Raw genomic sequence first — 56,896 nt, 5'->3', positions numbered from 1 at the left:
ATTCGCCGATATCGCCCGCCGCGATTAAGCGGCTGCGTCCCCGGATAGCGGCCTGTTGCGCCTTATCCGGGAGCCGGTTCGCCCGATCGATAGCCCGCAATGAGCAGCGCGACGCGAATCGCGCGACTCCGGTTACTGCCAGCTGACCTCGCCTTGCGGCTCAAAGGCAGCCGCGTCAAGCGGCGAGTTCTTCTGGATATACTCCTTCAGCACTTCGGCATCGATAAAACCGGTATTCACATACCCCGGTTTATTGTCGATATGCGGATAGCCATCGCCGCCGCTCCCGTTGAAACTCAACGTTGCCATACGGTAGGTCTTCGTCGGATCGATCGGCTCGCCTTTAATTTTCAACGCATTCAGCTTGCCGTCTTTCGCCACGAAGCTGACATTGGCGAACTGCGGATAGGCGCCGGAGTCCGGCTTCATCTGCGCTACCGCGGTCAGGTACTCCGTCACTTCCTGGCCATTCATATCGACATACACCAGCACGTTACCGAACGGCTGCACCTTCATCACATCCTTATAGGTAATATCCCCGGCTTCGATGGAGTCACGAATACCGCCGCCGCTCATCACGGCAAAATCGGCATTGCTGCGCGCCATTTGCGCCGCCAGCAGCAGGCGCCCCATATTGGTCTGCACGAAACGAACCTTGCTGCGATCGCCCTCAAGATGGCCGTTCACGCTGCCGATTTTAACCTGCAGCTGCGCTTTGCCCTTATTCTGGAACGGCGTCAGCAGCGAAAGCATCTGCGGGTTCTCCGGGATTTGCGGCATATAGAGCACGCGTTCGCTCTGGCCGTTATCGTAGGTGACCTTCTTCTTCAGGTTGACCGGAATCAGCTGATAATGCACCAGCTTCATCTCGCTGTTGCGGAACTCAAAATCCGCGCGCCCAACGTACTTGCCCCACTCATGGGCCTGGACAATCCAGATCCCATTCTGTTTGTCCGGCGCGCAGGGCGTACCCGGCACGTAATCGACCTGCTTTTTATTCTCCGATGCCATACAGACCGGATCCTGCGAATGACCGCCGACAATCATCGCCAGCGAGCCGGCCGGCAGGCTGCGCGCCATTTCCACATCTCCCGGCGCGTTAGAACCGTGATTGCCGTTGTCGTAATGGCCCATGTGGGTGGTCGCCAGAATCACGTCCGGTTTTTCATTCTGCTGCAGCTCCTGGATAACCAGTTTGGCTTCATCCGCCGGTTTGCGGAATTCAATATCGGTAAAATACTCCGGGTTACCGATCTTCGCCGTGTCATCGGTCGTCAGGCCAATCACCGCAATGTTTAACCCCCCGCGTTTAAACAACGCCCAGGGTTTAAACAGGCGCTCGCCGGTGCTCTTCTGGTAGATATTGGCGGAGAGGAACGGAAACTTAGCCAGCTTTTCCTGCTGGCGTAATACGCTCAACGGATTATCAAATTCGTGGTTGCCGACCGCCATCGCATCATAACCAATCAGATTCATGCCGCGAAAATCCGGTTCGGCGTCCTGTAAATCAGATTCCGGCACCCCGGTATTAATATCGCCGCCGGACAGCAATAGCACGCTGCCGCCCTCGGCTGCGACCTCTTTACGAATACCGTCCACCAGCGTTTTTTGCGCCGCCAGGCCATATTCACCGTAGTCATTACGCCAGAAATGGCCGTGGTGATCGTTGGTATGCAGGATGGTGATCTTATAGGTTTTGTCCTGCTCATAGGCCTGCGCGGATAAGCTGCCCAGCGACAATGCGGCGAATAACGCCAGCGCGACGCCGCGTTTTAAATAGTGCATCTTTCTCTCCCTGACTTAATAACAAGTGCCGAAAGTATAGCGAGTTACGCCATGAGACAAATAGGTTTTCAGAATTGAGACTTCCTTCAAACCTGAGGGACGGGTATGTTAGTCAGATAATAATTCCACCTGCATCCTCTATATCACTTTGTATACCTGAACCATTCAAGTTGCCGGCAGGTGGCAAGTGAGCCAATTCCGATAAGCGATTCGGGTGAACGAACGTAACCAATGCACCTGCAACCTGAAGTATGACGGTATAAGTGAACCTATGACAATGAATCAGACCATTCAACCCGTATCCGGCCCCGCGTCTGCGCCGCCAAAAGCACGCACCTCGTTTGGTATTCTGGGCGCCATCAGCCTTTCCCATTTGCTAAACGACATGATCCAGTCGCTGATTCTGGCGATTTACCCGCTGCTGCAGTCGGAGTTTTCTCTGACTTTTGTGCAAATCGGGATGATCACCCTCACCTTCCAGCTGGCCTCGTCGCTGCTCCAGCCGGTTGTCGGCTACTGGACCGACAAACACCCGATGCCGTGGTCGCTGCCGATCGGAATGTGCTTCACCCTCAGCGGCCTGGTGCTGCTGGCGCTAGCCGGAAGTTTTGCCATGGTGCTGCTCGCCGCCGCGCTGGTTGGTACCGGTTCTTCGGTCTTCCATCCGGAATCGTCGCGCGTGGCGCGTATGGCCTCCGGCGGGCGCCACGGTCTGGCCCAGTCGCTGTTCCAGGTCGGCGGCAATTTTGGCAGTTCGCTCGGCCCGCTGCTGGCGGCGGTCATTATCGCCCCTTATGGTAAAGGCAACGTGGCGTGGTTCGTGCTGGCCGCGCTGCTGGCCATCGTCGTGCTGTCGCAAATCAGCCGCTGGTATGCCGCCCAGCATCGGATTAATAAAGGTAAACCGCAGACGGTCATCGCCAACCCGCTGCCGAAAAACAAGGTGATTCTGGCGGTAAGCATTCTGCTGATGCTGATTTTCTCGAAATACTTCTATATGGCGAGCATTAGCAGCTATTACACCTTTTATCTGATGCATAAATTCGGATTATCGGTGCAGAATGCGCAGGTCCACCTGTTTATCTTCCTGTTCGCCGTGGCCGCAGGTACGGTGATTGGCGGGCCTGTCGGCGATAAGATCGGACGTAAATATGTGATTTGGGGCTCAATCCTCGGCGTAGCTCCCTTTACCCTCGTTTTGCCGTACGCCACCCTTGAATGGACGGGGATTTTGACCATGATTATTGGTTTTATCCTCGCGTCGGCGTTTTCAGCCATTTTGGTCTACGCCCAGGAGCTGTTACCCGGCCGTATCGGCATGGTTTCCGGTCTGTTTTTCGGCTTTGCATTTGGTATGGGCGGCCTTGGAGCCGCCGTACTGGGGCTGCTGGCTGACCATACCAGTATCGAGTTGGTCTACAAAATCTGCGCTTTCCTCCCACTTCTCGGCATATTGACGATATTCCTCCCTGACAACCGTCAAAAATCATGATTATCCGGCGGCTAAAGTGAAACTTTGGTCGCCGGAATCCCTTACCCTATCGGCGCTCCCCCGCATTACCTGCTGCTGTTTTCCGATCTGTGCTTTTTTGCGGGCTAATTCCACTTTTCTGCAGAATTCAACAATTATTCATAAACAAAACCGTTAAAACTGTCATAAACTATTACTCGGTTTTTGGTTTAATACCGAAAATGGATTGGCTCACCACACGCAAGGAGACGGAATGCACCACGCAACACCGCTTATCACCACCATTGTCGGTGGGCTCGTACTCGCTTTTATTTTTGGCATGATTGCCAATAAGCTCCGTATTTCTCCTCTGGTGGGATATTTATTAGCGGGCGTGCTATCCGGTCCTTTTACCCCTGGTTTTGTTGCCGATACCAAGCTGGCGCCTGAACTGGCTGAACTCGGCGTCATTTTGCTGATGTTTGGCGTCGGGCTGCACTTCTCGTTAAAGGATTTGATGGCGGTAAAGTCCATCGCCATTCCCGGCGCGATTGCCCAGATAGCCGTGGCAACGCTGCTAGGTATGGCGCTTTCTGCGGTGTTGGGCTGGTCGCTGATGACCGGTATCGTTTTTGGCCTGTGTCTGTCAACCGCCAGTACCGTGGTGCTGCTGCGCGCGTTAGAGGAACGGCAACTCATTGATAGTCAACGAGGGCAAATCGCCATCGGCTGGCTGATCGTCGAAGATTTAGTGATGGTGCTGACCCTGGTTCTGCTGCCGGCCGTCGCCGGGATGGCGGAAAAAGGCGATGTCGGCCTGGCCTCGCTGGCCGTCGATATGGGCATCACTATCGGCAAAGTCATTGCCTTTATCGCCATTATGATGCTGGTAGGCCGCCGCCTGGTGCCGTGGATTATGTCCCGCAGCGCCGCCACCGGCTCCCGCGAACTGTTTACCCTTTCGGTACTGGCGCTGGCCCTTGGCATCGCCTTCGGCGCGGTTGAGCTGTTCGACGTCTCCTTTGCCCTCGGCGCCTTTTTCGCCGGCATGGTGCTGAATGAATCCGAGCTCAGCCACCGCGCCGCGCACGATACCCTGCCGCTGCGCGATGCGTTCGCCGTGCTGTTCTTCGTCTCCGTCGGCATGCTGTTCGACCCGATGGTCCTGCTGGAACAACCGCTGGCGGTACTGGCCACGCTGGCCATCATTATCTTCGGTAAGTCCGTGGTCGCCTTTTTCCTCGTGCGAATGTTCGGCCACTCGCCGCGTACCGCCTTGACCATCGCCGCCAGTCTGGCGCAAATCGGTGAGTTCGCCTTTATTCTTGCCGGGCTCGGTATGGCGCTGAATCTGCTGCCGCAGGCCGGGCAAAACCTGGTGCTTGCCGGGGCGATCATCTCGATTATGCTCAACCCGGTGCTGTTCGCGCTGCTGGAAAAATACCTCGATAAAACCGAGACCCTCGACGAGCAAACCTTCGAAGAGGTGCTTGAGGAAGAGAAACAGATCCCGGTTGATATTTGCAACCACGCGCTGCTGGTCGGGTTTGGCCGCGTCGGCAGCCTGCTGGGTGAGAAGCTGATGGCGCAGGGGATCCCGCTGGTGGTCATCGAAACCTCACGCACCCGCGTGGACGAGCTGCGCGCGCGCGGTATTCGGGCGGTGCTGGGCAATGCCGCCAATGAAGAGATCATGAATCTGGCGCATCTGGACTGCGCCCGCTGGCTGCTGCTGACCATTCCTAACGGCTACGAGGCGGGAGAAATCGTCGCCTCAGCGCGCGAGAAATGCCCGAATATCGAGATTATCGCCCGGGCGCATTATGATGACGAAGTGGATTACATTACCGAACGCGGCGCAAACCAGGTGGTGATGGGCGAGCGAGAAATCGCCCGCGCGATGTTGCTGCTGCTGGAAACGCCGCCGGCGGGTGAAGTGGTCACCGGCTAAGCACGGCCCCCGAGGTTGCCATATGGCCTCCCCTGATATGGGGAGGTTACCATTCAGCCTCTTCGTCCACCCACTCCCCCTTCATGACGCCAAAGGGGCGATGAGCTTAACGCTCCCAGTAGGCCTCTTCCAGGCTATCTTCCCGCTCCGGCAGACCGCGGGTTAAACGCGGCGAATGCTGGTTCAGCACCTGATAGCTCACGCGGTTAGCGTATTTGCACACCTGCGCCAGCGACGAGTAGGTCAGCCACTTACACTTGTGTTTGCTGGAGTTCGGCACGTTATTACGGTGATAGTTATTGGCGGTAATATCATGCAGCAGCGCCGCCAGCGCGCCATCGCCCGCTCCGTTGGTATTCATGATTTTTTCAGGCCCGCCCATGTACGGCGCGATATGCGAGTAAATCCGTAGCGGGTTAACGCAATCCTGGTGGCGCATCGCCCGGCTGAACTCATACTGGTTGAATTCGGCGATCGCCCCCGGCAGCAGCGGGTGCTGCGTTTTACGTTTGGCTTCATCTTCAGTGAAACTGGCCATATACAGGCCGGCAGGCCCGGCGGTACATAGCACGAGGTCAACCCACTCCAGCGCCTTATCGGACGCCAGCAGCGGATCGGAAAGCCCGGTCAACGCTTCCGCCTCTTCTTCGTTCATTGCCAGGATAGAGACATGTTCCTTCAGGAACTGCTGCCACCACGCCGGGTTGTCGGCAATCACATATTTGGTTCCGAGGGTCAGCACCACCGGTACGTCATGCTTTTTGGCATATTCGATGGCTTTCATCGTCGCATCCGGCATCGGCTCGCCCGGTTTACAGCGCACCAGATAAGAGGTCAGCACCAGCGCAGACGCGCCGGCAATCACCGCTTCCGGGATGCTTTCCGGGCGCAGCTTATTCATATGCCCCGGGCTGATGGCGAACGTCCGCTCGCCGGAGTCGCTAATCAGCGTGAAGCAGCGGCCAATCGCCCCATCCACCCCTTGCAGGTAGTTCAGATCGGTACGACTGGAGGTGTTGCACAGATAGCGATAGGCGTAGCCGCCGATTTCGATGTTGCTGCACATGACGCCAAGCAGAACCGAGCGGTCATCTGCCAGCACCGAATAGTTGTGCATGGTGTTACCGATGGTGCCGCCGGCAAACTGATGGGTGATCAGGTTATTCCGTACCAGTTCCTGATAGAGCGCCTCGGCGACATCATCTTCAATCACCAGCGAATGGCCGGCGCTTAAGCCGTAACGCACGATAAACGCCTCGTCTACTTTCGCCTCAATATCGACCAGCGTTTGATCGATACCGACCACCCACGCGATATTGGAGTCGGTTTCCGGCTGCGTTTGCTGCAGCAGCGGATCGCGGGCGTTAACGGGAAAGTAGTGTTTGGATTTGCGTTTACCGGGAAATTTCATAGTGGCGATTTAATGGCAGTGAACAAGCGGGGAATAATAGCATACTCCCCGTGCCGCACGCGATTAGCGATAAGACGCCGTCAGGTTCACCATCATTTCAATATGCGCGTCGTCGGCATTGAGCGCCGGGATATATTCGTATTTCTTCCCGCCGGCGTCGAGGAACACTTCCCGGTTCTGCACGGCAATCTCCTCCAGCGTCTCCAGGCAGTCGGCGGCAAAACCCGGACAGATAACCTGAATATGCTTCACGCCCTTCTCACCCAACATTTTCAACGTCTCGTCGGTGTAAGGCGTCAGCCACGGCTCGCGGCCAAAGCGCGACTGGAAGGTCATCATCGCGCGATCCGGTGGCAGGCCCAGCGCCGAAACCAGCTCCCGGGTGGTATCGCGGCAGCGCTGCGGGTAATCATCCCCTTCATGGGCAAAACGCTGAGGGATACCGTGGTAGGAGAGCAGCAGCACATCCGGTTCGCCGTGAACGGCAAATGAGGTACGGACGCTGGCGGCCAGGGCAGCGATATAGCTGGCATCGTCGGCGTAATCGCGAATAAACGAGATCCCGGGAATCGCCCGTTTTTTAGCCAGAATTCGCGCCAGTTCATCCCATACCGCCGCCACGGTGGAGCAGGAGTACTGCGGGTACAGCGGCAGCACCACAATATGGCCAACGCCCTGCGCCAGCAGTTCATCCACCGCGCTTTCCAGCGCCGGTGAGCCATAGCTCATCCCTAAAGCCACGGGCGTATCGGGTAAACGCGCGGCCAGCGCCTGCTGCTGCCGGCGGCTGTAAACCATCAGCGGCGAGCCCTCTTCCATCCACACGGACTGGTAAAGTTTAGCGACCCGCGGCGCGCGCAGCGGCAGAATCACCCCGCGCAGCAGCGGCCACCACAACAGACGCGGCGTATCGACCACCCGTTTGTCACTGAGGAATTGTCGCAGATAGCGCTTCACCGCATCGGGCGTGGGCGCATCGGGAGTGCCTAAATTGGCTAACAAGATACCTGTTTTCGTCTGATGCATTACCGCCTCTTAACCATTTGAATCGCTGACAATTGTAGCTGAAATGGCGCTAAACGGAACCAATCATAGAAAAAGGTAGAATGAGAGGTGTTCTCATCCCGCAGCGGCGGGATGAGAACCAACGGGATTAACCGAGGATTTTTTCCAGTTCAACACGGACTTCAGCAACGGCTTTTGTACCGTCAACTTTGGCGTATTTGGTGTTGCCCGCCTGCGCCTCCTGCTGATAGTAACCGATCAGCGGCGCCGTCATCTGATGGTATTCCACCAGACGCTTACGTACGGTCTCTTCCTGGTCATCTTTACGCGTGGTCAGCTCTTCGCCGGTCACGTCATCTTTGCCTTCAACTTTCGGCGGATTGAATTTGATGTGGTAAACACGGCCGGAAGCCGCATGGACGCGACGACCGATGATACGGTCAACAATCAGGTCATCCGGTACGTCAAATTCGAGGACATAGTCCACGGCGATGCCCGCTTCTTTCATCGCGTCAGCCTGCGGAATGGTGCGCGGGAAACCGTCCAGCAGGAAACCGTTACGGCAATCTTCCTGAGTGATGCGCTCTTTAACCAGCGCAATAACCAGCTCGTCGGTCACCAGCTTGCCGGCGTCCATGATATCTTTCGCCTGTTTGCCCAGCTCGGAGCCGGATTTCACCGCGGCGCGCAGCATGTCACCAGTAGAGATTTGCGGAATTCCGTATTTCTCCATGATGAACTGAGCCTGAGTTCCTTTACCCGCGCCCGGAGCGCCAAGCAGAATAATACGCATTACGAAAATCCCCTCAAAAGTCGATTCAATTTTTCAAAAACGCTAAACCATACCACCAGAACGCAGATGGCTCAAGGAAGGCGGAACGGCTGAAACGGTTAATGGAGGGTTTATTTTGCTTGAAAGGCGGATTTTACGCCATCAGAGGAAGCGCCCTCACCCGCTCCGCTCTCAGAGCGAGAGGGGCGAGGAGGGCCTGCGGCTGGGGAGATTACGACGCCAGCAGCTGGTTCATACGACGGATAAACTGGTTCGGGTCTTCCAGCGTACCGCGTTCGGCCAGCAGGGCCTGATCGAGCAGCAGTTCAACCCATTCGCCGAAGTGGGTATCATCCTGAGTATCCGCCGCGCGTTTCACCAGCGGGTGAGCCGGATTCAGTTCAAAGATGTACTTCACTTCCGGTGCAGACTGGCCCGCAGCGGCAAACAATTTCGCCATCTGGGTGCTCATTTCATCCGCATCGGTGGTGACGATAGCCGGGGTATCGGTCAGACGATGAGTCAAACGAACCTCTTTCACCCGTTCGCCCAGCAGCGTTTTCACCCGGTCAACGAACGGCTCCAGCGCCTTTTCGGCCTCTTTGGTGCTTTCATCGACGTCATCCGCCAGCTTATCCAGCGACTCGTCGGCTTTCGCCACCGACTGGAACGCCTTGCCGTCGAACTCGGTCAGGTAGCTCATCATCCACTCGTCGATACGATCAGAAAGCAGCAGAACTTCGATGCCTTTCTTACGCAGCAGTTCGAGGTGCGGGCTGCTCTTCGCCGCGGCGTAGCTGTCCGCGGTGATGTAGTAAATCTTCTCCTGCCCTTCTTTCATGCGGGAGACATACTCTTCCAGCGACACGGTCTGCGCGGCGGAATCGGTATGGGTAGAGGCGAAACGCAGCAGCTTAGCAATAGTCTGCTGATTCGCGCTGTCCTCCGCCGGGCCTTCTTTCAGCACCAGGCCAAACTGCTGCCAGAAGGTCTGATATTTTTCCGCGTCGTCTTTCGCCAGTTTTTCCAGCATCTGCAGCGCGCGTTTGCTCAGCGCGGTGCGCAGGTTGCGGGTGACGCTGCTGTCCTGCAGGATCTCGCGCGATACGTTCAGCGGCAGATCGTTGGAATCCACGAGGCCGCGGACGAAGCGCAGGTAGTTCGGCATGAACTGCTCGGCCTCATCCATGATGAAGACGCGCTGCACGTACAGCTTCAGACCGTGCTTATGATCGCGGTTCCACATATCCCACGGCGCCTGGGACGGGATGTACAGCAGACTGGTGTACTCCTGCTTCCCTTCCACGCGGTTGTGGCTCCAGGTCAGCGGGTCGCTGTAGTCATGGGCAATGTGTTTATAGAACTCGTTGTATTCGTCGTCTTTGATTTCCGACTTATTACGCGTCCACAGCGCCTGGGCTTTGTTGATTTTCTCCCAGGAGATCACGGTTTCGCCGTCAACTTCTTCGCGTTTTTCGATCTCAACCGGCAGCGCGATATGGTCGGAGTACTTACTGATGATCGAGCGTACGCGCCAGTCGTTGAGGAAATCGTCCTCGCCTTCGCGCAGATGCAGGGTTATTTCCGTCCCGCGATCGGCTTTGGTGATATCGGCGACGGTATAGTCGCCTTCGCCAGCCGATTCCCAGAACACGCCGTTTTCCGCGCTATCACCCGCCGCGCGGGTGCGCACCGTGACTTTATCCGCCACGATAAACGCCGAGTAAAAGCCGACGCCAAACTGACCGATCAGCTGGCTGTCTTTCGCCTGGTCGGAGCCCATCGATTCGAGGAAGGACTTCGTCCCGGACTTCGCGATCGTCCCGAGATGGTCAATCACCTCTTCGCGGTTCATCCCGATACCGTTATCGGCGATGGTCAGAGTACGGTTGTCTTTATCAAAAGAAACACGTACGCGCAGCTCACCGTCGCCTTCGTACAGATCCGGCTGGGACAGCGCGCGGAAACGCAGCTTGTCGGCCGCATCGGAGGCGTTAGAAATAAGCTCGCGCAGGAAGATTTCTTTATTGGAATAGAGAGAATGGATCATCAGGTGCAGAAGCTGTTTTACTTCTGACTGAAAACCACGAGTTTCTTGTCCTTTCATCTAGCTCAACCTCAACAATGCCATTTTTAATGGTAAACAAAACAGTTGAACAGGAAGTGGGGACAGAGAGGGATATTTTCAAGCGAGAACCGAGAAAATTGCGCCAGGCGCGAAATCATTCAGGCGACATGCCCGGTCGCTGGCATCAGTAGGTGACCGGGTTCGGCAGGGCAGCCTGCCGCCTGAATGATGAGAGTTTCGTGGGTTAAAAACGGATCTTATGCCGCCCGGCGAGAGAGTGCGACAGCGTGGTGCCGTCAACCATCTCCAGCTCGCCGCCTACCGGCACGCCGTGGGCGATACGGCTGGCTTCCACGCCGTACTGCGCGCAGAGTTCGGCAATGTAGTTCGCGGTCGCTTCCCCTTCCACCGTCGGGTTGGTGGCGAGGATCACTTCCTGCATCGATTCGTCGCGCAGCCGCTGCTCCAGACGGTCAAGCCCGATGTCATCCGGCCCAATCCCGTCAAGCGGCGACAGGTGGCCCATCAGGACAAAGTAGCGGCCGGAAAACTGCCCGGTCTGCTCAATGGCGTAGATGTCCGCAGGACTCTCCACCACGCAGATCTGGCCGTTTTCACGGCGACGCGGGTTGCTGCAAATATTGCACACCTCCTGCTCGGTGAAGGTGCGGCAATCGGCGCAGTGGCCGATTTCCGACATCGCGCGCGTCAATGACTGCGCCAGACGCATCCCGCCGCTACGATCGCGCTGAAGTAGCGTAAACGCCATGCGCTGCGCTGACTTCGGGCCCACGCCCGGCAGACAGCGCAATGCTTCCATAAGCTGAGTTAACAGCGGGCTGGTTTGCATCAGAATGGCATCTTAAAGCCAGGCGGCAGCTGCATACCGGAGGAGACGGAGGCCATCTTCTCTTTCTGGGTCTCTTCAATGCGGCGTGCCGCATCGTTGAACGCCGCAGCCACGAGGTCTTCCAGCATGTCTTTGTCGTCTTCCAGCAGGCTGGGATCGATCTCCACGCGACGGCAGTTGTGCGCGCCGTTGATGGTCACTTTCACCAGACCGGCGCCGGATTCACCGGTCACTTCCAGCTGAGCGATCTCTTCCTGCATCTTCTGCATTTTGTCTTGCATCTGCTGGGCCTGCTTCATCAGGTTACCCAGGCCGCCTTTTCCACCAAACATAGGCTTCTCTCTCAGTAAGTCATCGTTAAGGATGCTGACCGCAAGTCAAACTTGCAATCAAATGGGGCGAATACTCTCTTCATCCAGGTCCGCATCAAAGAAGCGACGCAGCGTCTGAATGTTGTTATCCGCAATAATCGCTTCGCGCGCTTGCGCAAGCTTCTCTTCGTAAATTGCCTGCCGCCACTCCAGCGGCGTGCGCATCGCAGGATTATCATCTTCCACGATGGTCAGTTCAACCGCTGCGCCATACAAAACGCCCAGCGCTTCGGCCAGCTTTTGCTGCGCGCCGGCGGAATTCAGATGCCGCTGGCTCGGACGCAGATGCAGGCAGATCCGCTGACCGTCCTGCTCTTTCCATGCATTGAGCGCGACCTGCTCCACCAGCTTCGGCACCATCAGCTGGTTGACCTCTGCCGCCCAGCTGTCGCGTTCGACCGCTTCAAGCGCCAGTTTTGCCGCCAGCTCCGGCGTTTTTTCGTGCTCCAGCGCTTTCTTCAGCGCTTTCGGCGTCGCGACCTCTTCTTTCACCGCTTCGACAACGGTCGTCGCTTTCCAGCGATAGGCCTCTTTTTTGGCCGGCGCCTTTTCCTGCGCCGCGGCGGCAGGCCGAGCCTGCACGCGCTCGGTAATCGAACTCAGACGCTCCAGCGCAGCGTTATTCACCGGCCGCGCGCGGGATGCGGCTGCCGGTTCACTCTTTTTTGGGGTGGGCGCCCCCTGGCTACGCTGCAGCTGGCTTCGCGCCGCCAGTACCTGACTGGTGGTCTGCGGCAAATTCTGCGGCGGCTGCTGGGCCGCCGGAGCCTGGACCGGTGCGGCCTGCGCAGGCGCGCTGGCTACCGCCGGCAGCGGCTGCACCTCGGGCTCCGGCAGCGGCATGCGCGGATGGAAGGCCAGCGCTCGCAGCAGCGTCATTTCCACGCCCATGCGCCTGTCCGGCGCATACGGCAGCTCTTTGCGGCCCATTAACAGGGTCTGATAATACAATTGTACATCGGCGGGCGGCACGGTGCGCGCGAGTTCACGCATTCGCTGCTCCACCGCGGCCATATCGGCCCCCAGCGCTGACGGTGACAGCTGAACCATCGCAATTCGGTGCAGCAGGCTCTGCATTTCAACCAGCAGCGCCCCCCACTCAACGCCCCGCGAAGCCGCCTCGTTCACCCCGGCCATCACCCGCTCTCCGTCGGCAGCCACCAGCGCCTCAATCAGCGCAAGAGCCTGATCGTCGTCGAGGGTGCCGAGCATGGTACTGACCGACTCCGTCGTCAGACGGCCGTCGCCGCTGGCAATCGCCTGATCGGTCAGGCTTAACGCATCGCGCAGGCTGCCGTCCGCCGCACGCGACAGCAGCTGCAGCGCGCGGGATTCAAAATCAATCCGCTCTTCGCCAAGAATATGTTCAAGCTGATGACGGATCTGTTCGACATCCAGCGCCTTCAGATGGAACTGGAGACAGCGCGAGAGGATCGTTACCGGCAGCTTCTGCGGATCGGTGGTCGCCAGCAGGAATTTGACGTGCGCGGGCGGCTCCTCCAGCGTCTTTAACAACGCGTTGAAGCTGTGGCGCGACAGCATGTGGACTTCATCGATCAGATAGACCTTAAAGCGACCACGGGCCGGCGCGTACTGGACGTTATCCAGCAGGTCGCGGGTGTCCTCGACTTTGGTGCGGGAAGCGGCATCGATCTCAATCAGATCGACAAAGCGCCCCTGTTCTATTTCACGGCAGTTATCGCAAACGCCGCACGGCGTGGCGGTAATACCGGTTTCACAGTTCAACCCTTTCGCTAACAATCGCGCGATGGAGGTTTTCCCCACGCCGCGGGTGCCGGAAAAGAGATAAGCGTGATGAATGCGCCCTAACGATAAGCCGTTCGCCAGTGCGGTCAGCACATGTTCCTGGCCGACGACGTCAGCAAAGGTTTGTGGGCGCCATTTACGGGCTAAGACCTGATAACTCATGGGCTGGCTCTGAAACGCTGGAAGGTGAAATCACGAGGAGGTAATGCTATCACAGCCCCGCCGGATCGGCGAGGCTATGTATCGGGAAATGCTTAGTGGCCCGGGAACGGCACCAGGCTGTAGCAGTGAATCCCCTGTTTCTCCAGGCGCTGTTCGCCGCCCAGATCGAAGAGATTGATAATGAAAGCGGCATCATGGACTTCGCCACCGAGGCGGCGAATCAGCTTGACGGTGGCGTCAATGGTGCCGCCGGTCGCCAGCAGATCGTCAACAACGAGGACTTTATCGCCTTCCTTGATCGCATCGACGTGGATTTCCAGCCGATCGGTGCCGTATTCGAGCTCGTAGCTCTCGGCAATCGTTTCGCGCGGCAGCTTACCCGGTTTACGTACCGGCACAAAGCCCACGCCCAGCGCCAGCGCCACCGGGGCGCCAAACAGGAAACCGCGCGCTTCGGTACCCACCACTTTGGTGATGCCGGCGTCTTTATAGCGCTCGGCCAGCAGTTCAATGCTCAGTGCATAGGCCTTCGGGTCTTCCAGCAAGCTGGTGACATCGCGGAAAAGAATACCCGGTTTTGGATAATCCTGAATGCTTTGGATACTGTTCTTTAGATATTCAAGCTGCTGTGCTGTTGCGGTCATAAGTTTATGCCTGATAAAAACGGTGTTACTCACGGGCAGGCCAGACGGGTCAAAGAAACCGTTGTTTAACCTTTGACCAGGCGTACCCGCGCTCGAAAACGCTCGAATTTACTGTCTGTAAGCCACAATTGCAACACTCATTATGGCGCATCAGTGCTTTTGTTGCTTTGCGTCAACCACCGGAATACGCCACATAAATATCAGCAGGCAGGCCAGAATGACCAGCAACATGATGCGAACCCACGTAAGCTTAACCAGCCACAGTGAAATGGCGAAGGTCAGCAGAATCATCACTATTGCCCGCGGTTTGGCGCCGGGCGGCATCGCACGATATTGCTGCCAGTGGCGAAGATAGCCGCCGAACCACGAACGATACAGCAGCCAGTGGTGAAAACGCGGCGACGAACGGGCGAAACACCAGGCCGCCAGAAGAATAAACGGGGTGGTCGGCAATAAAGGCAAAAAGACGCCCAGCGTCCCCAGCACTACCGCCAGCCAGCCAATGATGATTAAAATAATACGTGGCATAATGCGAATCGTTATCAGGCAGAGAGGGCTACTGTAGCACAGTTGCTTATCTGGGTAGGGAGGAGTTATTTGAAAACAACCCGGCTTTTACACACGCTGGAAAATCAGCTGGCCCAGCTGGCGGCGCAGGTTGCCCCGCTGGCACATCATGCAACGCTCAGCGCCCGTTTCGACCGCCAGCTGTTCCGTACCCGCAGTACGCTGATGCGGGCCTATCTCGAGGAAGCCCAACAGCATTTTGCTGAGCTGCAACAGGCCGTCGCCCGACAGCAGCTGCCGCAGGTGGCCTGGCTGGCGGAGCGGCTGGTCGCGCAAATCGCCGCCCTCAGCCGGGAAACGGCCACCTGGCCGCTGCGCAGCTGGGATAGCGCGTCGCCCGGCCTGAACCGCTGGCAGCGGCGGCGGCTACAGCATCAGGAATACGAGCGCCGCCTGCTGGCGATGAGAAACGATCGCCAACGTCAGTTGACCCAGGCGACAACGCTTGCTGAACAGCAGCGGCTGGCGAAAGAGGTCGACGCCTACGCCGGACGTTTAGCGCGCTGTCGCGATGCGCTGGAAAAAATTGAAGGCGTGCTGGCACGCTTAACGCGCTAACCGAAGGAGGGAATATGTCGCTGGAAAATGCCCCGGACGAAGTCAAACTGGCCGTCGATTTAATTATGCTGCTCGAAGAGAACCAGGTGTCGGCGCAAACCGTGCTGGGCGCGCTGGAGATCATCAAACGCGACTATGAAAACAAACTCAATAGCACGGAGCCATCGTCAACAGGGAACGATAGTCGCTAGCCTGTGGGCATTAACGGGGCGGCACAGCGGCCGCCCCTGAGGAAAGTTAACCTACTGCCGGGGACGGGTCATCCCCTTTCACCTCACGCTTCAGTTCCGTCACTTCATCCCCTTTTTCATTACGCAGATGAACTTCCAGCTGGTTGAAGGCGATGTTGATATTGTTGTCACGGCAGAGGCGATCGATCGCGCGGTTCAGTTCATCAACCGTGTAGCTGCGGTCGCGGAGTTCACGCACGTACAGACGCAGCTCATGATCCAGCGTGCTCGGCCCGAAGGTGGTGAAGAACACCGATGGCCCAGGCTCCTGCATGACTTTCGGATGCTCATGCGCCGCCTGCAGCAGGACTTCTTTGACCTTGTCCAGATCGGAGCCGTAGGCCACGCCAAGACGAATCACCACCCGGGTCACGGTGTCGGACAGCGACCAGTTGATCAGCCGCTCGGTGACAAACGCTTTGTTGGGAATGATCACCTCTTTACGGTCAAAGTCGGTAATGGTCGTCGCGCGGATGCGAATCTTACTGACGGTGCCGGAGAAGGTACCGATCGTGACCGTATCGCCAATGCGTACCGGGCGTTCGAAAAGGATAATCAGGCCGGAAACAAAGTTACCGAAAATCTCCTGCAGGCCGAAACCGAGGCCGACCGACAGCGCGGCCGCCAGCCACTGCAGTTTGTCCCACGAAACGCCCAGCGCGCCAAATACCGTCATCGCCCCGATGGCGATGATCGCGTAGTTCAGAATCGAGGTTATCGCGTAGGAGGTGCCCTGGCGCATATTGAGCCTTGAGAGAATCAGCACCTCCAGCAGGCCCGGCAGGTTGCGGATCAGCGCCCAGGCGACCATCGAGGCGACGATCGCAAACAGCAGGCTGCCCATCGTCACGCTTCTCACCACGCTGACGCCCGCTTCGGTGCCGTTGTAGTGCCACAGCGTAATACTGTCGAGATAGGCGAATACGGTAATCAGATCCGACCAAATTGCCCAGAACAGCACGCCAAACAGCGCAACCATCACCAGCATGGTGATGCGCAGCGTTTGTTGGTTGACCTGTTCCAGCGCAATCGTCGGCTCTTCCAGCGGTTCAGCCCCTTCGGCCCCCTCTTTAACCATATTCTGCCGGCGGGCCAGCGCGCGACGCCAGGCAATACGCCGCGCAGCCACGCTCAGACCGCGTAACACGGTCTGGTACAGCAGGTTCCACAGCATCACCAGATAGACGGTTTCAATCCAGCGGCCGGCAAGACGCAGAGTGGTATAGAAGTAGCCAGTCGCCGTCAGCACCATTAGCGCCACCGGTACGATAGAAAGTACGGTGACGGTAAGCAGACGCAGGCTGTGCGACTCTTTATCGCGCCAGCTTTCGCGGCACATCGGCCACACCAACACCGCAATCAGCAGCAGGTTGAGGAAGATAACAAACTGCCCCAGCACGTCATCCATCAGATTCAACGGCGACAGTTCGGAGACCACCGACCAGAAATTCAGCGGCAGCAGCGCCAGGCTGACGCGGACAATTTGCCGACGCCAGTGGCTGGTCAGCTGCGGCGGCATATTAAAGTGGCTGACCGCCACGCCGTCTTTTTCCAGCACCTTCCAGCACAGGCCGAACACCAGCCAGAACAGAGCCAGCTTTTTACTGTAGGCCCACAGCAGCTCGCTGATATTTAGCTGCATGGTCAGCAGGATCAGCCCTACCGCCAGAATCAGCAGCACCACCGGTAAGGCCCTGATGAGATCGATCAGAATCGCTTTCGGCGTATGCAGCTGGGTGTCATTACGAAGCTGCCCAACCTGTGACGCCAGCCGGGCCTGGTAGCCACGTAACCATTGCAGACGCCAGCGGATCAGGCCGGCAATCAGCAATAACGGCAGACCGGCCAGGAAGGCAATAAACACCGCCGGCCACGCTTTCTCCCAGTTTACGGTGATTTTCATCGCCTTAAACTGTCCTTTCAGCGCTTCCGGGAAGGACTTAATCCACTCCCAGTCCATCGGTTTGTTACTGTTGACCCAAAAAATCTGCTGCGTGAGGATCGCTTTCAGGTTGCTCGACACGCTCATTAACTGCTGCTGGTTAATCTGCAGGTTAATCGCCATCATCAGCTGGTTGCCCAGCTGCTTGTTAAACTGATCGAGCAGTTCGCGGCGCATGTCCACAACGTCCAGCAGCGCGTCATGCACATCCGGCGTCACTTCGTCGCTATGCCCTTCTTCCAGCTTATCGACGACCGCATCACTCTGGAACAGCGCATCGCGCTGCTGATTCACCTCAAATTGTTCAAGGCGCAGATCGGCAATGCGGTTGGTCATATCTTCCAGCTCGTCCGCCGACGGTAGCGTCTGCTGCTGCTGGTAGAGGATACGTGACAATAGCAGGCTGCCTCTGAGAACCGAGATTTGCTCTTTGATGTCCCGCTCAGATTGCAGCGCCCGGTCAAGCCAGTTTTTGACCTTAATGTTGCGCTGCACCAGCTGATTGCCGCTTTCCGTCGCCGAGATCAGCTTCTGACTCAGCTGATGGTTAATTTCCAGCTCCTGCTTCACCAGCGGATTTGCCTGGATACGCGCCGTTTCATCCGGCGTCACCGCTTCCTGAGCCGTTTTTTCGGTCAACGTCAGACGCTTGCTGTTAACGGCTTCCTGCAACAGCTGCAGCTGATGTTCGAGGCGATTGCTGTTGGCGCTGACGTAATCACGTTGCTTTTGCAGCGTATCCTGCAGCACGGTATTGCCTTCAAGACTTTTGCGCTGCTGCTCAATTTGCGCATTCAGCAGCGCCTGCTGCGCCAGCAGCAACCCCTGCTGGCTCGGGCGCAGCGCTTCATCGCCCGCCACCGTGGTACCATTCAGGCGGTTGCGTATCTGCTGCAGCTGCTGGGAAGCCGAATACATCGCGTTTTGCACGCGCTCCGGCTGCGTTTGCAGGGAGACCAGCTGGCTGTTGTAGGTCGCCAGATCGGTCTGCGCGGTTTGCAGATCGTCCAGGGTCTGAGTGACGCGGGATTCAAGCTGACGTAAAGACAACGTGCTGAGCGTTTTGCGCGTGACCTCATCGTCAGGCACGTCGCTTAACGCATTCAGGCTGTCTACCGCCTGCCGCATTTTCGCCGGAGCCTGTTCAACCTGTTGACGTAGTTGGGTCGTTTCCGACTTTATCCGCTCAATTTTATCGAGCGCCTCGAGGGTCTGTACCAGGTCCTGCTGAACCAGCTTATCCTGCGGGGTCAGTTCTTTTTGCTTATTTAGCGTATTAAGCTGATTCTGGACATCAGAACGTTCGGGCAGATCGGCGGCCAGGGCCTGATTAAGGCTAAGGCAGCTAACAAAAAACAGCAGTACAATGACAAAAGCGGAAGTGGCATATCGCCAACGGATAGTATGCAGCATAGTGTTAACATGAGTGGTTGCAAAAGCCGGAGAATACCGGGGGTCGTCGCAGCCCGCAGAATAGCATTTCTGCTACCGCGCGAATAGCTGCGGACGTCAGCAAAAACTCACCTTTTTTTATTCTGGCCGTTCAGTTATGTCTCAACGGCCGACGGGGCCCGGAGCGAGGGGCAGAACTGATACATTTCCAGAAGAATGGCAACGTAGTCGCGCGCCTCTTTGGCCAGATCGAATGAATCCGGCGCGAAGAGCCAGTTTTCCATCAGACCGGAAAGGTAGCTGCGCATTAAAATCGCGGCGCGGCGGGTCAATAAATCAGCCGGGAGCATATGGGCTGCAATGCATTCATGGAGCGTTTGTTCGATACGATCGTAGCTCTCGAGAGACAGGCTCTGCTGTGCTTTCTGGACCACCGCCATTTCGCCGACAAATTCGCATTTATGGAAGATGATTTCCATCATTAAGCGTCTGCGCTCTTCTGTCACCGTGGCTTCAAGAACATGAACTAATATCTCGCGAACAACTGAAAGTGGATCGTTGGGGAATTTTGCCCGATACTCAACTTCAAGATCGCTAATACTAGCTTCCGACAGCACCCATATTTCATTAAATAAATCTGATTTATTCTTGAAATGCCAGTAGATAGCCCCCCTCGTGACCCCCGCAGCTTTTGCAATTGCTGCCAACGAGGTAGATGATACGCCTTGCTGCGAAAACAAACGCAGAGCAACATCCAGAATGTGTTGCCGGGTTTCAAGTGCCTGTTGTTTGGTTTTTCGTGCCATAGGTCGATGACTTTACAGAGGTTGCGTTTACATACATTTATGAATGTATGTACCATAGCATGACCATAATAGAAACACAGTAGTGGGTTTGTGGTCGTTTGAGCCACTGAACAATTTGAAATTGGACACTCGAGGTTTACATATGAACAAAAACAGAGGGTTAACGCCTCTGGCGGTCGTTCTGATGCTCTCAGGCAGCTTAGCGCTAACAGGATGTGACGACAAACCGGCTCAGCAAGGAGCCCAGCAAATGCCGGAAGTCGGTATTGTGACGCTCAAATCCGCACCTCTGCAAATCACCACTGAGCTCCCGGGCCGTACCAGCGCCTTTCGGGTGGCGGAAGTCCGTCCTCAGGTGAGTGGCATTATTCTAAAACGTAACTTCACCGAAGGCAGCGATATTCAGGCCGGCGTGTCCCTTTATCAGATCGATCCGGCGACCTATCAGGCCAGCTACGAAAGCGCCAAAGGCGACCTGGCCAAAGCGCAGGCCGCGGCCAATATCGCCCAGCTGACGGTTAAACGTTATCAGAAACTGTTAGGCACCCAGTACATCAGTCGACAGGATTATGACACTGCCGTCGCCGACGCACAGCAGAGCAATGCTGCCGTTGTCGCCGCGAAAGCCGCCGTTGAAACCGCGCGCATCAACCTGGCCTATACCAAAGTGACCTCGCCTATCAGCGGGCGTATTGGTAAATCGGCGGTTACCGAAGGCGCGCTGGTGCAGAACGGTCAGACGACCGCGCTGGCAACCGTACAGCAGCTGGATCCTATCTATGTAGACGTGACCCAATCGAGCAACGATTTCCTGCGTCTGAAACAAGAGCTGACAAACGGTACGCTGAAACAAGAAAACGGCAAAGCGAAGGTCGAACTGGTGACCAACGACGGTCTTAAGTATCCGCAAAGCGGTACGCTGGAGTTTTCTGACGTCACCGTTGACCAGACCACCGGCTCTATCACGCTACGCGCCATCTTCCCGAACCCGGATCACACCCTGCTGCCAGGGATGTTCGTTCGCGCACGCCTGCAGGAAGGGACTAACCCGGATGCGCTGCTGGTTCCGCAGCAGGGTGTCACCCGTACGCCGCGCGGCGATGCCAGCGTCATGGTGGTGGGTGAAGGCGATAAGGTCGAAGTTCGTCAGGTCACCGCAACGCAGGCGATTGGCGATCAATGGCTGGTCACCAGCGGCGTGCAATCCGGCGACCGCGTCATCGTAGCCGGACTGCAAAAAGTAAAACCAGGCGTGCAGGTAAAAGCGCAGGAAGTAGCCTCTGACGATAAGCAGCAAACCGCAGGTAACGCTCAGTCAGAACAAACCAAGTCTTAACTTAAACAGGAGCCGTTAAGACATGCCTAATTTCTTTATCGATCGCCCGATATTCGCATGGGTGATCGCCATAATAATCATGCTTGCTGGGGGACTGTCGATCCTGAAGCTGCCTGTCGCGCAATATCCAACGATTGCGCCACCGGCGGTCTCGATCACCGCAACCTACCCCGGCGCTGATGCGAAAACGGTACAGGATACCGTTACGCAGGTTATCGAACAGAACATGAACGGTATCGATAACCTGATGTACATGTCCTCCAACAGCGACTCAACCGGTACGGTTCAGATCACCCTGACCTTCCAGTCCGGTACGGATGCGGACATCGCGCAGGTTCAGGTGCAGAACAAACTGCAGCTCGCCATGCCGCTGCTGCCGCAGGAAGTACAGCAACAGGGCGTGAGCGTGGAGAAATCCTCCAGTAGCTTCCTGATGGTTGTCGGCGTGATCAACACCAACGGCACCATGACGCAGGAGGATATTTCCGACTACGTTGGCGCCAACATGAAAGATGCGATCAGCCGTACGTCCGGCGTGGGTGACGTTCAGCTATTTGGTTCCCAGTACGCGATGCGTATCTGGATGGATCCGAACAAGCTGAACAACTTCCAGCTGACGCCGGTGGATGTGATCAGCGCCATTAAAGCGCAGAACGCCCAGGTTGCAGCCGGTCAGTTGGGCGGTACGCCGCCGGTGAAAGGCCAGCAGCTGAACGCCTCCATCATTGCGCAGACCCGTCTGAAATCCGCTGACGAATTCAGCAATATTCTGCTGAAAGTGAACCAGGATGGTTCGCAGGTTCGTCTGCGCGACGTGGCGAAAGTCGAGCTGGGTGGTGAAAACTACGACATTATCGCGAAATACAACAACCTGCCGGCTTCCGGCCTGGGGATCAAGCTGGCGACCGGGGCGAACGCGCTGGACACCGCCAACGCCATTCGCGCCGAACTGGCAAAAATGGAACCGTTCTTCCCGTCAGGGCTGAAGATTGTTTACCCGTATGACACCACGCCGTTCGTGAAAATTTCTATTCATGAAGTGGTCAAAACGCTGGTAGAAGCGATCATCCTGGTGTTCCTGGTCATGTATCTGTTCCTGCAGAACTTCCGCGCCACGTTGATTCCAACCATCGCGGTGCCGGTTGTACTGTTGGGGACTTTCGCCATCCTGGCCCTGTTTGGCTTCTCGATAAACACCCTGACCATGTTTGGTATGGTGCTGGCGATAGGCCTGCTCGTCGATGACGCCATCGTGGTGGTGGAAAACGTCGAGCGCGTGATGGCGGAAGAAGGGCTGCCGCCGAAGGAAGCGACCCGTAAGTCCATGGGACAGATTCAGGGCGCGCTGGTCGGTATCGCGATGGTCCTTTCTGCGGTATTTATCCCGATGGCCTTCTTCGGCGGCTCCACCGGGGCGATTTACCGTCAGTTCTCCATCACTATCGTGTCGGCAATGGCGCTGTCGGTACTGGTCGCCTTGATCCTGACTCCGGCGCTGTGCGCCACGATGCTGAAACCTGTTGCGAAAGGCGGTCACGGCGAGCACAAAGGCTTCTTTGGCTGGTTTAACCGCATGTTCGATAAGAGCACGCATCATTACACCGATAGCGTAGGCAGCATTCTGCGTAGCACCGGTCGTTATCTGGTGCTGTATCTGATCATCGTTGTCGGGATGGCCTGGCTGTTTGTTCGTCTGCCGAGCTCGTTCCTGCCGGATGAAGACCAGGGCGTCTTCCTGAGCATGGCTCAGCTGCCTGCAGGCGCAACGCAGGAACGGACGCAGAAAGTTCTGGATGAGATGACGGATTACTATCTCACCAAAGAGAAAGCTAACGTTGAATCCGTGTTCGCGGTTAACGGTTTTGGCTTCTCAGGCCGCGGCCAGAACACCGGTATCGCGTTCGTGTCGCTGAAGGACTGGAGCGAACGTCCGGGCGCAGAGAACAAGGTGGAAGCCATCACCGGTCGTGCGATGGCTCGCTTCTCGCAGATTAAAGATGCGATGGTCTTCGCCTTTAACCTGCCGGCCATCGTTGAGCTGGGTACCGCTACCGGCTTTGACTTCCAGCTGATTGACCAGGGCGGTCTGGGCCATGAAAAACTGACTCAGGCACGTAACCAGCTGTTTGGCGAGGTTGCGAAACACCCCGATCTGCTGGTCGCCGTGCGTCCGAACGGCCTGGAAGATACTCCGCAGTTCAAGGTGGATATCGATCAGGAGAAAGCGCAGGCGCTGGGCGTATCCATTAGTGACATCAACACCACGCTGGGCGCAGCCTGGGGCGGTAGCTACGTCAATGACTTCATCGACCGCGGCCGCGTGAAGAAAGTGTACATTATGTCCGAAGCGAAATACCGTATGCTGCCGGAAGACATTGGTAACTGGTATGTTCGCGGCAGCGACGGACAGATGGTGCCGTTCTCGGCCTTCTCTACGTCGCATTGGGAGTACGGTTCACCGCGTCTGGAACGCTATAACGGTCTACCGTCGATGGAAATCCTCGGCCAGGCGACGCCGGGCAGGAGTACCGGTGAAGCGATGGCGTTGATGGAAGAGCTGGCCGGCAAACTACCTGCGGGTATCGGCTATGACTGGACCGGCATGTCCTACCAGGAACGCCTGTCCGGTAACCAGGCTCCGGCGCTGTACGCCATCTCGCTTATCGTGGTGTTCCTGTGTCTGGCGGCGCTGTATGAAAGCTGGTCCATTCCGTTCTCGGTTATGCTGGTTGTTCCGCTGGGGGTTATCGGCGCGCTGCTGGCGGCAACGTTCCGCGGTCTGACAAACGACGTTTACTTCCAGGTCGGTCTGCTGACCACCATCGGCCTATCGGCGAAGAACGCGATACTTATCGTCGAATTCGCGAAGGACCTGATGGAAAAAGAAGGCAAGGGTCTGGTCGAAGCGACCCTGGAAGCGGTACGTATGCGTCTGCGCCCGATCCTGATGACCTCGCTGGCATTTATCCTCGGCGTTATGCCGCTGGTGATCAGCTCCGGCGCAGGTTCCGGCGCACAGAACGCCGTCGGTACTGGCGTAATGGGCGGGATGGTGACCGCGACGGTTCTGGCGATCTTCTTTGTTCCGGTATTCTTCGTGGTGGTTCGTCGCCGCTTCAGTAAGAAAACCGAAGATATCGAGCACAGCCATCCGACTGGGCATCATTAATCTCTCCTCTCAGGGCCGCATTTGCGGCCCTTTTTTCTGCCGTACGCCAGACTGACTCAGGAGACGTTGAGGAACTTTGCCGGATGGCGTATATTAAAGCGCACACATTGCCACTGTTTGTTTTACAAGCTGATATACAATTTCTGGTGATAAGCATTACGCCGTTCTTATCAGATTATTCTTTCTCAGGTTTAATCCTCAGCCCCTCTAAGAATATTCTTAACGCCCGATGTTATCCGAGGTTGTGTTCTGAAGTGGTGCAAAAGAACCTGCTAAATCAATGATACATAAGCTTTGCTTTCACTTTGCCAGTGTTTTGATATGTTCTGGGATAATAAATCTAGATATTTTTAAGATAAATTAACGGCGATAATTGTAATTTTTCGTAATAGCACGGTGAAATCTTTTTAAGAGTGGATTATAGTTAAATCAACAGGATTACAATGTATGTGTCAGGTCTGTTAGTCGTGTTCATCCCACAACGGTGCTTGTTAGTCGTCGTTTAAACCACTCAAAAGGGGATGTGTTATGGACGAATACTCGCCAAAAAGACATGATATCGCACAGCTTCGATTTCTTTGCGAAACCTTGTTTCATGACTGCCTTGCAAACCTGGAAGAGAGTAACCACGGTTGGGTAAACGACCCAACGTCGGCTATCAATCTTCAGCTTAATGAATTGATCGAACACATTGCCACGTTCGCGCTTAATTATAAAATTAAGTACGCTGAGGATAATAAACTGATCGCTCAGCTGGACGAATACCTGGACGACACCTTTATGTTGTTCAGTAGTTATGGCATTAACACGGTCGATCTACAGAAATGGCGTAAATCGGGAAATCGGTTATTCCGATGTTTTGTCAACGCCAGCCGGGAAAATCCGGCAAGTCTTTCTTGTTAGTATTATTACAATCAAAAGGTGAATTTATGTCTGCTGAACCATTAACCAAAACAGACTATTTGATGCGTTTGCGTCGCTGCCAGACAATTGATACGCTGGAACGCGTAATTGAAAAGAATAAATATGAACTTTCCGATAACGAACTGGCGGTATTTTACTCAGCGGCCGATCATCGTCTGGCTGAATTGACCATGAATAAACTCTACGACAAAATCCCGACGTCGGTCTGGAAATTCATTCGCTAATTCATTTCACGTATCAGTAAGATGGTTAATCGAGCCCCTCCTCCTCATTCTGGGTATAAATGTGACATTACTCGCATAAGTTGCTAAACGGCGTTTATGAAACCGGTTTCTTTTTTATACTGTGGCGCTCCCCTCTAAAAGGAAAGCCTCATGAGCGAAGAGAAACGTAAAATGATCGCCGGCGAGCTGTATCAGGCAGGAGATGCCACTTTACGAGCCGACCGCCTGCGCGCCAGACAATTGCTGCATCGCTACAACCATTCCGCCCCGGATGAACGGGAATGGCGAACAATATGTCTGACAGAGCTATTTGGTCAGGCGGGTGATGCCTATATTGAACCCACTTTCCGCTGTGATTATGGTTACAATATTTTCCTCGGCGCTAATTTCTACGCAAACTTTGATTGCGTGATGCTCGACGTCTGCCCGATACATATCGGCGATAACTGTATGTTAGCGCCCGGCGTCCATATTTATACCGCCACTCATCCATTGGATGCGGCGGAACGCAACAGCGGTAAAGAATACGGCAAGCCGGTCACTATCGGTAACAATGTCTGGATTGGCGGCCGGGCGGTGATTAACCCCGGGATCACGATTGGCGACAATGCGGTCATTGCTTCTGGCGCGGTGGTGGTGAAGGATGTTCCGGCAAATGCCGTAGTCGGCGGCAACCCGGCGCAGATCATTAAGATGCTGATCCCGGAAAAAACCTAACTGTTATGCTTTTCTGCAACCGATCTGTTACTTCCCCGTGTGCTACCCGCAACATAAAATAGCCTTCAGGCTGGGCCTTAGGAGAATTCGGGGAGCACTATGACAGAAATACAGCGACTGCTGACCAACACGATTGATGAGCTCAATGTGAAAGAGAAGCGCGACAACCGCCCGCGCTTTAGTATCAGTTTTATTCGCAATCATCCGTGGCTGTTCGTCGCAATGTACGCCGCATTCCTCGCGACCTTTGTCGTCATGCAGCGTTCAGAGACGCTGGCAGATTCAGTCTGGCTGCTGGTCGTCCTGTTTGTCCTGCTAAACGGTTTCTTCTTTTTTGATGTCTACCCGCGCTATCGCTACGAAGACATCGACGTGCTGGATTTCCGCGTCTGCTATAACGGGGAGTGGTACAATACGCGCTATGTGCCAGAACAACTGATTGAACGCATCATGCAGTCGCCGCGGGTTGCCGGCGAACAGAAAAGCCAGCTGCAAAAAATGGTGGCGACCAAAGGTGAGCTCTCTTTTTACGATGTGTTCAGCCTTACCCGCGTCGATACTGCCCGATAAGCCGATTCAACGTGCGGATCGCCGGAGTAAAATGCGAGGCGGACGTGTTGCCATACCCCAGCACCAGTCCGCTACGTGCGCGTTGCGCATCGAGATAAAAACGGCTTAACGCCGCCGGGGCCTGCTGAAACTGACGGGCCCGCTCGGCCACCGCGCAGTCGTCTATTCCGTCGATTGCCACCGTCAGATGCAGGCCGCCGCCACCGCCGATAATATCACACGAGTGCGTCAGATCCGTCTCCAGCACCTCCCGCAGCTGCAGCTGCCGCTTGCGATACAAACGCCGCATCGCCGCCAGATGACGCGCGTAATGCCCCTCTTCAATAAACAACGCCAGCGCACGCTGCTCGGCGCGATGGCCACCGCGGAGCAGCGATCCAACCACGCCCTGCGCCGCTTCGGCTAACGCCGGAGGCATCACCACGAAACCCATACGCAGCGCCGGAAACAGCGTTTTACTGAAGGTTCCGAGATAGACCACCGGCGCATGTTTTATCATTCCTGACATCGCCGGAACCGGCTCGCCGCTGTAGCGAAATTCACTATCGTAATCATCCTCAACGATCCAGGCGTCATGTTGCCGCGCATACTCCAGCAGCGCCAGGCGCCTGCCGGCGCTCATCACCACGCCCCAGGGATACTGGTGTGAAGGGGAGGTGAAGATCAGTCGCGGGGGTGCGCTATCATGAACATCCGGGCACATTCCCTCAGTGTCCACCGGCATCCCCTTTATCCGCAGCCCGGCCTTCAGGAAAACGCTCTTTGCGCCTGCGTAACCCGGCTCTTCCACCCATGCCGTGTCGCCAGCCACGCTCAACAGATGAGTACAGAGATTGACCCCTTCGAGCGCGCCTTCGGTAATCACGATTTGGCGGGCAGCGCAACGGATGCCGCGAGACAGGGCCAGATGACGAACAATCGCTTGCCGTAGCGCAGGTTCACCCGCCGCATCCCCGTACCCGAGCAGCGCACTTCCCTCCTCACGCAGCACCCGATCGAGCAACCGTCGCCAGATGGGCAGCGGGAAGTAGTTGATCGCCGGCGTACCCGGGGTAAACGCCAGCGTCGGCGAGTCGCGGCGGGTGCCGGGCGGTAACGCAAGCAGCCGCTCAGGCAGCGCGATAGTGAACGGCGAAACCTCACTCTCACCCGACGATGCCAGCGTTGCTATGTGGCTTCCCTGACGGCTACGTAGCAAATAACCCTCCATTGCCAGCTGATCCAGCGCCCCGTTAATCGTATTACGCGACAGGTTTAGCCGTAGCGCGATCGCCCGCGAGCCGGGTAAACGACTGCCTGCCGCCAGCTCCCCTTGCAACATGGCCTCTCGCAGCGTGCGATACAGCTTCCGCTGGAGGGTCTCTTTTCCCCGCCTCTGCAGGGCATGTTCCAGTAATGTGAAAAAGGCATCGTCAGGGATATTCATCGCAGCTCCTCGTGGCACCATAAAAACATACCTTGATGGCACTTTTTATGGAACCAGTAAAACTTTAGTCTCAGGATATATCCCCCCACAAGGAAAACCCATGAATCAGCAAAACCTGTTTGGTCAACCCGTCGGCGAGGCCCTGCCCGACTGGCAGCCGCGAGCTTATCCTGAACGGCACGTTCTGCAAGGACGTTTATGTCGCCTCGAACCTCTGACCACCGGGCATGCCAGCGCCCTCTTTGCCGCTTATCAACTGGCCCCGGATACCCGCAGCTGGACCTGGCTACTGCGCGAGCCGGACAGCAGCGTTGAGGAATTTAGCGCCTGGATCGCCGGCGTAGAAAAGCTTGCCGACCCGATGCATTTTGCCGTGATCGATGAACAGACCCGCCGGCCTGTCGGCTCTTTGGCGCTGATGCGTATTGATGCGCAACATGGCGTGGTCGAAGTCGGACACGTGCATTTTTCGCCGCTGCTGAGCCGCACGGCAATGGCGACGGAAGCGCACTGGCTGCTGATGCGCTATGTCTTCGATACCCTCGGCTACCGCCGCTATGAGTGGAAATGCAATAGTCTGAACGAGCCTTCACGCCGGGCGGCGCAGCGGTTGGGTTTTCAGTTTGAGGGGCGTTTTCGTCAGGCATTAGTGATAAAGGGCCACAACCGCGATACCGACTGGTTTTCGATAATCGACAGCGAGTGGCCGCAAATTGATAAGGCGATGCAGCGCTGGCTGGCCGCCGGGAATTTTAGCCCCGATGGCCAGCAGCATCACACGCTGGAGAGTTTCCGCGCGCGGATGGACTAACGTCTTTTCTTGCGCCCCTGCACGGCTTTAAAGCGAGGGTTGCTCTTACAGATAACGTACAGCCGTCCTTTGCGTTTGACGATCTGGCAATCCGGGTGGCGCTGTTTCGCACTGCGCAATGAGTTGAGTACCTGCATCCTTAGTTCCTTTTCGCATCAATAAAACCGCCAAAACGCTGGCGGAAACGCGCAGTGCTACCTTCATTGTTGAAGGTTTTCTGCTTGCCGGTGTAGTACGGGTGCGATTTGGAAGAGACATCGATGGTGACATACGGATAGGTCACCCCTTCCAGCTCAATCACACGTTCGGTCTTAATCGTCGACCCGACTTTAAAATATTCATTCGCGCTGGTGTCATGGAACACAACGGTACGATAATACGGATGGATATTGGCTTTCATGATAACCCCTACGGATATGTTATAACATAACAATAAGATTACGCCGCTAAAACGCAAAGATCAACCATGAGAAGTGAAGGGAGTCAAACGACGGGCAGAACGAACCGCCCGTGAGGTATTACGAGTTCAACTGATGGGCAAGCGCCGGGCAGAAAATCGACGTCGCCTTCGGCGAGCGCTTCTGTAGGGTCTTTGATGAGCGCCATAAGCGCGCCGGATGCGCATTAAAAGCAACATCTGGCTGTCATGATCGCGTTTTACACTGTCAATGGATGCCGATCGCGCATGCGGTCAGCATTCCAGCTTCAGCCCTCGTTTTAACCGTATCGTTCAGCGCCTCGAACGCCGCGGATCATCCGTAATTAGCCCGATATCGCCATTATTTGGCCCTATCGGGCCTTTTTTATATCCAATAATAATCCTTGCTCCGCTATTGGATATTCCCCTCTGACATACCGATATACACATGACGACCGGCATCGGGCGAGTCTGGTGTCAGGAGGTTGATACTCGCCCTTATTGTGCCTATCGCCTTCAGCATCTGGCTGGTTCCCCGTCAGGTAAAAATGCCGTTTTATCGCGAGCAGGATAGCCACGCTTCACGCGAGCGAACGTACGCCGGCTATTTTTATTCCCCATGCCGGACAGAACGAACTGATTACCCACGTAACCGAAGATACAGGCAACTGTGGCCTGCTTTATGCTCAGAGATAGCTGTACAGCCCGGCGCTGCCAAAAGAGAAATTTATTCTGTGGGCGAAAAATAACCTCAAAACAGATTGGACTACGCTTAAGGTAAATCCATGACGGGAGGAGTCTCTGATGCAGAAACAACCCTGGCCTTTACATGATGTACGTCACTGGCTGGAGCCCGGTGCCGTGGTCTTAATCAGCAGCCGCTGGCAGGAGCACAACAATATCATGACCCTCGGCTGGTATACGGTGCTGGAATTTTCCCCCTCGCTGGTGGGGTGCATGATTTCCGCCGGCAATATCAGCTTCGGGATGATTCGCCGCAGCGGTGAGTGCGTGATTAACCTGCCGGATGCGGCGATGGCAGAAACGGTCGCCAGAATTGGCAATTGCGATGGCGACAGGCTGGATAAATTCGCCGCCTTCCAGCTCACGGCAGAACAAAGCGAACAGGTCGCCGCGCCGTCGATTGCGGAATGCCACGCCAGTTTCGAGTGCCGGCTTTTCGACGACGTGCTGGTAGATAACTATAACTTCTTTATTTTTGAAGTGGTTGCGGCAAGAGTGAAACCAGAACCCCAATGGCCGCAAACCCTGCACTATGCCGGCGGCGGTCTGTTCCGTACCGATGGCGACGTCCGGGATTATAGTCACCTGTTTACTAAGGTTTCCTGACGACGGCCGCTATCATCGCCGAACGGGAGCCGTGCAAGCGCCGTCCCCAGAGTCAATGAGGACGGCGAGGATGAATTATTCATCTAATAACGGTGAGAAACCACCAAAAATCATCCGTTTGCCGTCAAACGGCATGCTGTCGCCTAACGCCTTCATCCGCGGGTCGGCCATCATAGCGGCATTGGCGGCATCCCGAACCTCTTTTGACGGATACTCAATCCAGCTGAAGACGACCTCTTCGTCCTCTGCCGCCTTCACCGCCAGACGAAAATCGGTGAGCTGACCGGTCGGGACGTCATCGGCCCAGCACTCCACCACGCGTAGCGCACCAAACTCTTTAAACAGCGGTGCGGCCTTTGCTGCCAGTTCGCGATAGGCCTCCTTATTTTTCGCGGGGACGGCAACGACAAAACCATCAACGTACTTCATGAGCACGATCTCCGAAGTGAACAGCGCGACCGGAGAACCCGGCCGCATCTGCAAAGATCAGTTTAGTCCTCATCTCCGATGACCGCGGATAATCAGGAGACCACTTCACCGGGGCGGGCTCGCGCTTTACCGGTAGCCGGTTGACGGAACCACGGTAAACACAGCTGAATCAACGGCCCGATGGTTAAGGCATACAGCACCGTGCCCACGCCAAATGTGCCCCCCATCAGCCAGCCAATCACCAGCACCGACACTTCGATCGCGGTACGGATCCCCCGCAGCGACCAGCCGGTTCGCGCATGTAGACCGGTCATCAGCCCGTCACGCGGTCCGGGGCCAAAACCGGCGCCAATATACATGCCGGTGGCCAGCGCATTCAGCACAATGGCCCCGACCAACATCAGGCTCCGCACCGCCAGCGACTCCAGCGGCGGCAAAACGGCCAGGGTCGCATTGGCCGCCAGGCCCAGCACAACCACATTGCTGACGGTCCCCAGTCCCGGCATCTGACGCAGCGGGATCCACAGCAGCAGTACCGCAGCGCCGGTCAGAATCATCACCGTGCCAAAATCCAGGCCCAGCTGTTTACCGACGCCAAGATGAAAAACATCCCACGGATCGGCACCGAGGTTGGCATGAACAAATAGCGCGGTCGACACGCCGTACAGGACAAGACCGATATAGAGCTGCGCTAATCGACGTAACATTTTTTACCTCTGGATGATTGCGGACCTTGTCATCATCAGCAAAAATGGATTGATAATTAATGGCCAGTTTTGGAAAAGTGGATCGCTATGGTATCTCGTCGCTTTGGTACTCAATCGCTGGTGCGTCTGCTGGGCCACTGGCAGGAGTCTTCTACCCGAACGCCGCTCTGGCGCCAGCTGGCAGAAGCGTTGCGCCTGCTGATCCTCGATGGTCGCCTGACGCTGGAAACGCGGCTGCCTGGGGAAAGGGAGCTGGCAATGGCGCTGAATGTGAGCCGCACCACCATCGCCAGCGCGCTGGGTCAGCTACGCGAAGAGGGCTATCTTTACAGCCGTCAGGGTAGCGGTTCGCGCGTGGCGCTACCGGAGCGGCCGGGAGCCATCTCCGACGCGGCGCTCGGCTCGTCATCGGTGAATCTGGCCACCGCCGCGCTGAGCGCGGGGCCGGAAATCCATCAGGCCTATCACCAGGCGCTGACGGTGATGCCGCAGCATCTGTCCCATACCGGGTACGATCAGCTCGGATTGCAGGTGTTACGCGAGGCGATCGCCCGCCGCTACTGCGAGCGAGGCCTCCCCACCCGCTGCGATGAAGTGATGGTGGTGAACGGCGCGCTGAGCGGTTTTGCGCTGGTGCTACGCCTGCTTACCGGGCCAGGGGATCGGGTGGTGGTCGATGCGCCAACTTACCCGATGGCTATCAGCGCGATCCAGGGCGCCTCCTGCCGGCCGGTCAGCGTTGCCCTCCCGCAGCAGGGCTGGGACTGCGACGGACTGGCGGCGACCATTGCGCAAACGGCGCCGCGACTGGCCTGGCTGATGCCCGACTTTCACAACCCGACCGGCCGCTGCATGGACAGCGTCACGCGTCAGCGGGTGGCCGACATCGCCGCACAAACGCGGACCACGCTGGTGGTCGATGAGACGATGGTGGATTTGTGGTACAACGCCCCGCCGCCGCCGCCTCTGGCCGCCTTTAACGCCGATGCGCCGGTTATTACCATCGGTTCCGCCGGAAAAAGTTTTTGGGGTGGGTTACGTATTGGCTGGATCCGCGCCTCTTCACGTACGATTGCTGCGTTAGTTCAGGCGCGCGACTCACTCGACCTGGGTTCGCCGCTGCTTGAACAACTGGCCTGTCGCTGGCTGCTGGACAATGAGCAAGCGCTGTTGCCTGCGCGCAGGGAGATGCTGGCAGCACGCCGGGATATGTGCGGCGCATTGATGGCCGAGTACTTCCCTCACTGGCGTTTTACTTCGCCGGAAGGCGGGCTCTCTTTTTGGGTGGAATTACCGGGGATGCTGGCGACGTTATTCTCTGCCAGGGCCGAAAGTCGCGGGATTCATATTGGTACCGGCACGCGCTTTGGCCTGGCGGGCGCCTTTGATCGCTATTTGCGTTTACCTTTCACCCTTGCCGATGAGGAGTTACGCAGCGCATTCACCACCCTGCAGCCCGTGTGGCATAGCCTGGCGCAACAGAATGAGAATACACGAGTACGTAAAATCATATAATAAAATATCGACGGGCTGGGTTCAGCCCGTCAAAAATCATCATCCATGACGCATATGAGATGTTTTTTATAAATTGCGCTTTATCATCTCATTGCTCTATGTCAGTTCGATGACATAAATGGGTGGATTTCATTAATGCTGGCGTGGAATGGGGAAGCTTTTTAGCGAAATAATAAAGCCATTTTCATCTTTTTTTATTTTCGCTCCGGTATCACACCAGTCGGAGGCAATGCGAAAGAACTCATCACTACCGATATTCCAGTTGAGGCGAACATGCTTCACATATCCTGAACGCAGCAGGTCACAGGCTTCGCTATAGTTGCTGGCTGTAGAGAGTTGTTGTTTCATTTTTTCTTCTTCAGAATTTTTCTTAACGCTTTGATTTCTTTAGGGGTTAATGGAGAAGCTTCTTCTTCGGTATGCTGACTATCGATATCATCTTCCGAAACCCCCGCCTCACCTGCCGAATCTGCTATTTCAAACGCCAGCAGCAGCAGTTTCTCTGTTGCAGTGCCCAGATTCTCGTTATTTTCTTCCGCATAATGACGCAGCTTTTCTTTCAACTCTGCATCGATTTTAACGTTCAGAACTACTGTGGTCATCGTCATGCTTCCCGTGCAATAAATTTATCATAATTAATACACGAAGTTAACAAATTGATCCAGACATATTATTTACGCCTGGCTATCCGGCAATAAATGCCCATAACTAATTTGCCTGCTATTTGTGACATGAAGATGACATTAATATGTCAGTATTATTTCAAAATTATGACATATAGTTTTTATAGTATAAAAAAGAGTTGTTTTTAGAACCTGGCGGGTCGTTGGAATTGCCGTACGGCGCAGGCGGGATGCGAATAGCAGGCGATAGCAATAGCACCTCACCGTACCAACGGATCGCGATAATACCTTATCAACAATAAGGCTAAAATGAGTATTGACTAAGCGTGGGAAAATTTGCCAGCGGGCGTGGAATATGCCCTTGACGTCGCCTGAACATCGGCGGGCCCCGGAATTGGGTGGGGGCCCTGCCAGCTACATCCCGGCACACACGTCGTCTGCTCTGGCTGCTTCCTTCCGGATCTGACCTGGTAAACAGAGTAGCGTTGCGGGAGAACCAACAGAGCCCCCATTGAGAGCGTTGTTATCCAACGCGCAAGCGCATTATCCCGGGAGTACCGGTGAATTGCAAGCTAACCCCGACCGGATGCTGGTTTATTGTGCAAAGCCGGGCATAAAGTTTGCTATATGGCCTTAGCACGGCCTTTTGAGACGCTCAGCAACGCCTCACGCACGGCCCTGTACACTCCGTCTGCCAGCGCTTATCCTGAGCCTTTGCGCTAAACAGGACGCACGATGGATACTCACGACACATTTCCTCAGCGGGTGTGGCAGATTGTGGCCTCCATTCCGGAAGGCTATGTCGCCACCTATGGTGACGTTGCGCTGCTGGCGGGATCGCCGCGCGCTGCCCGCCAGGTCGGCGGCGTACTTAAGCGTCTGCCCGAAGGTTCAACGCTCCCCTGGCACCGGGTGGTCAACCGCCACGGCGATATTTCCCTGACCGGCCCGGATCTGCAGCGCCAGCGTCAGGCCCTGCTGGCTGAAGGCGTACAGGTTTCCGGCAGCGGCCATATTGACCTGCAGCGCTATCGCTGGATTTATTAAGGGCAAAAAAATGCCCCTGAGCAGGGGCATCGGCGCGTTTACTGGACGGCAGCCGGGCTGCTATCGCTGGCGACCGGGACAGCCGTTTGCTGTACCGGCACCAGAAGCAGGTCGGCCCGATTCCCTCCACCGTTCACTACCGTTTGTACGGTATCGGTGATAAACATCATCTGACCGTTAACCGTAATGGCCGAACTCAGCAAAATGCGGGCATTCGGTTTAATATCCGCCGGGTTGTACGGCAGGACAAAGTTATACGGCGGCTGCTGGCCTTCGGTACGTACGGTTTTCTGCGCCAGGACATGCGCTGGTGCATCGGCCAGCGACGCATCCGATAAGGTGACAGTCAGTACCGCATCCGGCGGTAAGGCGACTCTCTGCCGGATCGAGATAGTCCCTGATACATTAGGCTGCTGTTGTGAAGAAGTCAGTGACGCAATGCCATAAGGATCGGGGGCGGCTGCGTGATTATTCGCCGTAGCGCTGTGATTATTCGCGCAGGCGGTCAAGGCAGTTGCAACGGCTAAAGCACTTAACAGATAGGCAAATTTCATTATGTTCTCCTTTTCATCCCTTTATACACCGGAGCATGTCCTACCGACTGGCGGGTAAGAACATTTGTATCGTGCATAAGTGTGGCACAGATCTCAGTTCTCTTCCTGCAAACAACCCGTTATTCAGATTATTACACCCATCGGACCACTTGCGATTCCAGGTTATACTTGGCCTCAATACGCGCTGCGCGAAGCAGTCATCACTGATTGAGGGTAAATATGAGTCAGGCACTAACCAATCTGCTGGCATTGTTGAATCTGGAAAAAATTGAAGAAGGGTTATTCCGCGGGCAGAGCGAAGATCTGGGACTGCGTCAGGTTTTTGGCGGCCAGGTCGTTGGCCAGGCGCTGTACGCCGCCAAAGAAAGCGTGCCTGCCGAGCGTCTGATCCACTCGTTTCACAGCTATTTTTTACGCCCTGGAGACAGTCAAAAACCGATTATTTATGACGTCGAAGTGCTGCGCGACGGTAACAGCTTTAGCGCTCGCCGGGTGGCGGCGATTCAGAACGGTAAGCCGATTTTCTATATGACCGCCTCTTTCCAGGCCCCGGAACCGGGCTACGAACACCAGAAATCGATGCCTGACGCTCCCGCGCCGGACGGACTGCCGTCCGAGACCGATATCGCCCGTAAACTGGCGCATCTGCTGCCGCCGCAGGCGAAAGATAAGTTCCTCAGCGATAAGCCGCTGGAGATTCGCCCGGTTGAGTTCCACAACCCGCTGAAAGGCCATATTGCAGAACCGACGCGCCAGGTCTGGCTGCGCGCCAACGGCGCGGTGCCGGATGATATCCGCATCCATCAGTACCTGCTGGGCTACGCTTCCGATTTTAACTTCCTGCCGGTCGCGCTGCAGCCACATGGCGTCGGCTTCCTTGAGCCGGGCATGCAGGTGGCGACGATCGATCACTCCATGTGGTTCCATCGTCCGTTCAACATCAATGAATGGCTGCTGTATAGCGTAGAGAGTACTTCCGCCTCCAGCGCCCGGGGCTTTGTACGCGGTGAGTTCTATACTCAGGACGGCACCCTGGTGGCCTCGACAGTGCAGGAAGGCGTCATGCGCAACCGTCATGCGTAAGCCAGGCCGCCGAAACGAACAAAGCCTCCCGATGGGAGGCTTTGCTGCTACAGGAGACAACGTAATTTATCAGGCGTTGTAGGCGTTTTCGCCATGGCTGTTGACGTCCAGACCTTCGCGCTCCTGCTCTTCCGGTACGCGCAGACCGACGGTCATATCCGCCACTTTGTAGCCGATGTAGGCCACAATGCCGGACCAGACGATGGTGATGGCGATACTTTCCAGCTGCACCAGCAGCTGATGGCCCATGGTCACCCCTTCCGCATAGCCGACGCCGCCCAGTGAGGTTGCGGCAAAGATACCGGTCAGAATACAGCCGACGATGCCGCACACGCCATGCACCCCGAAAACATCGCACGGGTCGTCAACGCGCAGCCAGCGTTTCAGCACCGTTACCCCCCACAGACCCGCAAGGCCAGAAGCGAGACCCACAATCAGCGCGCCGCCAACCCCAACGAAACCACATGCCGGCGTAATGCCAACCAGACCGGCAATCGCCCCGGAACAGGCGCCTAACAGAGACGGTTTACCGCGGGTCGCCCACTCGCCGAAGGTCCAGGCCAGAATCGCGGCGGCTGTCGCCACGACGGTGTTAACGAAGGCCAGGGCAGAAATTTCGTTCGCCGCGCTCGCTGAACCGGCGTTAAAGCCAAACCAGCCAACATACAGAATCGCGGTACCGGTGAAGACCATCGGCAGGTTATGCGGTTTGAACGCTTCTTTGCCAAAGCCGACGCGTTTGCCCATCATATAGGCTCCCACCAGCCCGGCAACGGCGGCGTTGATATGCACCACGGTGCCGCCGGCAAAATCCAGCGCGCCATGCGTCGCCAGCAGACCGCCGCCCCACACCATATGCGCAATCGGCACATAGGAGAGCGTCATCCACACCACCACAAAAATCAGCACCGCGGAGAAGCGGATGCGCTCCGCCAGCGCGCCAACGATCAGCGCCACGGTGATACAGGCAAACGAGCCCTGGAAAGCGACATGGATGTACTGATAGAAGGAGCCCATCAGCGCTGTTAGCTCAATATTTTTCAGCAATACCCAGTTGAAGTCACCGAAGAAGCTGCCACCGGTACCGAACGCCAGGGTGTAGCCGTAAACGACCCACAGGATGCACACCAGCGCGAAGGTGACAATCACCTGGGTCAGCATGGAGAGCACGTTTTTACCGCGAATCAGGCCGCCGTAAAACAGCGCGATGCCCGGAATGGTCATAAACAGCACCAGCGCGGTGCAAATCATCATAAAGGCGTTGTCGGCTTTATCTGCCACTGCCGGCGCGGCCATCGCCAGCCCCGGAAGCAGCGCCAGCGCACCCAGACCTGTTTTCATTGTTGCTATCTTCATTTTCTCGATCCCCATCACTGTGTGGTCTGGACGTTACAGTGCCGCTTCGTCGGCTTCGCCGGTGCGGATGCGAATAACGCGTTGCAACTCGGCGACAAAAATTTTGCCATCGCCAATTTTTCCGGTGTAGGCCGCCTTACTAATCACATCAACGACCTCATCAAGCTGATCGTCGGCAATCGCGACATCAATCTTCACCTTTGGTAGAAAATTGACGCTGTACTCGGCACCACGGTATAGCTCGGCATGGCCTTTCTGGCGGCCGAACCCTTTAACCTCAGTGACCGTCAGGCCCTGAATGCCGATAGAAGATAACGCTTCACGCACATCTTCCAGTTTGAATGGTTTGATTACCACGGTAACCAGCTTCATAAGTCCCCTCCGCTCGAAATTCGTAATGGCAGCAGCTAACACACAGGGAATAAAGCAAGGGCTATGCCAGAAATGAAAAAGGGCCGCTAAGCGGCCCTTTTAAGCAAGAAAACAGGCGAACGGAGACAGAAGATGACGCAAAACGGGCAGCCACGGCCAAAAACGCACCATCATAGTGCATTGCGGGTTGCATTTTTGCACCACGCTAAATCGCACCGCAGCGACTGCCTGCTTATGGTGCATCAGGCGATAAGCGACTCTTCCTGCGCGCTGGCCGCCAGTTCCTCACCCACCAGCTGCAGTTGATACATTTGCCAGTAGCGTCCTTTTGCCGCCAGCAGCTGCTGATGGTTTCCACGCTCAACGGCCTGCCCGCGGTGCAGCACCAGAATGGTATCCGCCTCAACGATCGTCGACAGACGGTGCGCGATAACCACTAAGGTGGTGCGCTGGCGAACTTTCGCCAGCGCTTGCTGAATCGCCTGCTCGGTGCCGGAGTCGATATTCGCCGTCGCCTCATCGAGGATCAGTATCTGCGGGGTCTCAACCAGCACGCGAGCCAGCGCCAGAAGCTGCTTCTGCCCGACGGAGAGCGTATTCCCCTGCTCGCCCAGCTGGGTGTAGATCCCCTCGCTCATCCCACGCGCCAGCTCGGCCAGCTGCACGGACTCCAGCGCTTCCCAGACCTGCGCCTCGCTAATGTCGCGGCCAAGGGTGACGTTGGCATAAAACGTATCCGCCAGCACCACCGGATCCTGTTGCACCATCGCCACGCCCTGGCGCAATGCGCTGTGGCTTAATGAGGAGAGCGGACGGCCATCAATCCGAATTTCTCCCCTGCTCAGCGGGTAATAGCCCATCATCAGGCTGGCGAGCGTGCTTTTGCCGCTGCCGGTGTGCCCCACCAGCGCCACGAACCCGCGGGACGGAATGTCGAGATTAATATCCTGCAGCACCAGGCGATCGCCGCGATAAGCAAACGAGAGATTCTCTACCGACACCGCGCCGCTGCGCAGCGGCGCATTATCCTCTCCCCACGCCTGGCGTGGGCGATCCATTAGCTCGAAGACGCGCTCGCCGGCCACCACCGCCTGCTGCAGCATCGACTGTTGGGTCGTCAGCTCAATCAGCGGCTCATTCAGGCGCCCCAGATAGCTGATAAAGGCATACAGTACCCCGACTTCGATAGAACCTGCCGAGCTAAAGCCAAACAGCATCAGCAGCCCGCAGAGCACCAGCGATGAGAACAGACTCAGCAGCGGGCGAAGCAGGAAACCGTCGAGGCGCAGGGTTTGCATCCGCGCCAGATAGTGAGCATAGCTGGCTTCACGCATCCGTTCGCCGAACCGCGCCTGCTGGCGGAACTGCTGGATAACGCCCATGCCGTTAATGACTTCATTAAAGCCATCGTTAATATCCGCAAGCCAGGCGCGAACCCGGCGTACGATGGGCGTGCTGTAGCGCTGATAAATCATCATCACGATCAACACCGCCGGGAAGATAGCCAGCGCCACCAGCGCCATTCGCCAGTCGAGGCTGAACATCGCCACCAGCATCGCGCCAATCAGCGCGGCGCTGCGCAGCACCGTCGCAACCACCGTGACATACAGATCGCGAATCACTTCGGTGTCGTTGGTGACGCGGGAGATCAGCTGCCCGACCGGCTGGGTATCAAATTCGCTGAGCGGCTGACGCAGCGCCGCATCCATTACGTCGCTGCGCAGCTGCTGGACCACGCCGACGGCGGCACGGTTAAACAGCAGCGACTGATTGTAGTGCAGGGTCGCCGCGAGGATCTGCAGCCCAATATAGGCTGCGGCAAGACCGCATACCAGCTTCAGAGGCAGCGAGTTCCTGGCGACCATATTATCGATAAAGTAGCTGATCAGCAGCGGACCGCTCACCTCGGCCGCCGCGGCAATCCACATCATGACGACCGCAATGATCAACGGCTTACGCCACGGAGAACCGTAGGCCAGCAGGCGTTTTAAGGTGGGCCAAAGTTCGGAAAAACTACGCATCAGCGGCCTCCTCATGTTCCTGCGGCGCATCGTCGAGCGCCGCTTCCAGCTGCTGATAACGATACATATCGCGATACCAGCCGGGCTGAGCGCTCAGCGCATCATGGCGACCGCGCTGGGCAATATGCCCATGCTGCATGACCAGAATCTCATTAGCTTCGGTCAACGCCGACAGGCGATGGGCGCTGATGATCACCGTCCGCCCCTCTCCCCACTGGCGCAGGTTATGCAATATCTGGTGCTCAGTCCGGCCATCAACCGCCGACAGCGCATCGTCAAGAATCAAAATTTCCGCCTCCAGCAACAGCGCGCGGGCAATGGATATGCGCTGTTTCTGCCCGCCGGATAGCATCACGCCGCGCTCGCCAACCTCGGTGTCGTACCCCTGGGGCAGACGCAGAATATCTTCATGCACGCTGGCAAGCCGCGCGACATGCTCAATTTGCTCCTGCGTCGCCTCGGGCCTGCCGAGAGCGATATTGCTGGCGACGGTATCTGAGAACAGGAACGGCGTCTGGTTCACCACCGCCAGTCTGGCACGCCAGCTATCGAGCTGCAGGCGGGTCAACGGAATATCGTGGAAACGAATATCCCCTTGCGTGACGTCGAAATGGCGTTGGATCAGCGCCAGAATGGTGCTTTTCCCCGCTCCGGTCGGCCCGCAGATGCCCAGCATTTGCCCCGGCTGCAGCACAAAGTTCACCTTTTCCAGCGAAGCTTTGTTCGCCTGCGGGTAGATAAACTCACGCACCGCGACGTTAAGCGCCCCGCGCCCTTCCGGGGCGCTTTCGCTACCATCGTTCACCGTCGGCGCCTCTTCGAGCATCGTCCGAATTCGGCTATAGGCCGCACTGCCGCGCTCAACGATGTTAAACATCCATGCCAGCGCCAGCATTGGCCAAATCATCAAACCGAGATACATCACAAAACTGGTCAGCTGGCCGAGGGTCATGTTGCCCTGCAGCACCATCCAGCTCCCTCCGCCGATCGCCAGCAGATTGGCGGTACCAATCGCGATATAGATCGTCGGATCGAAGCGCGCATCGATACGCGCCACGCGCATATTTTTTCTGCCGGTATCCGCCGCATCGGCAGAAAACTGCGCCGACTGCCGGTCTTCGAGGCCAAAGGCCTTAATCATGCGGATACTGGTCAGGCTTTCCTGCGTCCGGTCATTGAGGCTGGAAAAGGCCGCCTGCGCAACGCGAAAACGCTCATGCAGCGCATCGCCATTACGCTTAATCACCAGGGCCATCACCGGCATCGGCAGCAGCGCCAGCAGCGTGAGCTGCCAGCTGATTTGCGTCGACATGACAATCAATACCGCACAGCCCATCACCAGCGAATCCACCAGCGTCAGGACGCCTTCACCCGCCGCAAAGACCACCCGGTCCACGTCATTGGTCGCGCGGGCGATCAGATCGCCGGTCCGGTGGCGCAGGTAAAAGGCCGGATGCTGGCGGCTGAGCTGACGATAAAAGTCCTCCCGCAGCTCCACGGCCAGCTGATAAGAGGCGCCAAAAAGCAGCACGCGCCAGACATAGCGCAGCAGATAGACCATCACCGCGATCAGAACCAGCAGCCCGATCCACATCCACACCTTCTCTGCGGTGTAATGTTGTCTGGTGACGCCGTCGACCACGATCCCCACCACTTTAGGCGGGACCAGCTGTAAGACGGCGATAATGGCCAGCAGGGCGACGGCGCCGAGATAACGGCGCCACTCCCGGCGGAAGTACCAGCTAAGTTGAGCAAATAATCGCAAGCAGTTAAATCCTGAGTGTAGAAATCGTCGCGGCAAAAGCCGTTAATCAATGGGCAAGGCAGTGGTGTATTTTATCTGTTCCATGGCGAAACTCGAAGTGACATCGGAGAGCCCCGGTACGCTGTTCACCAGCCGTTTATAAAAATCGTCATAGCGTTTCATATCCGCCACCTGCACCCGCAGCAGATAATCATACTCTCCCGCCATCCGCCAGAAGCCGAGAACCTCCGCCATCTGCGTGACCTCGCTGACGAAACGGCAGTACCACTCGCTGCTGTGATGCTGGGTCTTAATCAGCACAAAAGCCGTCAGACCGAGCCCAAGCTTTTCGGCATCCAGCAGCGCCACGCGCCCGCGCAGAATGCCGTCATCTTCAAGCCGCTTCAGGCGTTTCCAGCAGGGTGTGGTGGTCAGATTAACGGCATCAGCCAGCGCCTGCAAAGAGAGGGTGCAGTCTGTTTGCAACAAAGAAAGCAGCTTTCGGTCAATTTTATCTAACATAGGGCGCCTCGGGAGAAAAATTTACTCCTTTAATTGTAATTGAAAGGCTAAATAGCAACAATTTTTCCTGTAAGTTCCGCTAAGCTGGGCACAAAATGACAAACAGGAAATGACGATGAATAGCGCCTGGGTAAAACACGCGATGAGTGAAATCAACGCCGATTATCAGCGATCCGCCGATACGCACCTTATTCGCCTGGCGCTGCCGGGGTTCCCTGGAATTCAGATCTACCTGAAGGATGAAAGCACCCATCCCACCGGCAGCCTGAAACACCGCCTGGCGCGCTCGCTGTTCCTTTACGGCCTGTGTAATGGCTGGATTAAAGAGGGGACGACGATTATTGAGTCATCTTCCGGCTCGACCGCGGTCTCTGAAGCCTATTTTGCACGGCTGCTAGACCTGCCCTTTATCGCCGTAATGCCCTCCTGCACGGCGAAACGTAAAATTGAACAGATTGAGTTTTATGGCGGTCGCTGCCACTTTGTCGACAGCGCCTGCGAAATTTATGCCGCATCCGAGATGCTGGCCCGCGAGCTGAACGGCCATTATATGGATCAGTTCACCTTCGCCGAGCGCGCTACCGACTGGCGCGGCAATAACAATATTGCTAACAGCATCTTCCGTCAGATGACCCATGAACCCCATCCGCAGCCCTCTTATATTGTGATGAGCGCGGGCACCGGCGGCACCTCGGCAACGATTGGCCGCTATATCCGCTGCCAGGGCTATGACACCCGGCTGCTGGTGGTTGACCCACAGAATTCGGTCTTTCTCGATTACTGGCAAAGCCGCGATGCCAGCCTGCGCAGTCCGGTCGGCAGTAAGATTGAAGGGATTGGCCGCCCGCGCGTCGAGCCGTCATTTATTCCTGACGTCGTCGATGAAATGCTGCGGGTGCCGGATGCCGCCAGCGTCGCCACCGCCCTGTGGCTGGAAACGCTGCTCGGGCGTAAGGTCGGCGCTTCGACCGGCACCAATATGTGGGGCGTGCTTGAGCTTGCGATAAGGATGCGCGCGGAAGGCCGCTCAGGTTCGATCGTCACTCTGCTGTGCGATAGCGGCGAACGCTATCTGGAAAGCTATTACAACCCGCAGTGGGTGGCGAGCCATATCGGTGATATCGCGCCGTGGCAGGCAAAAATTGCGCAAATGGTGAAGGCGCAATAAAAAAAAGCCAGACACCGCGGTGTCTGGCTTGCTGGAAGCGTCTATTTATTCGGGGGAATAAGGAAGATCAGGGTTATCCAGCCAATGAGTTAAAAAATGGGAGACCGCCTCATGACGGCAGTCTCCGATAACCGGTAAATGCGGCAGTTCAGCTTTGAGCTGCGGCATCGCGTTGCCCATAATGACGCCACGCCCGACGCTGCCAAGCATCTCGCAATCATTCATCGCGTCACCAAACGCCATACAATCCTGCATGGACAGGCCAAGATGCTGGCTCAGCACCTCCAGCGCCGCGCCTTTATTACAGCCAGTTGGCAGCACTTCCAGACAATCGAACGCGGAAAAACAGATATGGGCGCGATCGGCAAGCGCTGCGCTCAGCTGCACTTCTAGTCGCCGGAGATCTTCATGATCGCCACAGAAACAGACCTTGGTGACTTTATCGAGCGGCATCCGCTGCGGATCGACAATCTGATAGCGGAAACCGCTAAAGACGTGCGCCTTGAGAAGGTCGGGAATTTCCTTGCCGGTAAACCAACCGCCGTCATTAAACACATGCATGCTGGCCGCGGTCTCCCAGCGGCGGTGCAGCACCACTTCCGCGACGCCCGGATCAAGATCGCTGCGGTGCAGCTCCTCCCCATCCAGAGAGTGAATACGCGTGCCGTTGCCGGTAATTAAGTAGGCATCCAGCGAGAACTCGCCGATCACATGGCGCATCTCCAGCGCATGGCGTCCCGTGGCAAAGGTCAGGGTGATGTCGCGCTCACGCAGACGCTTCAGCGTTGCCAGCGTCGACGTTCCCAGACGATGGTCCGGCAGCAACAGCGTGCCGTCCATATCAAATGCCGCGAGTCTTGCCATGTTCTGCTCCCAGGGAGGGGGGTGGATTTTGCTTGTGTTCCAGTATTGCCTGATATATACGGAAGTAATAGTGAATAGATATTTTTTATTGTTCCGGGTTTATAAACGGCGCCCGCGCCGACCGCGAACGAGCGAATCCCGGGAGCTTACTCCAGGCAGTGGCCGGGGTGAGCGACCGTAGCCAACGCAGAGGCAGGTTGAAGGACGAAGTGTAATATGAGATTACTGAATCGACTAAACCAGTACCAGCGCCTCTGGCTGCCCTCCTCCGGCGCGGCGCAGCAGGCCACCGTCGGTGAACTGGCTGAACGCTGTTTTTGCAGCGAACGCCATATTCGCACGCTGCTGCGCCAGGCTCAGCAGGCCGGCTGGCTAAGCTGGCAGGCCAGTTCCGGTCGCGGAAAGCGCGGCACCCTCACTTTTCACAAAGCGCCGGAAACGTTGCGTAATGAAATGATGGAACAGGCGCTGAATAACGGGCAGCAGAAAAATGCGCTGGAGCTGGCGCAGCTGGCGCCGGTGGAACTTAAAGCGCTGCTGTCCCCGTTTCTTGGCGGCCAATGGCAAAATAACACGCCCACCCTGCGTATTCCCTATTACCGCCCGCTTGAAGCGCTACGTCCCGGTTTTCTTCCCGGCCGGGCGGAGCAGCATCTCGCCGGGCAAATTTTTTCCGGCCTGACGCGCTTTGATGCGCAAAGTACCTCGCCGATAGGCGATTTAGCCCACCACTGGCAGGTGTCGCCGGACGGTCTACGCTGGCATTTTTATATCCGCTCGACGTTGTTCTGGCATAACGGTGACCCGATAGAAACGCCGCAGCTTCGGCAACGGCTGCTGATGTTGCTCAAGCTGCCGGCCTTACGCACGCTGTTTGCCAGTATTAGCCGGATTGATATCACCCATGCCCAATGTCTGACCATCACCCTGCACCGCCCGGATTACTGGCTACCGTTTCGCCTGGCGAGCTACTGTAGCGTGCTGGCGCACCCCGACGATCCCAGCCTTGGCAGCGGCCCGTTCCGCCTGAAGCTGTTCAGCCCGGAGCTGGTCAGGCTGGAAAACCATCCGCGTTATCATCTGAATCATCCCCTGATCCAGGCCGTAGAGTACTGGATCACCCCCCAGCTGTTTGAACAGAATTTGGGCACCAGCTGCCGTCACCCGGTGCAGATCACCATTGGCGACCCGGACGAGCTGACGAATCTTCGTCAGGTCAGTAATAGCATTAGCCTTGGCTTTTGCTATTTGACGCTGCGCCAGAGCCGTCGGCTCAGTAAAGCCCAGGCTCAACGGCTGGTGTCGTTGATCCACCGTTCTTCACTGCTGGAAACGCTTCCTCTGGACGAAGATCTGATCACGCCCAGCAATGCAGTGCTACCCGGCTGGTCAATACCCCAGGGGCCGGAGAATCAGGACGTTCCGCTGCCGGGGAAACTGACGCTGCTGTACCACCTTCCCGTCGAACTGCATGCGATGGCGCAACAGCTTCGCCAGCGGCTTGCCGCCCTCGGTTGCCAACTGACACTCATTTTTCACGACGCGAAAAATTGGGAGGGTTGCCAGGATCTGGCCCGGGCGGATTTGGTCATGGGCGATCGCCTGATTGGTGAAGCGCCGGAATATACGCTGGAACAGTGGCTGCGCTGCGATACGATGTGGCCTAATTTGCTGACCGGGGCGCAATATGCGCATTTGCAGGCGACGCTCGATGCCGTCCAGGCTCAGCCGGAAGAACGTAGCCGTAACGAAGCGCTGCGCAACGTCTTCAACATTCTGATGGATGATGCCATCATGACGCCGCTGTTTAATTACAATTATCGCATCAGCGCCCCGCCGGGCGTAAATGGCCTGCGGCTCAATGCCCGCGGCTGGTTTGATTTCGCCAGTGCCTGGCTGCCGGCATCAGCGCCGTGATGAAGCTGGTCGCCGCGCTCATCAAGCGCTACCATATCGCTTTCACTTCGATAGTCAGGAATTGCCATGAAACGCGCCGTAGTTGTCTTCAGCGGAGGACAAGATTCAACGACCTGCCTGGTGCAGGCTCTGAAACAGTATGATGAAGTGCATTGCGTCACTTTTGATTATGGACAACGCCACCGCGCGGAAATTGACGTGGCTCGCGAGCTGGCGCTGACGCTTGGTGCCGTCGCTCATAAGGTGCTGGATGTGACGCTGCTCAATGAGCTGGCGGTCAGCAGCCTGACCCGCGATAACATCCCGGTACCGGACTACGCGCCGGATGCCAGCGGGATCCCTAATACTTTCGTTCCCGGGCGTAATATTCTGTTTTTAACCCTGGCGGCGATTTATGCCTATCAGGTCAAAGCGGAAGCCATTATTACCGGCGTCTGCGAAACCGATTTTTCCGGCTATCCGGACTGCCGCGACGAGTTCGTCAAAGCGCTCCACCACGCCGTTAGCCTGGGTATGGCGAAGGATATCCGCTTCGAAACCCCGCTAATGTGGCTGAACAAAGCCGAAACCTGGGCGCTGGCGGACTACTGGGGCCAGCTGGAGCGGGTACGTCGCGAAACCCTGACCTGCTATAACGGCATTAAAGGTGACGGCTGCGGGCAGTGCGCCGCCTGTAACCTGCGCGCCAACGGCCTGCATCAGTACCTGGCCGATAAGGTCGGCGTGATGACGGTGATGAAACAAAAAACCGGGTTGAAATAAACCCTCTGCACCACGCCCCCGCTCGCGCTGCGCTTAGCGGGGCTACCAGATGCTGCAGCCGGTAGACCGGATAAGGCGCTTGCGCCGCTATCCGGGAACGCCTCCCCCCGCTCGCGCTGCGCTTAGCGGGGTGCATTCTTACATCTCCATCTGTTCCAGCTTCTCACGCAGTTCACCGTCCAGCGGCAGCGCTTTCTGGGTTTTTAAATCAATGCAGACAAACGTAATTACCGCATCCGCCACCACTTCACCTTCAGGATTTAGCGTGACCGTCTGGTTTAAGGTGCCGCTTTTACCATTAAGCTGCTGCAGGTGGCTGGTCACGGTTAACACATCCCCCAGTACCGCCGGGCGACGGTAGTTGATATTTATGTTCACCACCACAAAGGCGATGTTACGTGCGGTCATCCAGTGAAATGCGGCACTGTTCTCCAGGCCATCCCAACGAGCCTCCTCAAGAAACTCAAGATAGCGAGCGTTGTTAACGTGCTGATAAACATCCAGATGATAGCCGCGAACTTTGATTTGTGTCTGCATAGCGCAAGTGCCTTAGTCTTATTGTCATATTGAGGTCAGAGGTCACACCACTGGTGTAACCTCTTTAGTCTGGCAAAAATTTGCGGCTGTGCAAGCCCCATAGGTAAATTACAACGTCAAATGCGACAGATTTCTCTCAACCAGGGAATGCCCCATTCCGGGAACCTGCTTGAGATCGTCCACGGTTTTAAACGGCCCATATTCTTCACGATAGCTGACAATGGCCTGCGCTTTTTTCAGGCCGACGCCGTTCATCGCCTGCATCAGCTCCTCCGCACTGGCGCTGTTGATACTGACCCTGGCAGCGCCCGGCATGGGGTTGAGCGTCTCAGGCGCTTTATCCTGCGGCGCCTGTACGCTCTCCTTTGCCGCCGCGGCTTTACCGCTGGTCGATGCCGCCAGCGCCATCTGACTTCCCGCCGCACAGAACAGTACGGTGGCGGCAATCATCGTTGTGATACCTCGTTTCATGCTGTGATCTCCTTGTGTGTTGACAGCAAGGCTACGATAACGAGCAAGAAACATGAGGACAAAAGGCAAAACAGAGAAATGGAAAAGGCCGCGAAAGCGGCCTTTGGGGATTACATCACGTTACTGAGCTTTGCGAAGCGCCGCGAAATTATTGCTGCTGGTCGACGATATCGCCGAGCTTAATTTTCGCTGATTTACGCAGGTTGCTCATCAGCGCTTCGAAAGCAATCTGGGCATTGTTCTGCGTAATACCTTGCACCATGGCTTTTTTCTGCGCTTCCGGCATGTCGCCTGCTTTCACTTCATCCAGCGCCAGCAGCACAACGTTACCTTTCATGTCACTCCCCACGCCGTAGCTGGCTTTCCCCTGCTGCGGCAGCGGCAGGGCAAATGCCGCCTGACTTAATGGATCCTGACCGGTACGTGCCAGCGTCTGCGCTGCGCTGAAGCTTAAGCCCGCCGCTTTCATCGCCTCGTCACCTTTGCCATCTTTCAGCGCCGCCAGCAGCTTGTCGGCATCCAGCTTCGCCTGCTGTTCAGCTTTGGTGTGCTTCACGATATCGGTAACCTGCGCTTTCACTTCCGCCAGCGGTTTCACCGCTTCCGCTTTATGATCGCTGATGCGCAGGACAAATGCGCGATCGCCATCCACGGTGATGATATCGGAGTTGCTGCCCGGCGTACCGTTTTCGCCCACCAGACCGCCGTTGAAGATCGCGTCGGAGACCGGTTTAAAGTTCAGCTCTTCCGGCAGGTTGTCATGACCAAACCAGCCGGTTTCAACCACTTTCACATTCGCAGCCTGCGCAGCGCCTGCCAGAGATTCGTTATCGTTGCTGGCCGCGTCGCTCACTTTCTGTTGCAGCGCGTAGTAAGCATCCAGCGCTTTTTCCTGCTTAACTTTCGCCGCAATATCATCGCGTACTTCGGCCAGCGGTTTAACCTGTGCCGGCTGCACATCATCAAGACGCACCACCAGGAAACCGACGGAAGATTTAATCACGCCAGACAGCTGGCCTTTTTCTTTCAGACCGGCATCTTTCAGCTCAGGTACCGTCGCGGCATCGTCCATCCATCCCATATCGCCGCCGTTGCGGGCAGAAATAATGTCGGTAGATTTTTCTTTCGCCAGGGTGGCGAAATCTGTGCCTTTTTTCAGCTCATCCACCACCGCCTGGGCATCCGCTTCGGTTTTCGTCTGAATCACGCTGTAACGATTACGCTGCGGTTGCGTGAACTGATCCTGGTGCTGGTCATACCATGACTGAATTTCTGCGTCAGAAGCGTTCTCCTGCATGCTAGCGGCATCCATTTTGATGTAGCTAACGCGGAACTGCTCTGGCGCCATAAAACGCGCCTGGTTCTGCTGGTAGTAAGCGTTGATTTCCGCATCGGTCACCGTCTGTTTCGCCGCCAGCGCATTCACATCGATGGTTGCTTCACGCACCACGCGCTGCTGAGAAACTAACGCCGCCAGCTGGTCAGATTCGCCCGGCAGCATAAAGTCGGTACCGGCAACGGCATTAATCAGTTGCTGAGTGGTCAGCTGGTTACGCAGCGCCTGCGCGTACTGATCGGTGGTCATGCCCATTTGATTCACGATGCCGCCAAAGCGTTCGTTATCAAATTTGCCGTTAGTCTGGAAAGCCTGAGTCTGGAAGATGGCTTGTTTTACCTGATTGTCGCTGACGCTCAGACCAAGCTCACGGGCGTACTGGTCCAGCAGCGATTCATCGATAAGACGGTTCAACACCTGCTGACGCATGGTTTTCATGTAGTTTTCGTTGGCCGCCAGTTCAGAGAACCGATCGCCAAGCTGCTGCTGCATGCGGTTACGTTCGCTGGCAACGGCATTTTCAAACTGCGAGCGACCAATCTCCTGGTCATTAACTTTCGCGGCATAGTTGCTGCTGCCGCCAATCAGGTAACCACTCACCCCGGTCAAAATGAACGAGACAATGATAATACCGAAAATAATCTTGAGCACGACGCTGTTGGCGGCCGTGCGTAGGTTGTCCATCATGGTGTAACAACGCTCCGCTGTAGATGACTTTAGCTCGCGCAGCATAGCACGTGATGGCTGCCGCGCGTGAGGGCCTATTTTGACAAGAAAACGGGGTGATTGTCAGCCCACAAGTGCGCACAAACACCGATAAAGTCGAGTTCCGGACAAATAAAAAAGGCACATCTCACGATGCGCCCTTGTACTTCGTCACATTCCCTGACGGGAAGCCGATCAGTTTACCGCGTCTTTCAGCGCTTTACCGGCACGGAACCCCGGGACTTTAGCCGCTGCAATGGTAATTTCTTTACCGGTTTGCGGGTTGCGGCCTGTACGGGCAGCACGCTCTTTCACAGCAAAGGTACCAAACCCGACCAGCGCAACGTCATCCCCAGCCTGCAGAGATTCAGTAACAGAAGCAATTAAAGCATCTAACGCACGTCCGGCTGCAGCTTTAGAAATGTCCGCACCCGCAGCAATTTTGTCAATCAGTTGAGATTTATTCACTGTTCTCTTCCTCTCTTTATAATTTATATCGCACCAGAATCCTTCGTGGTGCGACCGCGCAGCAGTTATATCAGGACTGTCATGCCCTTACAACAGAGTTGTAGATGACCCCCTGCCAGCGATCTAAGTTAGCTACACAAAAAAAGGCTGGCAAGTACGAATTTACTTACCAGCCCTATTTTTATTAACGCAATTTGCGCGAAGTCACTATTTCGCCGTCACAACCTGCATGCCGAAAGGCTCGTTCTGCAACGCAAGTGTCAGAACTTCTTCGATTCGTTTCACCGGATGGATATCTAAATCGGCGATAACGTTATCTGGAATTTCTTCAAGGTCGCGTTTGTTTTCATCAGGAATCAGAACAGTCTTAATACCACCGCGATGGGCCGCCAGCAGTTTTTCCTTCAAACCGCCGATTGGCAATACCTGTCCACGCAGGGTAATTTCCCCTGTCATCGCGACATCGGCACGTACCGGGTTCCCCGTCAGACAGGAAACCAGCGCGGTACACATAGCGATACCGGCGCTCGGGCCATCTTTCGGCGTCGCCCCTTCCGGAACGTGAACGTGAATATCGCGTTTTTCGTAGAAGTCCGGGTTAATACCCAGCTTATCCGCCCGCGAACGTACCACGGTCAACGCAGCCTGGATCGACTCCTGCATCACTTCACCCAGCGAACCGGTATAGGTCAGCTTGCCTTTACCCGGTACGCAGGCGGTTTCAATGGTCAGCAGATCGCCGCCCACCTCCGTCCACGCCAGGCCGGTAACCTGACCGACGCGGTTTTCACTATCCGCGCGACCGTAGTCATAGCGCTGCACGCCGAGGAAATCATGCAGATTATCGCCGTTAATGGTGATGTGTTTCAGGGACTTATCCAGCAGCAGCTGTTTAACCGCTTTACGGCACAGTTTGGAGATTTCACGCTCCAGTCCACGCACGCCCGCCTCACGGGTGTAATAGCGAATAATCCCGACGATAGCGCTGTCCTCAACGGTCAGCTCGCCTTTCTTCAGCGCATTACGCTCAATCTGCTTCGACAGCAGGTGACGTTTGGCGATGTTCAGTTTTTCATCTTCGGTATACCCGGAGAGACGAATCACTTCCATGCGGTCCAGCAGCGGCGCCGGAATATTCATGGAGTTAGAGGTCGCCACAAACATGACATCGCTGAGATCGTAGTCCACTTCCAGATAGTGGTCGTTAAAGGCCACGTTCTGTTCAGGATCAAGAACTTCCAGCAGTGCCGAAGCCGGATCGCCGCGCATGTCGGAGGACATTTTGTCGATCTCATCCAGCAGGAACAGCGGGTTTTTAACCCCCACTTTCGCCATTTTCTGGATCAGTTTGCCCGGCATAGAGCCAATATAGGTACGACGATGGCCGCGGATTTCCGCCTCATCGCGCACGCCGCCCAGCGCCATGCGTACGTACTTACGTCCGGTCGCTTTAGCGATAGACTGGCCCAGCGAGGTTTTACCTACCCCCGGCGGCCCGACCAGGCACAGGATCGGCCCTTTGAGCTTGTTAACGCGGCTCTGCACTGCGAGATACTCAAGGATACGATCCTTCACGCGCTCCAGACCATAATGGTCAGTATCGAGGATCTCCTGCGCCTGTCGCAGATCTTTTTTGACCTTGCTACGCGCGTTCCACGGCACCTGCACCATCCAGTCGATGTAGCCACGTACGACGGTCGCTTCCGCCGACATCGGCGACATCATCTTCAGCTTTTGCAGTTCCGCTTCGGTTTTTTCTTTTGCCTCTTTCGGCATTTTTGCCGCGTCGATCTTGCGCTTCAGCGCTTCGTTCTCGTCCGGCGCGTCATCCATCTCGCCGAGCTCTTTCTGGATGGCTTTCATCTGCTCATTCAGATAGTACTCACGCTGAGATTTCTCCATCTGCTTTTTCACACGGTTGCGAATACGCTTCTCAACCTGCAGCAGATCGATTTCTGATTCCATCATCGCCATCAGATATTCCAGACGTTCGTTAACGTCGGACATCTCGAGCACGGACTGCTTATCAGCCAGCTTCAGAGGCATGTGCGCAGCGATGGTATCTGCCAGACGCGCGGGATCGTCGATGCTGTTCAGCGACGTCAGCACTTCCGGCGGAATTTTTTTATTCAGTTTGATATAGCCTTCAAACTGACCGATTGCGGTGCGCACCAGGACTTCTTGTTCGCGTTCATCGATCGCCGGCGATTCGAGGTACTCCGCCTTCGCGGAAAAATGCTCGCCATTGTCAGATAATGCGGAAATACGTGCGCGCTGCAGGCCTTCAACCAGCACTTTGACGGTGCCATCAGGCAGCTTCAGCATCTGTAAAATTGACGCCACGGTCCCGACGGTGAAAAGATCATTTACACCCGGCTCATCCGTCGAAGCTTCTTTCTGCGCAACCAGCATGATTTTTTTATCATGGTCCATAGCCGCTTCAAGACAACGGATAGATTTTTCCCGCCCTACAAACAGGGGTATGACCATGTGCGGATAAACCACCACATCGCGCAACGGCAATACGGGGATTTCAATGCGTTCAGAACGCTCAGGATTCATAGAGCTCTCTCTTAGTTTAAAGTCCGCCAGGTAGCCGACGGCACGATTCTTGATCGCGTCGCCGTTAATATGTAATCCAGTATATGGGGATGTATTCCACACATTCAACGGCGGGAATGCAGGAAAAATAAAAGGGGGGATAAAATCCCCCCTTTTTAGTTAACTACTTGAGCGATTTGGCTAATTATTCACCAGACGCCTGCTGCGCTTCCGGTTTGCCATAAATCAGCAACGGCTTGCTTTGCCCGTCGATGACCGAAGCGTCAATAACCACTTTTTCCACGTCTTCCATCGACGGAAGATCGTACATGGTATCAAGCAGAGCCGCTTCTACGATGGAACGCAGGCCACGAGCGCCGGTTTTACGCGCCATCGCTTTCTTGGCGATAGCATCCAGCGCTTCGTCACGGAACTCCAGCTCAGCGCCTTCCAGATTGAACAACGCCTGATACTGTTTGGTCAGGGCATTTTTCGGCTCTTTCAGGATCTGAATCAGCGCTTCCTCGCTCAGCTCGTTAAGGGTCGCCACCACCGGCAGACGGCCGATGAACTCAGGAATCAGACCGAATTTGATCAGATCTTCCGGTTCAACCTGGGACAGCAGCTCACCTTCGCTCGCTTTGTCAGATTTGGCTTTCACCGTCGCGCCGAAACCAATACCAGAACCGGTCTCTACACGATGGGAAATGACCTTATCCAGGCCGGCAAATGCGCCGCCGCAAATAAACAGAATCTTGGAGGTATCAACCTGCAAGAACTCCTGCTGCGGATGCTTACGCCCGCCCTGCGGCGGCACCGCGGCAACGGTGCCTTCAATCAGCTTCAACAGCGCCTGCTGCACGCCTTCGCCGGAGACATCGCGGGTAATCGACGGGTTATCCGATTTACGGGAAATTTTGTCGATTTCATCGATATACACGATACCGCGCTGCGCTTTCTGCACGTCGTAGTCGCATTTCTGCAGCAGCTTCTGGATGATGTTTTCAACATCCTCGCCCACATAACCGGCTTCGGTCAGGGTGGTGGCGTCAGCCATGGTGAACGGCACATCCAGCAGACGCGCCAGCGTTTCCGCCAGCAGCGTTTTACCGGAGCCCGTCGGCCCGATCAGCAGAATGTTGCTTTTCCCCAGCTCAACGCCGTTGCTGGTATCGCCATTGCGCAGACGTTTGTAGTGGTTGTATACCGCCACTGCCAGCACTTTCTTCGCCGGTTCCTGGCCGATAACGTAATCGTCCAGGTGGTGGCGGATTTCGTGCGGAGTCGGCAGCGCGCTGCGCTCGCGATGCGGCGCGACTTCTTTAATCTCTTCGCGAATGATGTCGTTACATAAATCAACGCATTCGTCGCAGATATACACGGATGGCCCGGCGATCAGCTTACGCACTTCATGCTGGCTTTTGCCGCAAAAAGAGCAATACAACAGTTTGCCCGAACCATCTTTGCGTTTATCTGTCATGAGTCCAAACCTCTTATTAAGTTCTTTGTGCCGCACACGACGACGCAAATGCCATTCTCAGGCGCAAGCCGCTTATCAGCGTTGTGCCGCCCTACTTCAGACAAGTATAGCGGCACCCTTACGCCAGGGGCATCAATTACGATGGGTCAAAATGGAATCGACCAGGCCGTATTCCACCGCTTCCGATGCTGACAAGAAACGGTCACGCTCGGTGTCGTTCTCGATCTGCTCAAGGGATTGACCCGTATGGTGTGCCATCAGTTCATTCATTCGGCCTTTCACTTTCAGGATCTCGCGGGCGTGAATTTCAATATCCGTCGCCTGCCCCTGATAGCCGCCCAGCGGCTGGTGGATCATCACCCGGGAATTCGGCAGGCAGAAACGCTTGCCCTTCGCCCCTGCGGTCAGCAGGAAGGCGCCCATGGATGCCGCCTGCCCCATACAGATGGTGCTCACGTCAGGCTTGATGAACTGCATGGTGTCGTAAATCGACATGCCGGCGGTGATCACCCCGCCCGGAGAGTTAATGTACAAATAAATGTCTTTTTCCGGGTTCTCTGCTTCCAGAAAAAGCATCTGCGCCACGATCAGGTTCGCCATGTGGTCTTCCACCTGGCCGGTCAGAAAGATAACGCGTTCCTTGAGCAGACGGGAATAGATATCAAAAGAACGTTCACCGCGCGAGGTCTGTTCAATGACCATCGGCACCAGGGCCATATGGGGTGCAAAGTTATCTCGTTCGCCACTGTATGACATTTCCGTCTCCTGGATTAATTTTGAATAAACCTGCTGCACTGATTGTAACCTTATGGACGGATTATCAGCCAGAGCCTTCTACCCGTCATCATTCAAATTACCTGCATATTGGCAGCCTGAACGACTCGGGATAGCCACGCTGCGTCATTATGCATGATTTCACGCGTGCAGTGCCGTCTCCTGGTAATGGGGACGATGCCATCGTAATTCAAGCATAACAACCTTTTGCCGTAACGCTATCATTGATATCGCGTTTTCGCACTCACGCAGAAGCTATCGTTGCGATAAAAAAAAACCCGTAGCCTCGCGGCAACGGGTTTTATCTGAACCTTAAACCGGGGGCGAAATTACGCCTGCTGGTTCATCAGCTCGCTGAAAGTGGTCGCTTTTTCAGACACTTTCGCTTTTGCCAGAACGGCTTCCACAGCCTGCTCTTCCAGCGCAACGTTACGCATGTTGTCCATCAGTTCGTTGTTTTTGCTGTAGAACTCAACAACTTCTTTCGGATCTTCGTATGCAGAAGCCATCTCTTCGATCAGGCCCTTAACGCGCTCTTCGTCAGCTTTCAGCTCGTTGGTGCGAATCACTTCGCCCAGCAGCAGACCGACAACCACGCGGCGTTTAGCCTGCTCTTCGAACAGCTCGCGCGGCAGTTCCAGCGCCTGGTTCTCGTTACCACCGAAACGCTGAGCAGCCTGACGACGCAGAACGTCGATTTCGCTGTCGATCAGGGCAGACGGAACGTCGATTTCGTTAGCTTTTACCAGACCTTCGATGGCCTGAGACTTAACGCGGTTACGCACGGCGCCTTTCAGCTCGCGATCCATGTTTTTACGCACTTCAGCGCGCAGACCTTCTACGGAACCATCTTCAACGCCGAAACGTTTGATGAATTCAGCAGTCAGTTCCGGCAGTTCACGCTCTTCCACTTTCTTCAGGTTGATAACGAATTTAGCCGCTTTACCTTTCAGGTTTTCTGCGTGGTATTCTTCCGGGAAGGTCACGTCGATAGTGAACTCTTCGCCCGCTTTGCGGCCTTTGATACCGTCTTCAAAGCCTGGGATCATACGCCCCTGGCCCATCGCCAGTACGAAGTCAGACGCTTTGCCGCCTTCGAACTCTTCGCCGTCAACAGAACCGGTGAAGTCGATGGTTACGCGATCTTCTGCATCCACAGCGCCGTCTTTGTCTTTCCAGGTAGCCTGCTGCTTACGCAGAGTGTCCAGCATGGTGTCAACGTCA

53 protein-coding genes, 1 other RNA gene and 1 other annotated feature (1 of these 55 cut by a window edge) are annotated in these 56,896 nt (G+C 56.1%); of the genes, 19 read left to right on the top strand and 35 right to left on the bottom strand.

Translation table 11 applies throughout. From position 1 onward, the window contains the following. Positions 1–28, top strand: the final stretch of a protein-coding gene (gene ybaK, locus ACI2JR_RS15495; protein ID WP_132728512.1) for a Cys-tRNA(Pro)/Cys-tRNA(Cys) deacylase YbaK. 452 nt of this gene lie to the left of the window's left edge; the window shows 28 of its 480 coding nt (coding positions 453–480); its start codon lies off the left edge, out of view; it ends in the stop codon at positions 26–28. Between the two features lie 104 nt (positions 29–132). On the opposite strand, the gene ushA is transcribed toward ybaK, so the two are convergent. Then, the gene (ushA, locus tag ACI2JR_RS15490; RefSeq protein ID WP_462478915.1) at positions 133–1,785 is read right to left on the bottom strand and encodes a bifunctional UDP-sugar hydrolase/5'-nucleotidase UshA; all 1,653 of its coding nucleotides are present in this window, start codon (positions 1,783–1,785) and stop codon (positions 133–135) included. A gap of 271 nt (positions 1,786–2,056) precedes the next feature. Here ushA and ACI2JR_RS15485 point away from each other — a divergent pair, with 271 nt between their 5' ends. Beyond that, positions 2,057–3,277 carry an MFS transporter gene (locus ACI2JR_RS15485; protein WP_462478914.1) on the top strand — a complete coding sequence of 407 codons (1,221 nt, stop codon included), beginning with the start codon at positions 2,057–2,059 and terminating at the stop codon, positions 3,275–3,277. Between the two features lie 232 nt (positions 3,278–3,509). Continuing rightward, complete coding sequence (gene ybaL, locus ACI2JR_RS15480) at positions 3,510–5,186, top strand: YbaL family putative K(+) efflux transporter (RefSeq protein ID WP_132728506.1); 1,677 nt, start codon at positions 3,510–3,512, stop codon at positions 5,184–5,186. Positions 5,187–5,292: 106 nt separating this feature from the next. On the opposite strand, the gene ACI2JR_RS15475 is transcribed toward ybaL, so the two are convergent. The 9 genes from ACI2JR_RS15475 to ACI2JR_RS15435 form a co-directional block, all read right to left on the bottom strand. Further along, the gene (locus tag ACI2JR_RS15475) at positions 5,293–6,597 is read right to left on the bottom strand and encodes an inosine/guanosine kinase (protein ID WP_132728504.1); all 1,305 of its coding nucleotides are present in this window, start codon (positions 6,595–6,597) and stop codon (positions 5,293–5,295) included. A gap of 63 nt (positions 6,598–6,660) precedes the next feature. Then, positions 6,661–7,623: a ferrochelatase gene (gene hemH, locus ACI2JR_RS15470; protein ID WP_132728503.1), complete on the bottom strand. Its 963-nt coding sequence runs from the start codon at positions 7,621–7,623 to the stop codon at positions 6,661–6,663. A 127-nt stretch (positions 7,624–7,750) separates the two neighbouring features. Beyond that, positions 7,751–8,395 carry an adenylate kinase gene (gene adk / locus ACI2JR_RS15465; RefSeq protein WP_132728501.1) on the bottom strand — a complete coding sequence of 215 codons (645 nt, stop codon included), beginning with the start codon at positions 8,393–8,395 and terminating at the stop codon, positions 7,751–7,753. A gap of 211 nt (positions 8,396–8,606) precedes the next feature. Further along, positions 8,607–10,481, bottom strand: a complete 1,875-nt coding sequence (htpG, locus tag ACI2JR_RS15460) for a molecular chaperone HtpG (RefSeq protein ID WP_462478913.1) — start codon at positions 10,479–10,481, stop codon at positions 8,607–8,609. A gap of 205 nt (positions 10,482–10,686) precedes the next feature. After that, a complete protein-coding gene (recR, locus tag ACI2JR_RS15455) occupies positions 10,687–11,292 on the bottom strand; it encodes a recombination mediator RecR (protein WP_004858810.1) in 606 nt (201 codons plus the stop codon). Then, complete coding sequence (locus tag ACI2JR_RS15450; protein ID WP_004858807.1) at positions 11,292–11,624, bottom strand: YbaB/EbfC family nucleoid-associated protein; 333 nt, start codon at positions 11,622–11,624, stop codon at positions 11,292–11,294. Before ACI2JR_RS15450 ends, recR begins: the two co-directional genes overlap by 1 nt. Positions 11,625–11,681: 57 nt before the next feature. Next, positions 11,682–13,592, bottom strand: a complete 1,911-nt coding sequence (gene dnaX, locus ACI2JR_RS15445) for a DNA polymerase III subunit gamma/tau (RefSeq protein WP_462478912.1) — start codon at positions 13,590–13,592, stop codon at positions 11,682–11,684. Then, positions 12,285–12,349 (bottom strand) — a sequence feature (DnaX frameshifting element). Its footprint overlaps the gene before it by 65 nt. Before the next feature lie 92 nt (positions 13,593–13,684). Then, positions 13,685–14,236 (bottom strand): adenine phosphoribosyltransferase, encoded by a 552-nt coding sequence (gene apt / locus ACI2JR_RS15440; RefSeq protein ID WP_132728496.1) that lies wholly within the window; start codon positions 14,234–14,236, stop codon positions 13,685–13,687. A 150-nt stretch (positions 14,237–14,386) separates the two neighbouring features. Beyond that, positions 14,387–14,764: a DUF454 family protein gene (locus tag ACI2JR_RS15435; protein WP_132728494.1), complete on the bottom strand. Its 378-nt coding sequence runs from the start codon at positions 14,762–14,764 to the stop codon at positions 14,387–14,389. Positions 14,765–14,833: 69 nt separating this feature from the next. Between ACI2JR_RS15435 and priC the strand changes: the two genes are divergently transcribed. Together priC and rsmS are read left to right on the top strand one after the other, a co-directional pair. Continuing rightward, positions 14,834–15,361, top strand: coding sequence for a primosomal replication protein N'' (gene priC / locus ACI2JR_RS15430; RefSeq protein ID WP_132728492.1), 528 nt, complete (start codon positions 14,834–14,836; stop codon positions 15,359–15,361). Between the two features lie 14 nt (positions 15,362–15,375). Beyond that, positions 15,376–15,552 (top strand): pleiotropic regulatory protein RsmS, encoded by a 177-nt coding sequence (rsmS, locus tag ACI2JR_RS15425; protein WP_132728490.1) that lies wholly within the window; start codon positions 15,376–15,378, stop codon positions 15,550–15,552. A 46-nt stretch (positions 15,553–15,598) separates the two neighbouring features. Here the strand turns inward: rsmS and mscK are convergent, their stop codons facing one another. Then, positions 15,599–18,946, bottom strand: coding sequence for a mechanosensitive channel MscK (mscK, locus tag ACI2JR_RS15420; protein ID WP_462478911.1), 3,348 nt, complete (start codon positions 18,944–18,946; stop codon positions 15,599–15,601). Between the two features lie 134 nt (positions 18,947–19,080). After that, a complete protein-coding gene (acrR, locus tag ACI2JR_RS15415) occupies positions 19,081–19,731 on the bottom strand; it encodes a multidrug efflux transporter transcriptional repressor AcrR (protein ID WP_132728487.1) in 651 nt (216 codons plus the stop codon). Between the two features lie 142 nt (positions 19,732–19,873). On the opposite strand from acrR, the gene acrA reads away from it, so the two are divergent. The 6 genes from acrA (at position 19,874) to ACI2JR_RS15385 (ending at position 26,671) form a co-directional block, all read left to right on the top strand. Next, on the top strand, positions 19,874–21,067 hold the full coding sequence (gene acrA, locus ACI2JR_RS15410; RefSeq protein ID WP_132728485.1) for a multidrug efflux RND transporter periplasmic adaptor subunit AcrA: 1,194 nt from the start codon (positions 19,874–19,876) through the stop codon (positions 21,065–21,067). A gap of 22 nt (positions 21,068–21,089) precedes the next feature. Next, on the top strand, positions 21,090–24,236 hold the full coding sequence (acrB, locus tag ACI2JR_RS15405) for a multidrug efflux RND transporter permease subunit AcrB (RefSeq protein ID WP_132728483.1): 3,147 nt from the start codon (positions 21,090–21,092) through the stop codon (positions 24,234–24,236). Positions 24,237–24,764: 528 nt separating this feature from the next. After that, the gene (tomB, locus tag ACI2JR_RS15400; protein ID WP_462478910.1) at positions 24,765–25,139 is read left to right on the top strand and encodes an Hha toxicity modulator TomB; all 375 of its coding nucleotides are present in this window, start codon (positions 24,765–24,767) and stop codon (positions 25,137–25,139) included. Between the two features lie 26 nt (positions 25,140–25,165). Then, positions 25,166–25,384, top strand: a complete 219-nt coding sequence (locus ACI2JR_RS15395) for an HHA domain-containing protein (protein ID WP_132728480.1) — start codon at positions 25,166–25,168, stop codon at positions 25,382–25,384. Positions 25,385–25,534: 150 nt separating this feature from the next. After that, positions 25,535–26,101, top strand: a complete 567-nt coding sequence (gene maa / locus ACI2JR_RS15390; RefSeq protein ID WP_132728479.1) for a maltose O-acetyltransferase — start codon at positions 25,535–25,537, stop codon at positions 26,099–26,101. 99 nt (positions 26,102–26,200) lie between these two features. After that, complete coding sequence (locus ACI2JR_RS15385) at positions 26,201–26,671, top strand: YlaC family protein (protein WP_132728477.1); 471 nt, start codon at positions 26,201–26,203, stop codon at positions 26,669–26,671. Here ACI2JR_RS15385 and ACI2JR_RS15380 read toward each other — a convergent pair. Further along, positions 26,646–28,097 carry a PLP-dependent aminotransferase family protein gene (locus tag ACI2JR_RS15380; protein WP_462478909.1) on the bottom strand — a complete coding sequence of 484 codons (1,452 nt, stop codon included), beginning with the start codon at positions 28,095–28,097 and terminating at the stop codon, positions 26,646–26,648. The genes ACI2JR_RS15385 and ACI2JR_RS15380 overlap by 26 nt on opposite strands. A 100-nt stretch (positions 28,098–28,197) precedes the next feature. Between ACI2JR_RS15380 and ACI2JR_RS15375 the strand changes: the two genes are divergently transcribed. After that, the gene (locus tag ACI2JR_RS15375) at positions 28,198–28,908 is read left to right on the top strand and encodes a GNAT family N-acetyltransferase (RefSeq protein WP_462478908.1); all 711 of its coding nucleotides are present in this window, start codon (positions 28,198–28,200) and stop codon (positions 28,906–28,908) included. Here ACI2JR_RS15375 and ykgO read toward each other — a convergent pair. Both ykgO and ACI2JR_RS15365 read right to left on the bottom strand, forming a co-directional pair. Further along, positions 28,905–29,045, bottom strand: a complete 141-nt coding sequence (gene ykgO, locus ACI2JR_RS15370) for a type B 50S ribosomal protein L36 (RefSeq protein ID WP_003859006.1) — start codon at positions 29,043–29,045, stop codon at positions 28,905–28,907. The two genes, ACI2JR_RS15375 and ykgO, sit on opposite strands and share 4 nt — an antisense overlap. Positions 29,046–29,047: 2 nt before the next feature. Continuing rightward, positions 29,048–29,308, bottom strand: coding sequence for a type B 50S ribosomal protein L31 (locus tag ACI2JR_RS15365; protein ID WP_462478907.1), 261 nt, complete (start codon positions 29,306–29,308; stop codon positions 29,048–29,050). A gap of 822 nt (positions 29,309–30,130) precedes the next feature. Here ACI2JR_RS15365 and ACI2JR_RS15360 point away from each other — a divergent pair. Further along, on the top strand, positions 30,131–30,676 hold the full coding sequence (locus ACI2JR_RS15360; RefSeq protein ID WP_132728471.1) for a flavin reductase family protein: 546 nt from the start codon (positions 30,131–30,133) through the stop codon (positions 30,674–30,676). 75 nt (positions 30,677–30,751) lie between these two features. On the opposite strand, the gene ACI2JR_RS15355 is transcribed toward ACI2JR_RS15360, so the two are convergent. Together ACI2JR_RS15355 and ACI2JR_RS15350 are read right to left on the bottom strand one after the other, a co-directional pair. Continuing rightward, the gene (locus ACI2JR_RS15355) at positions 30,752–31,105 is read right to left on the bottom strand and encodes a DUF1428 domain-containing protein (RefSeq protein ID WP_462478906.1); all 354 of its coding nucleotides are present in this window, start codon (positions 31,103–31,105) and stop codon (positions 30,752–30,754) included. Between the two features lie 92 nt (positions 31,106–31,197). Then, positions 31,198–31,812 (bottom strand): membrane protein YczE, encoded by a 615-nt coding sequence (locus tag ACI2JR_RS15350; protein WP_132728468.1) that lies wholly within the window; start codon positions 31,810–31,812, stop codon positions 31,198–31,200. 87 nt (positions 31,813–31,899) lie between these two features. On the opposite strand from ACI2JR_RS15350, the gene ACI2JR_RS15345 reads away from it, so the two are divergent. Continuing rightward, a complete protein-coding gene (locus ACI2JR_RS15345; protein WP_462478905.1) occupies positions 31,900–33,327 on the top strand; it encodes a PLP-dependent aminotransferase family protein in 1,428 nt (475 codons plus the stop codon). A gap of 132 nt (positions 33,328–33,459) precedes the next feature. On the opposite strand, the gene ACI2JR_RS15340 is transcribed toward ACI2JR_RS15345, so the two are convergent. The 3 genes from ACI2JR_RS15340 to ffs all read right to left on the bottom strand — a co-directional run bounded on the left by ACI2JR_RS15340 (position 33,460) and on the right by ffs (position 34,452). After that, positions 33,460–33,675: a hypothetical protein gene (locus ACI2JR_RS15340; RefSeq protein WP_132728464.1), complete on the bottom strand. Its 216-nt coding sequence runs from the start codon at positions 33,673–33,675 to the stop codon at positions 33,460–33,462. Then, a complete protein-coding gene (locus tag ACI2JR_RS15335; RefSeq protein ID WP_132728463.1) occupies positions 33,672–33,929 on the bottom strand; it encodes a hypothetical protein in 258 nt (85 codons plus the stop codon). The genes ACI2JR_RS15340 and ACI2JR_RS15335 overlap by 4 nt, the downstream gene beginning before the upstream one ends. A gap of 426 nt (positions 33,930–34,355) precedes the next feature. Then, positions 34,356–34,452: signal recognition particle sRNA small type (ffs, locus tag ACI2JR_RS15330), an RNA gene on the bottom strand. Between the two features lie 233 nt (positions 34,453–34,685). Here ffs and ACI2JR_RS15325 point away from each other — a divergent pair. Continuing rightward, on the top strand, positions 34,686–34,997 hold the full coding sequence (locus tag ACI2JR_RS15325) for an MGMT family protein (RefSeq protein WP_132728461.1): 312 nt from the start codon (positions 34,686–34,688) through the stop codon (positions 34,995–34,997). Positions 34,998–35,035: 38 nt separating this feature from the next. Here ACI2JR_RS15325 and ACI2JR_RS15320 read toward each other — a convergent pair whose 3' ends face one another. After that, positions 35,036–35,551, bottom strand: coding sequence for a YbaY family lipoprotein (locus tag ACI2JR_RS15320; RefSeq protein WP_132728460.1), 516 nt, complete (start codon positions 35,549–35,551; stop codon positions 35,036–35,038). Between the two features lie 219 nt (positions 35,552–35,770). Between ACI2JR_RS15320 and tesB the strand changes: the two genes are divergently transcribed. Further along, a complete protein-coding gene (gene tesB / locus ACI2JR_RS15315) occupies positions 35,771–36,634 on the top strand; it encodes an acyl-CoA thioesterase II (protein ID WP_132728458.1) in 864 nt (287 codons plus the stop codon). 69 nt (positions 36,635–36,703) lie between these two features. On the opposite strand, the gene amtB is transcribed toward tesB, so the two are convergent. The 5 genes from amtB to ACI2JR_RS15290 form a co-directional block, all read right to left on the bottom strand. Further along, positions 36,704–37,990, bottom strand: coding sequence for an ammonium transporter AmtB (amtB, locus tag ACI2JR_RS15310; protein WP_165905684.1), 1,287 nt, complete (start codon positions 37,988–37,990; stop codon positions 36,704–36,706). A gap of 33 nt (positions 37,991–38,023) precedes the next feature. Further along, positions 38,024–38,362 carry a P-II family nitrogen regulator gene (gene glnK / locus ACI2JR_RS15305; RefSeq protein WP_004858743.1) on the bottom strand — a complete coding sequence of 113 codons (339 nt, stop codon included), beginning with the start codon at positions 38,360–38,362 and terminating at the stop codon, positions 38,024–38,026. A gap of 242 nt (positions 38,363–38,604) precedes the next feature. After that, entirely contained in the window at positions 38,605–40,383 is a 1,779-nt protein-coding gene (locus ACI2JR_RS15300) for a SmdB family multidrug efflux ABC transporter permease/ATP-binding protein (protein WP_462478904.1), read from the bottom strand. Then, on the bottom strand, positions 40,376–42,148 hold the full coding sequence (locus ACI2JR_RS15295) for a SmdA family multidrug ABC transporter permease/ATP-binding protein (protein ID WP_132728455.1): 1,773 nt from the start codon (positions 42,146–42,148) through the stop codon (positions 40,376–40,378). The genes ACI2JR_RS15300 and ACI2JR_RS15295 overlap by 8 nt, the downstream gene beginning before the upstream one ends. A gap of 42 nt (positions 42,149–42,190) precedes the next feature. After that, positions 42,191–42,649 carry an Lrp/AsnC family transcriptional regulator gene (locus ACI2JR_RS15290; RefSeq protein ID WP_132728454.1) on the bottom strand — a complete coding sequence of 153 codons (459 nt, stop codon included), beginning with the start codon at positions 42,647–42,649 and terminating at the stop codon, positions 42,191–42,193. A gap of 115 nt (positions 42,650–42,764) precedes the next feature. On the opposite strand from ACI2JR_RS15290, the gene ACI2JR_RS15285 reads away from it, so the two are divergent. After that, on the top strand, positions 42,765–43,817 hold the full coding sequence (locus ACI2JR_RS15285) for a PLP-dependent cysteine synthase family protein (RefSeq protein ID WP_462478903.1): 1,053 nt from the start codon (positions 42,765–42,767) through the stop codon (positions 43,815–43,817). Between the two features lie 45 nt (positions 43,818–43,862). On the opposite strand, the gene cof is transcribed toward ACI2JR_RS15285, so the two are convergent. Further along, entirely contained in the window at positions 43,863–44,681 is an 819-nt protein-coding gene (cof, locus tag ACI2JR_RS15280; RefSeq protein ID WP_462478902.1) for an HMP-PP phosphatase, read from the bottom strand. A gap of 216 nt (positions 44,682–44,897) precedes the next feature. Between cof and ACI2JR_RS15275 the strand changes: the two genes are divergently transcribed. Together ACI2JR_RS15275 and queC are read left to right on the top strand one after the other, a co-directional pair. After that, a complete protein-coding gene (locus tag ACI2JR_RS15275) occupies positions 44,898–46,598 on the top strand; it encodes an SgrR family transcriptional regulator (RefSeq protein ID WP_462478901.1) in 1,701 nt (566 codons plus the stop codon). Between the two features lie 66 nt (positions 46,599–46,664). Beyond that, positions 46,665–47,360, top strand: coding sequence for a 7-cyano-7-deazaguanine synthase QueC (queC, locus tag ACI2JR_RS15270; RefSeq protein WP_132728450.1), 696 nt, complete (start codon positions 46,665–46,667; stop codon positions 47,358–47,360). A gap of 138 nt (positions 47,361–47,498) precedes the next feature. Here the strand turns inward: queC and ACI2JR_RS15265 are convergent, their stop codons facing one another. The 8 genes from ACI2JR_RS15265 to tig all read right to left on the bottom strand — a co-directional run. Beyond that, complete coding sequence (locus ACI2JR_RS15265) at positions 47,499–47,897, bottom strand: YbgC/FadM family acyl-CoA thioesterase (protein WP_132728449.1); 399 nt, start codon at positions 47,895–47,897, stop codon at positions 47,499–47,501. A gap of 108 nt (positions 47,898–48,005) precedes the next feature. Further along, positions 48,006–48,368: a helix-hairpin-helix domain-containing protein gene (locus ACI2JR_RS15260; RefSeq protein WP_165905683.1), complete on the bottom strand. Its 363-nt coding sequence runs from the start codon at positions 48,366–48,368 to the stop codon at positions 48,006–48,008. Positions 48,369–48,516: 148 nt separating this feature from the next. After that, entirely contained in the window at positions 48,517–50,391 is a 1,875-nt protein-coding gene (gene ppiD, locus ACI2JR_RS15255) for a peptidylprolyl isomerase (protein WP_132728447.1), read from the bottom strand. 213 nt (positions 50,392–50,604) lie between these two features. After that, positions 50,605–50,877, bottom strand: coding sequence for a nucleoid-associated protein HU-beta (hupB, locus tag ACI2JR_RS15250; protein WP_002444653.1), 273 nt, complete (start codon positions 50,875–50,877; stop codon positions 50,605–50,607). Positions 50,878–51,084: 207 nt separating this feature from the next. Then, on the bottom strand, positions 51,085–53,439 hold the full coding sequence (gene lon / locus ACI2JR_RS15245; protein WP_132728445.1) for an endopeptidase La: 2,355 nt from the start codon (positions 53,437–53,439) through the stop codon (positions 51,085–51,087). A 184-nt stretch (positions 53,440–53,623) separates the two neighbouring features. Continuing rightward, positions 53,624–54,898, bottom strand: coding sequence for an ATP-dependent protease ATP-binding subunit ClpX (clpX, locus tag ACI2JR_RS15240; protein WP_004858716.1), 1,275 nt, complete (start codon positions 54,896–54,898; stop codon positions 53,624–53,626). Positions 54,899–55,030: 132 nt separating this feature from the next. Beyond that, on the bottom strand, positions 55,031–55,654 hold the full coding sequence (clpP, locus tag ACI2JR_RS15235; RefSeq protein ID WP_132728443.1) for an ATP-dependent Clp endopeptidase proteolytic subunit ClpP: 624 nt from the start codon (positions 55,652–55,654) through the stop codon (positions 55,031–55,033). Between the two features lie 347 nt (positions 55,655–56,001). Then, positions 56,002–56,896: trigger factor (gene tig / locus ACI2JR_RS15230; RefSeq protein ID WP_462478900.1), on the bottom strand; the 895-nt coding region annotated here is incomplete at its 5' end.

It is taken from the genome of Klebsiella sp. NPDC088457 (assembly GCF_044900465.1).
Lineage (GTDB): Bacteria > Pseudomonadota > Gammaproteobacteria > Enterobacterales > Enterobacteriaceae > Klebsiella.
The sequence above is the reverse complement of the archived record's forward strand: the minus strand, read 5'-3'. Positions and strand labels throughout refer to the sequence as shown.

Excerpts from the sequence above, each read along its gene's own strand:
- ACI2JR_RS15450 (WP_004858807.1), bottom strand. The coding sequence starts at position 11,624 with ATGTTTGGTGGAAAAGGCGGCCTGGGTAACCTGATGAAGCAGGCCCAG.
- glnK (WP_004858743.1), bottom strand. The coding sequence starts at position 38,362 with ATGAAGCTGGTTACCGTGGTAATCAAACCATTCAAACTGGAAGATGTG.
- ACI2JR_RS15355 (WP_462478906.1), bottom strand. The coding sequence starts at position 31,105 with ATGAAGTACGTTGATGGTTTTGTCGTTGCCGTCCCCGCGAAAAATAAG.
- ACI2JR_RS15320 (WP_132728460.1), bottom strand. The coding sequence starts at position 35,551 with ATGAAATTTGCCTATCTGTTAAGTGCTTTAGCCGTTGCAACTGCCTTG.
- ACI2JR_RS15385 (WP_132728477.1), top strand. The coding sequence starts at position 26,201 with ATGACAGAAATACAGCGACTGCTGACCAACACGATTGATGAGCTCAAT.
- ACI2JR_RS15340 (WP_132728464.1), bottom strand. The coding sequence starts at position 33,675 with ATGAAACAACAACTCTCTACAGCCAGCAACTATAGCGAAGCCTGTGAC.
- tesB (WP_132728458.1), top strand. The coding sequence starts at position 35,771 with ATGAGTCAGGCACTAACCAATCTGCTGGCATTGTTGAATCTGGAAAAA.
- ACI2JR_RS15435 (WP_132728494.1), bottom strand. The coding sequence starts at position 14,764 with ATGCCACGTATTATTTTAATCATCATTGGCTGGCTGGCGGTAGTGCTG.
- ACI2JR_RS15290 (WP_132728454.1), bottom strand. The coding sequence starts at position 42,649 with ATGTTAGATAAAATTGACCGAAAGCTGCTTTCTTTGTTGCAAACAGAC.
- ACI2JR_RS15275 (WP_462478901.1), top strand. The coding sequence starts at position 44,898 with ATGAGATTACTGAATCGACTAAACCAGTACCAGCGCCTCTGGCTGCCC.
- ACI2JR_RS15380 (WP_462478909.1), bottom strand. The coding sequence starts at position 28,097 with ATGAATATCCCTGACGATGCCTTTTTCACATTACTGGAACATGCCCTG.
- acrR (WP_132728487.1), bottom strand. The coding sequence starts at position 19,731 with ATGGCACGAAAAACCAAACAACAGGCACTTGAAACCCGGCAACACATT.
- ACI2JR_RS15485 (WP_462478914.1), top strand. The coding sequence starts at position 2,057 with ATGACAATGAATCAGACCATTCAACCCGTATCCGGCCCCGCGTCTGCG.
- clpX (WP_004858716.1), bottom strand. The coding sequence starts at position 54,898 with ATGACAGATAAACGCAAAGATGGTTCGGGCAAACTGTTGTATTGCTCT.
- rsmS (WP_132728490.1), top strand. The coding sequence starts at position 15,376 with ATGTCGCTGGAAAATGCCCCGGACGAAGTCAAACTGGCCGTCGATTTA.
- apt (WP_132728496.1), bottom strand. The coding sequence starts at position 14,236 with ATGACCGCAACAGCACAGCAGCTTGAATATCTAAAGAACAGTATCCAA.
- ACI2JR_RS15265 (WP_132728449.1), bottom strand. The coding sequence starts at position 47,897 with ATGCAGACACAAATCAAAGTTCGCGGCTATCATCTGGATGTTTATCAG.
- mscK (WP_462478911.1), bottom strand. The coding sequence starts at position 18,946 with ATGCTGCATACTATCCGTTGGCGATATGCCACTTCCGCTTTTGTCATT.
- ACI2JR_RS15375 (WP_462478908.1), top strand. The coding sequence starts at position 28,198 with ATGAATCAGCAAAACCTGTTTGGTCAACCCGTCGGCGAGGCCCTGCCC.
- ACI2JR_RS15395 (WP_132728480.1), top strand. The coding sequence starts at position 25,166 with ATGTCTGCTGAACCATTAACCAAAACAGACTATTTGATGCGTTTGCGT.
- clpP (WP_132728443.1), bottom strand. The coding sequence starts at position 55,654 with ATGTCATACAGTGGCGAACGAGATAACTTTGCACCCCATATGGCCCTG.
- recR (WP_004858810.1), bottom strand. The coding sequence starts at position 11,292 with ATGCAAACCAGCCCGCTGTTAACTCAGCTTATGGAAGCATTGCGCTGT.
- maa (WP_132728479.1), top strand. The coding sequence starts at position 25,535 with ATGAGCGAAGAGAAACGTAAAATGATCGCCGGCGAGCTGTATCAGGCA.
- ybaL (WP_132728506.1), top strand. The coding sequence starts at position 3,510 with ATGCACCACGCAACACCGCTTATCACCACCATTGTCGGTGGGCTCGTA.
- ACI2JR_RS15360 (WP_132728471.1), top strand. The coding sequence starts at position 30,131 with ATGCAGAAACAACCCTGGCCTTTACATGATGTACGTCACTGGCTGGAG.
- ACI2JR_RS15260 (WP_165905683.1), bottom strand. The coding sequence starts at position 48,368 with ATGAAACGAGGTATCACAACGATGATTGCCGCCACCGTACTGTTCTGT.
- queC (WP_132728450.1), top strand. The coding sequence starts at position 46,665 with ATGAAACGCGCCGTAGTTGTCTTCAGCGGAGGACAAGATTCAACGACC.
- adk (WP_132728501.1), bottom strand. The coding sequence starts at position 8,395 with ATGCGTATTATTCTGCTTGGCGCTCCGGGCGCGGGTAAAGGAACTCAG.
- acrA (WP_132728485.1), top strand. The coding sequence starts at position 19,874 with ATGAACAAAAACAGAGGGTTAACGCCTCTGGCGGTCGTTCTGATGCTC.
- ykgO (WP_003859006.1), bottom strand. The coding sequence starts at position 29,045 with ATGCAGGTACTCAACTCATTGCGCAGTGCGAAACAGCGCCACCCGGAT.
- tomB (WP_462478910.1), top strand. The coding sequence starts at position 24,765 with ATGGACGAATACTCGCCAAAAAGACATGATATCGCACAGCTTCGATTT.
- ACI2JR_RS15325 (WP_132728461.1), top strand. The coding sequence starts at position 34,686 with ATGGATACTCACGACACATTTCCTCAGCGGGTGTGGCAGATTGTGGCC.
- hemH (WP_132728503.1), bottom strand. The coding sequence starts at position 7,623 with ATGCATCAGACGAAAACAGGTATCTTGTTAGCCAATTTAGGCACTCCC.
- ushA (WP_462478915.1), bottom strand. The coding sequence starts at position 1,785 with ATGCACTATTTAAAACGCGGCGTCGCGCTGGCGTTATTCGCCGCATTG.
- acrB (WP_132728483.1), top strand. The coding sequence starts at position 21,090 with ATGCCTAATTTCTTTATCGATCGCCCGATATTCGCATGGGTGATCGCC.
- dnaX (WP_462478912.1), bottom strand. The coding sequence starts at position 13,592 with ATGAGTTATCAGGTCTTAGCCCGTAAATGGCGCCCACAAACCTTTGCT.
- ACI2JR_RS15335 (WP_132728463.1), bottom strand. The coding sequence starts at position 33,929 with ATGACCACAGTAGTTCTGAACGTTAAAATCGATGCAGAGTTGAAAGAA.
- ACI2JR_RS15345 (WP_462478905.1), top strand. The coding sequence starts at position 31,900 with ATGGTATCTCGTCGCTTTGGTACTCAATCGCTGGTGCGTCTGCTGGGC.
- ACI2JR_RS15350 (WP_132728468.1), bottom strand. The coding sequence starts at position 31,812 with ATGTTACGTCGATTAGCGCAGCTCTATATCGGTCTTGTCCTGTACGGC.
- cof (WP_462478902.1), bottom strand. The coding sequence starts at position 44,681 with ATGGCAAGACTCGCGGCATTTGATATGGACGGCACGCTGTTGCTGCCG.
- ppiD (WP_132728447.1), bottom strand. The coding sequence starts at position 50,391 with ATGATGGACAACCTACGCACGGCCGCCAACAGCGTCGTGCTCAAGATT.
- ACI2JR_RS15285 (WP_462478903.1), top strand. The coding sequence starts at position 42,765 with ATGAATAGCGCCTGGGTAAAACACGCGATGAGTGAAATCAACGCCGAT.
- htpG (WP_462478913.1), bottom strand. The coding sequence starts at position 10,481 with ATGAAAGGACAAGAAACTCGTGGTTTTCAGTCAGAAGTAAAACAGCTT.
- ACI2JR_RS15475 (WP_132728504.1), bottom strand. The coding sequence starts at position 6,597 with ATGAAATTTCCCGGTAAACGCAAATCCAAACACTACTTTCCCGTTAAC.
- ACI2JR_RS15365 (WP_462478907.1), bottom strand. The coding sequence starts at position 29,308 with ATGAAAGCCAATATCCATCCGTATTATCGTACCGTTGTGTTCCATGAC.
- amtB (WP_165905684.1), bottom strand. The coding sequence starts at position 37,990 with ATGAAGATAGCAACAATGAAAACAGGTCTGGGTGCGCTGGCGCTGCTT.
- lon (WP_132728445.1), bottom strand. The coding sequence starts at position 53,439 with ATGAATCCTGAGCGTTCTGAACGCATTGAAATCCCCGTATTGCCGTTG.
- ACI2JR_RS15300 (WP_462478904.1), bottom strand. The coding sequence starts at position 40,383 with ATGCGTAGTTTTTCCGAACTTTGGCCCACCTTAAAACGCCTGCTGGCC.